Source organism: Magnetococcales bacterium (assembly GCA_015231755.1).
Lineage (GTDB): Bacteria > Pseudomonadota > Magnetococcia > Magnetococcales > Magnetaquicoccaceae > Magnetaquiglobus.
This window is the reverse complement of the sequence record JADGAZ010000023.1, coordinates 1-57,671: the sequence shown is the minus strand read 5'-3', so window position 1 is coordinate 57,671 and position 57,671 is coordinate 1. Positions and strand designations below refer to the sequence as shown.

Here is a 57,671-nt window from a genome sequence, read left to right as displayed (position 1 = left end):
TGTGCATCGTCGAGGCCAACCGATTTTTTGAAAGCTTCACCCGCGGCATGACGCCCCACGAAATCCCCTGGGTGGTGGGTCGCATCTGCGGCATTTGCTGCGTGGGCCATCAACTTTCGGCCACCAAGGCGGTGGAGGATGCCCAGGGCATTGCGGTTTCCCCCCAGACGGTCTTGTTGAGAAAAATGCTCAACGAATCCCAGTTTCTGCAAAGCCATGTGCTGCATGTCTATTTTCTCGCGGTGCCGGATTTCGTTGGCGCGCCCAGTGTCATTCCGCTGATCAAGACCCATCCCGAGGTGGTGAAACGGGCCTTGCGACTGAAAAAACTGGCCAACGACTATACCGAGGTGATGGGAGGACGCACCATTCATCCCATGAGCAACACCTTGAAAGGATGGCGCAGGCTTCCGGATCTGGAGCGGCTCGAACAGGTCCGCAATCGTTTGGTGGCTGCGGTGCCGGATCTGCTGGAGACGGTCGGAATCGTCAAGACCCTGAAAATCCCCGGCTACGAACGGGAAACCGAATTCGTCTCCCTCAAGCATCCCGACGAATATGCCCTGTACGAAGGCGATGTATTCAGTTCCGACACCCAAAGCGGCGTGCCGGTGCGTGACTATCGTTCGGTGACCAACGAATTCACCGTGGCCCACTCCACCACCAAATGGTCCCGCTGGCATCGGGATGCCTATGCGGTCGGGGCCTTGGCCCGGGTCAACAACAACTTCGACCAGTTGCATCCCGAAGCCAAAAGCGTCGCCGAGACTCTGGGCCTGAAAACGCCCTGTTACAATCCCTACATGAACAACGTCGCCCAGGTGGTGGAGATCGTCCACTGCGCCTACAACAGTCTGGCCATGATGGAGACCGTGCTCAACGGCGGCTTGCGGGAAGAAGACATCGGTCATACCCCGAAAGCGGGTCGCGGATTCGGGGCGGTCGAGGTGCCACGCGGCATTTTGTTCCACGAATACGCCTTCGACGAGGCCGGGCGCTGTTGCGATGCCAATGCCATCATTCCCACCAGTCAAAACGTCAACAACATCGAGCAGGACATGAAGGCTTTCGTGCCGCTCATGCTGCCGGAGATGTCCCAGGAGACGTTGACCTTGCACATGGAAATGCTGTTGCGGGCCTATGATCCCTGCATCTCCTGTTCCGTGCATATGCTCAACGTCGAGTTTGTCGATTGAACCGGGCAGGAGTGGCCACGTGAGGTTGACGGTGATCGGCGTCGGCAGTCGTGGGGCGCGGGATGACGGGATCGGTCTGCGGCTGGTGGAAGCCCTGGCCCAATCCACGGCATCCCCCGGCCTCACGCCCGTGTTGTGGGAGGATGCCGACGCCTTGACCCTGGCTTACGATCTGCTCACCCTGACCGAACCGGTGCTGATCGTCGATTGTGCGAACATGGGTCTGGAAGGGGGGATCTGGCGTCACTTCCGGCCCCGGGATGGCCTGTTGAAAACAACCGTCGATTCCCTTTCCACCCACGGATTCGGTGTGGCCGAAGCCCTGGAAATCGCTTGCGGATTGGGTTTTGATCATCCTGTGGGGGTGTTCGGCGTCCAACCGTTCGATCTGTCGCCGCAACCGGGCCTGACCCCCGAAATGACGCAGCGCGTGCCGGAACTCCTGACCGGATTGCAAACGGTCGTGGGGTGTCTGCTTGCGGAGTGGCCTGCGGCGCTGCCTGAAATCCAGGCGGTGATTCCAGCACCTGGACGCTTTGCGCGTCCGATGTTGGCCTTGGGGATCGAAAGCAAAAATGCCCTGGCGTTTGGACATGGAGAGTCGATCACCCTGTTCCGACCCTGTGGCGACCTGACCGATCCGATGGCGCGCAACGCCATGGAACAGGCGGTCCTGGCCCTGTTGGACCATCCGTCCCATCCGCCAGAAGCGTTGGTGGTGGATCGGCATCCCGACCTTTACCCGACGGTGCTGGGAGGTCGGCTGGCCCGGGAACGCTCCCTGGAGTTGGTGACGGTCCAGCATCATCAGGCCCACGCCGGGGCCTGCATGGCGGAACATGGCCTGCACGCAGCCTTGGCCTTGACCTGCGACGGCATGGGGCATGGACTGGATGGCTCCCTGTGGGGGGCGGAACTGCTCCATCTGCACCCCGGCGGCTGGAGCCGCCTGGGAACTTTCGCGCCGGTTCCCCTGCCGGGCGGGGATGCGGCGGTGCGCCAGCCGGTCCGGCAACTGCTCGCCCGTCTGCTGGCCGCCGGCGTGACCATCGATGCGGCTTGGCAGACGCGGCTCGGTTTGTCGGCGGTCGAGATCGACCTTTGGCGCCAACAATGTCGCCTCGGGGTGAACGCCCCCATGAGCCACGCCGCCGGACGGCTGTTCGATGCCTTTGCCGCTTGGCTCGGATCCGCCCCCCGGGTCATTGCCCACGAAGGGGAACCGGCCATGGGACTGGAAGCCATGGCGCATCGATGGCCAGAAAAACCGTGTGATCGGCATCTCCCCTTTGCGCTCCGGGAAGAATCGGGCATGGTTTGGGTGGATTGGTCACCCTTGTTCGCCGCGCTCCCGGTGGAACCGGTGCCCGAGGAAGATCGACCCGCCTGGGCTTATGGATTTCATCAAGCCGTGGCCGAGGCTCTGGCGGCTCTGGTCGAACAGGGCACCCGGAATACCGGTGTGCGTCACCTGGTCCTGAGTGGTGGCGTCTTCATGAACCGTCTGCTCAAGGATTTGCTGCGGGCCCGGTTGCACGCATCGGCAGTGAAGATCTTTCACCATCAACGCCTCACGACCGGGGATGAAAGCCTTGCGGTCGGACAACTCTGGATCGCCGGAGAGAGGGATCGGTCATGTGTCTAGCGGTTCCCATGCAACTGGTGGCCATGGGTGCGGATGAAACCGGCACCGTGGAACTGGATGGCATTCAACACACCATCGGATTGATGCTGATCGAAGAGCCGAAAATTGGCGAATATCTGCTGATCCATGCCGGCTATGCCATCGAACGGCTCGACTGCGCCGAAGCCGAAGCCCGCCTGGCTCTGTTTCGCACGTTGGCCGCGATACATCGCCAGGAGACCGGGCAGGAAGTCTTGTTGGTGGCCGCTCCGCTCCGCCCGGAGACGCGCAGATGAACTATATCGATGGATTCCGCAACCAGGATGCCGCGGCCCGTTATCGGGTCACTCTGGCGCAACTGGGTCAGGAATGGGCGGATCAAGGGGGCCGCGCCTGTTTCATGGAGGTGTGCGGCAGCCATACCATGGCCATTGCCCGCTTTGCGATTCGGGATTTTCTGCCGCCTTCGGTAACCCTGGTCAGTGGACCGGGCTGCCCGGTGTGCGTGACCGATCCGGGCTATATCGATGCCGCCATCGAACTGGCCATGCAAGGCAAGATCATCGTCACCTTCGGCGACATGATGCGGGTGCCCGGCTCCCGCTCCACCCTGGCCAAAAGCCGGGCCGCAGGGGGATGGATCGAAAGCTGTTACTCCCCGGTGACCGCCCTGGAACTGGCCCGTGCCCATCCGGATCGGGAGATCGTTTTTCTGGCCATCGGCTTTGAAACCACGATGGCCCCGGTGCTGGCCATGCTGGATACGGCCCGACGCGCCGCCATTCCCAACCTGACACTGCTGACGGCGTTCAAGTTGGTGCCGCCGGTGCTGGCCGCGCTGATCGCCGATCCGGAACTGAAAATCGATGGTTTTCTCTGTCCGGCCCATGTCAGCGCCGTGATCGGGGCCCATGCCTATCGACCCTTTGCCGATACCCATGGGGTGGCGTGCGTTGTGGCCGGATTCGAGCCACTGGATATCCTCCATGGGGTGGAGGGATTGCTGCGTCAGAAGATCGCCGGACACGCCACGGTGGACAATCAATACAGCCGGGTGGTCCGTCCGGAGGGCAATCGCATCGCGCAACGGCTCGTGGATCACTATCTGATGCCCGCCGATGTCTCCTGGCGGGGGCTCGGCGTGATCCCGGCCAGCGGATTGGTGTTGCGCCCGGAGTTCGCCCGATTCGATGCGGAGTCGCGCCATGGACTCACCGTGCAACCCGGTCGCCTCAATCCCCATTGCCTGTGCGGCGAGGTTCTGAAGGGCAAAATCCGTCCCGTTCACTGTTCCCTGTTCGGAGTGGCCTGCCATCCGGAACACCCCCTCGGTCCCTGCATGGTCAGCTCCGAGGGGAGCTGTGGGGCGGAATATCGTTTTGCTTCCGGCGGAGTCACACGATGAACCACGATCAGATCCTGCTCGCCCATGGGGGCGGAGGGCGACTTTCTCACGCGTTGATCACCGATGAAATACTCCCCCGTTTCGGTTCCGGCCCACTGGCTTCGCTGCCCGACGCCGCCGCACTGGAACTGGACTCCACCCGGATCCGTTTCACCACCGATGGATTCGTGGTCCAGCCGCTGGAATTCCCGGGTGGCAACATCGGGGATCTGGCTGTGCATGGTACGGTCAATGACCTGGCGGTGAGCGGTGCCCGTCCACGCTGGCTCTCCCTGGGGTTGATTCTGGAAGAAGGCTTGTCGTTATCCCTGTTGCGCCGGGTGTTGGATTCGATTCAACGGGCGGCACACGATTGCGGCGTGATCGTGGCCACGGGGGATACCAAGGTGGTGCGACGCGGCCAATGCGACGGACTTTATATCACCAGCTCCGGCATTGGCGAGGCTTTGCCCGGCTTCGATCTGGGACTGGATCGGATCCGGCCAGGGGATCGCGTTCTGGTGAGCGGTCCACTCGGGGATCATGGTGCGGCGATCCTGGCCGCGCGGGAAGGCATTCAGGGTTTCCATGCGCCCGTCAGTGATTCCCGTCCGGTGCATCGACTGGTGGAAGGGGTAAGCTCCCTGGCTGCGGGAATCCGCTTCATGCGCGATCCGACCCGGGGCGGATTGGCAACCGTCCTGAATGAAATGACGACCGGCAGGGATTTTGGTATCCTGATCCGCGCCCGTGAGCTGCCCTTTTCGCCGGGCACGGCGGCCCTGGCGGAAATGATGGGATTGGATCTGCTGCATGTGGCCTCGGAAGGGTGTCTGGTGATGATTTGCGCGGCGGAAGTGGCGGAATCAATTCTTGCTGTGTGGCGTACCGTGCCGGAAGGACAAAAAGCCCAAGCAATCGGTGTGGTCACGCCGAATCAAGCCGGTCGGGTGATTCTGGAAAGCGCCATCGGTGGCCTGCGGGTAGTGGATGTGCCCAGCGGCGAACTGCTGCCCAGGATCTGCTGATGCACGAACTCAATATCGCCATGGCCCTGGTGGAACAAATCCGGGAATTCATGCTGGAAGAAAAGGCCCAGGAACTGATTTCGGTCACCGTGTCGGTCGGTGCCTTGAGTGGCGTGGAAGCCGATGCCCTGGCCTTCTGTTTTCCCCTGGCCATCGAGGGCACCCCGATTCAAGGAGCCAGCTTGCAGATCGAACCGGTGCCGGTGCGACTCCGTTGTCGGACGTGCGATACCGAATCGCAACCCGAAGAGAGCCATTGGATCCAGTGTGTGGCCTGCGGTTCCGGCCATGTGGAGATCATCGCGGGTCATGATCTGATTCTGCATTCCTTGGAGGTGCGCTAAAGATGTGCCAGGATTGTGGTTGCAGCATGGAACACCATTCCCACACCCATCACTCCGCACGGGGGGGTCACCACGATCACACCCACGATCACCACCATGATCACACCCATGAGAGGACCATCCTGCTTGAAACCAAGGTGATGGCCAAAAATGCCGCCCTGGCCGAACAAAACCGTCAATGGCTGGCGGCACGAAGCATTCGGGCCATCAACCTGATCTCCTCCCCTGGCGCGGGCAAGACCTTGCTGCTGGAGCGTACCCTGGAGTTGCTGCGGGATCGGGTGTCTTGTGCCGTCCTGGTGGGCGATGTGCAAACCGATCACGATGCCAGGCGTCTGCAAGGCAAGGGAGCGCGGGTCTGCCAGATTGAAACCCGCACGTCGTGCCATCTGGATGCCCAACAGGTGGGCCAACGGCTCCCGGAACTCCTGCCGGACGGAGGGCCTGAACGATTGCTGATCATCGAGAATGTCGGCAATCTGGTCTGTCCGGCGGCCTTCGATCTGGGGGAAGATCTGAAAATCGCCCTGCTTTCGGTCACCGAGGGGGAGGACAAGCCGGTAAAATATCCATCCTTGTTTCATCAAGCCCCGGTGGTGGTGATCACCAAGATCGATCTGGTGCCCCATCTGAACTGGAAGATGGATCGTTGTCGGGAGGCCATTCTTCAGGTGCGACCCGATGCCCGAATCCTTGAGTTGAGCGCCACCACAGGGGCCGGTCTGGCGTCGTGGATCGCATTTCTTGAGCAGTTGGTGGCCTGAGATGACGCCTCCTGCCGCCAACTCCGATCCACCTTTTTTCGACTGGGATACCAGCATCTGCGAAAAGGGTCTGCGCACCACCGAAATGTCGGAACGGGGCTGGTGGTTCATCCGCACCCGCTGGAATGCGACCGCGCTCTGTTTTCTCGGGGCCATCTGGTCGGTATTGCCTCCCCTGGAAGCCACACCCCGTTTTGTCATCGATTATCGGTTCTTTCTGGTGGTCGGCCTGCTGCTGGCCGCCAGCAATCTGCTGTATGCCCACATGGCGAAATCCCTGATCGTGGGTCAACCCTCGAAGAAAAGACTGTGTCGATTCCTGAGTTTTCAAGTGTTGACCGACTATTTCAACCTGTCGATCCTGACCTATGGGTTGGGTGGCATTGAAACGCCGATCATGATTCTGTTTTTGCCGCATATCATCTTGTTGACACTGTTTTTCTCCCGCTCTTACAGCTTCGTGATGACCTGGATCGGGATTTTGTTCGCGAGTCTGCCGATTCTGTTGGAATACATGGGTTGGGTGCCGATCATCTCCATTTTTGACGTGATGCACAAAAGCGGCGGCATCAGTTCCAATCTGGTGATCACGTCGAGCTACATTCTGGGGATCACGGCTGCGTTTCTCATCTGCTGGTATCTGGTGGGAGATATTACGGCGATTCTTCTGACCCGGGAACGACAACTGGAACAGGCCTTCAACCGTCTGCAACTGTTGGATCACGAAAAATCCCAGATCACCCTGCGGGCCACCCATGAATTGAAAGCCCCGTTCGCCGCCATCAAAAGCTATGTCTATACCCTGCGGGACGGCTATTGCGGCGTGCTGCCGGAAAAGGCCCAGCAGGTGGTGGAGCGGATCGGGGACCGCTGTGATCTGCTGATGGAAAAAATATCCGATATCATTCATTTGAGCAATCTGCGCACCGCCACGCCGGCCAATGCCGGTCTGACCGAAAACGATCTGGTCGCCGTTGTTGCCAAGGATGTCGAGGATGCCCGCCTGATCGGCAAACCGCGCCGGGTGGACGTGCTGTTCCAATCCGATTTGACCGTCTGTCCGATCCTGGCCTCCCGGGAACATCTCTCCACCATGCTTTCCAATCTGTTGCGCAACGCGGTCAACTACTCCAATCCGGACGGCATGGTGGAAGTGACGCTGGGACATCAAGAAAATACGGTGGTGCTGAAAATCCAGGATCACGGCATCGGAATTCCCGAAGAACACCTCGAAAAAATTTTCGAGGAGCATTTTCGTTCCAACAACGCGGTGCGTTTCAATCCAAACAGCAGCGGCATGGGTCTGGCGCTGGTCCGGGAGATCGTCCGGCTGCATCATGGCGAAATCCAGGTTGTCAGCCAACTGGGTGCGGGGTCCTGCTTTACCGTGACCCTGGCACGTTTACCGAATCAATCAAAATAAGGAGACAAACATGGCCAGAATTCTGATCATCGATGACGACCAGGACATCACCGACAACCTGACCATGATCCTGGAAGGGATCGGTCATCAGATCACCGTCAAGGGGGATACGGATCATCTGCTGGAAGATGTCCGCGCCATCCACCCGGATCTCATCATTCTGGACATCATGATGCCCGAAGATTCCCAGGCCGGCTTCAAGGCGGCCCGTTTGCTCAATCAGGATGAAACCATCGGCAAGATTCCGGTCCTGATCCTGTCGGCGGTTAATCAGCGCAGCAAACTGTCATTCGGTTTTTCGGAAAGCGATATCAGTACGGATTTCATGCCCGTTGAGGCGTTCATTGAAAAACCTGTCGAACCCAAAATATTGATAGAAAAAATCAACAGCCTGATTGGACGGTCTTGAGACTGATTGACACCGATCTGGATTGAATTCCAATGGTTTAATAAGTCGAATCACCCAGAGACCTTCGTCATGAAAGAAAATCTGCTTGCTTCCCTCAGTGTCCAGCAACGCATCTGGTTGCTGATCCTGTTGGCGATCGTGTTTCTGCTTGGGCGCGAAGCGATGGTTCTGCATACCCTGGACAAGGAAATCAAAACCAGTCGTCAGGCCAAGATCCAACAATTGACCGATGTGGCTTACAGCGTGTTGAATCACTTTCATGCGTTGGAGAAGCAGGGGGAAATGACACGGGAGGAAGCGCAGCAAAACACCTTGAAGGCGGTTGCCATTCTGCGTTACCAGGAAAAGGATTATTTCTGGATCAACGATCTGCATCCGAACATGATCCTGCACCCCTTCAAACCGGAGATGAATGGCCAGGATCTTTCTGGTTTCAAGGATCCGGAAGGCAAGACCCTGTTTGTGGCCATGGTGGAAGAGGTGAAAGCCCACGGTCAAGGCTTTGTGGCCTACATGTGGCCCAAGCCTGGCCTGGACAAACCGGTTCCCAAACTCTCCTTTGTGCGGGGATTCACCCCCTGGGGCTGGGTTGTCGGCACCGGACTCTACATGGATGACTTAAACGACATCTTCTGGGCCGAAGCACGCAAAATGCTGTATATTTTCGCAGCAGGGGTGATCATGCTGATCGTGCTGGCCTACCTTCTGGCCCGTTCCATCACCCGGCCTTTGTCCCATGTGGTCAAATTTTCCCAACGAATCGCCGGAGGAGACCTGAGTGCCACCCTGGGCATGGTGCAACGGGATGAAATCGGCCTGTTGGGCCAATCCCTCGATCATATGGTGACCCAATTCCGTCAAGTGGTACAAGAGGTTCATCTGGCTGCGACAGCCGTGAACAAAAGCAGCACCCTGATGACCCAAAGAGTGGAAATCATGGCCCACGCCGCCTCGTCCCAGGCGGTCTCGGTCGAAGAAACCACCGCATCCGTGGACGAGATGACCAGCGCCGTGCAACAGACATCGGAACACGCCCAGGAGACGGAACGCATCTCCGGGCGGGCCGCTCAAGAGGCGCTTCGCGGGGGGATTGCGGTAGAACAGGCTGTGGCGGCCATGCAGGAAATTGCGGGCAAGATTTCGGTCATCGAGGAAATCGCCAGACAAACCAATCTGCTGGCCCTCAATGCGGCCATCGAGGCCGCACGCGCCGGAGAACAAGGCAAAGGCTTTGCCGTTGTGGCCGCGGAAGTGCGCAAATTGGCGGAACGCAGCCAATCCGCCGCGGCTCAGATCATGGAGATATCGGCTTCCAGTGTCTCCGTGTCCGAGCAGGCCGGAGCGATCATGCAGCAATTGGGTCCGGAAATCCAACGCACCTCGGATCTGGTGCGTGAGATCGCCGCATCCAGTGCGGAACAAAGCCAAGGAATCCAGAACATCAACAATGCGGTGCAAAATCTGGATCAGGCGATCCGGGAAAATTCCAGCACCGCAGACGCGTTGTTGCATGCTGCCGAAGATCTCTCCAGTCAGGCCCAGCGTCTGTCCGAATCAATCCGGTTTTTCCGCACCGGGCATGAGATCGCCGGATGATTCGGAAACACTAAAAGCCTTGGGTCAGCAGTCAGCATTGCACCCAGGGCAAGCCACGCAGACGCCAACCATTGACGCTGGAACGGTGATGATGTTCATCCCGGTCCCCCTCGAACCCTTCCAACACGTGAAACACCTGCTCAAAGCCCTCCTGGATCAGCAGGTTGCCCGCGTCGATGGAACGATGCCCCGACCGGCAGATCAAAACGATCCGTCGGTTCTTGTGGTGGGCTGCCAGCAGCACCTCCCGGACGAAACGGGGATTGATCTCGAAATCCGGGGCGTCCTGCCACGGAATATTAAGAACATGCGGAGGACTGCCGACAAAAAAATGTTCCCCTTCAGAACGGATGTCGATGAAAACGGTTTGCGGGTCCGTCACGCATTCAAAAGCGGCTTCGGGGGTGAGTTGACCCAGTTTCGGGTGTGCCACACTGTGGGGAGACGATGGAAGTCTGATGATTGGCGCAGTCATGTGGAGAGGCTTTCCTTGTCGTGAATGAAGAGAGTCATTCCGGTTGCTTGGTGCGAAAGATACGGTGGCAGGAGTCACAGGATTCACGGACCTTCTTGATTGCGGATGGCAATCTTTCCTGATTCCCCTTCAACCATTGTTCGGAAGCGGACACCAGTTCCTTGGTCGCCAGAAAGCTGCCTTCCACCAGGGAGGTGAACGTTTTCTGGTCCTGCCAGGGTTTGGATTCCACAGAACCGGACTTGCCCTGCGGCGTATCCGGATAGACATGATCCAACAATTGCGCGCTGGACCTGAGCGCATTGGCATGTCTGAGGAGATTCTCAGCGTATTGATGGTTCTGATTGGCCGAAAGCATCTCGATGGCTTTGAGATGCAGACGCAGAACGGACATGACCGCGGATTGATATTCCTGCAAGTCGTTTCCAAATTCGGATGCGGTGGCAGGCATAACAGAATAAACACTCAGAAGAAAAGTCAGCATCAACATTTTTGTCGTTTTCATTTGTTCTTGCGCCTCCCTGTCAAGATGTATGATTGGCAATAAAAACCATGCACCATTCATGTCGATCGATCATGGTAATGCATGGTAGCATGCCAATAACACAACAACAAATAACAGTTTGCTATTAAATAATCTCGTTTCAAGATCAACTCATGAAAGAAGCACAGAACAATCCTCAATGTTCAGGTACAACCCATCATTCTGATCCATAACGGATTGGATTGAATGGCATCGCCGCGTGACAAACGAACAAAGAAAGAAAACGACTCGTTCTTACCGGTCGGGTTGCCCGTGCCCGGTCGCCGACGCGGGTGCAATCGAAGGAAAAATCGGAGCGTGTGGATTGTGACAGGTGGTACAACGCCATAAAATCCGTGGTCCGTCCCAAAAATCCGCCCGTTTTCCATGCACCCCGACACGCCACTCCTTGAGCTGGCGACCGTGACACATACCGCACAGACGATAAACCTCCTGAAAGGAGGCGCTGTTTCCTTCCGGCAATACCAGTCGTTCGGGGGTGGCCGATTGGTGGCAGTCCAGACACCACAGATTCGGACCATGGTGCAAGGTGATGGCCTTGTGGGGAAATTTCAGGGTTCGGCGTGTGGGATTGGATTGGCGCCATTCATGACAGGAGTGGCACTCCTTGGTGGAAGTCTGGCCGACACTCTGCACCTCGGTTCCAGGTTGGGCAGGATCGGCACTGGCGATACGCATGACCAGCCACAACAGAGCAACCGTGAACCACGGCAGATTGAAAACCGCCCGCAAAAGTTTCCGATTCATCGGGTGCGCGCCTCCACGGCAAGGATGATTCTGACCAACAGACTGAACAAAAACAAAACCATGGCCATGATCGCCAGGGTGACGCGATACTCGATCCATGTCGGATGATAAGAGGCCCATTCGCCCAAAGGCGTGGGCAAAAATCCCCCAACGATCAATCCCACCCCTTTTTCCATCCAGATTCCGGCAACGGTCAGCAGTGCCGCACACACCAACCAGCCATGCGTCACCCCACGCCATAAAGCCCACAAAGAGCCGACAGTGGCGCATACCTGCAATGCCCAGGCTCCTTTCATCCAGAGACCATGAAACGGGGTATCCCCCTGCCCACTCCAGAGGGATTGCATAAACAGGCTGTGTCCAGAGGGACGATGAAAGGCGACAAAAAACTCGGATGCCAAAAAAATCAAATTGATCAGCAATACCGACGCCATGACGCGGGCAAGCAGGGTCCAGACCGGATCGGCCACGACCAATCCCGCGACATGACGCAGGATTACCAGGGTCAGAATCATCCAGCCGGATCCGGCCGCCAAGGCGGTGACAATAAAGCGTGGCGCCAGCAAGGCAGTGTTCCAGAATGGACGGGATGGATTGCCCGCCAACAAAAAAGCGGTCACGACATGAATCCCGATCCCCGCCAATACGGCAACCAGGATCCAGGGCAGCAGCCGATGGGACTCAGGATGGATACGGGTCTGAAGCCTGTGACGCAAATGCCAATAGCCCAAACCCGCGTTCAGAAACAGGTAGACCAGCAGCACCAGCAGATCCCAGGAGAGGATCGATGAGGGAAAATGGGGGGTGCCGACAAAGGGCAGGCCATGCCAGAACCGTTCCGGTCGGCCCACATCGACCAGAATGAACAGCAAACTGGCGCACACCGCGCAAACGGCCATCGCTTCACCGATCAGGGCCACGGTTCGCCACTCCTGCCCTGCCCACACAAGGGCCGGGACCACCAGAATGATGGCCGACGCCGCGATCCCGACAAAGAAAACAAACTGGCCAATATACCATCCCCAGGAGACGGCATCGCTCATCCCGGTCACGGACAATCCTTCCGTCTGCTGCTCCACCCAGCCCGACACGCCGGGAATCGCCAGCATGGCCAAAAACAACAACCAGATCCGATAGCGCCATCCGCCGCTCCAACCCATTCCGAGCAAAACGCGCAAGGTACCGGTTTCCCCGGATCGATCACGAAAAATCATGGAATCAGACATCGGTGAAGTACCAGAATTTGGGTTCCGTATGCAGCTCTTCTTTGAGCCGATAGACCGTTTTATGCTCAAGCACATAGCGCAGTTCACCCTCCGGATCCAACAGATTGCCGAAGATCCGCGCTCCGGTGGGACAGGCCTCCTGACAGGCCGGCTGTCGGCCCTGTCGGGTACGTTGCAGGCAGAACGTACACTTTTCCATCACACCCCGCATGCGGGGACGATTGCCCAGATAGTGGGTCTCGGACACCATGCGCGCTGCGGGGACCAACGGCTCCCGCCAATTGAAACGACGCGCCCAATAGGGGCAGGCGGTCTGACAATAACGGCAGCCGATGCACCAATCGTAATCGATGACCACCACCCCATCCGGTTCCTGCCAAGTGGCGCCCACCGGACAGGCCTGCACACAGGCGGGATCCTCGCACTGCTGGCACTGCACCGGCAGATACCAACGATCCGGTTCCGGCACGGTGGCGGGATTGAACCCGTGATCGCCTCGGGTCAAGTCCCAACTGCCCTTGGGCAGGGAAATGACGCGAATATAGGGCTGATTGTGCTCCGAACAGTTGTTCTCCCGAAAACAGGCTTCAACGCACCGCCTGGCACCGATGCAACGGGAGAGATTGAGCGCGAAACCAAAGGTCACCTGATTCCGGGGCGGGGTATTGACACAACGAATCGTCACCCCCTGGCGGCGCCGGGCCCGACGTTCGATGCGGGCCAAAGCCTCCTGGATCTCCTCGGGAGTCATCCGCTGATACTGTTTTTGCAACAGGCCCTCCAGGGTGTCTCCCAACGTTTCAGTCAGGGATGAATCCATGGACGCAAGCACCCCGGCTCCGGCCACGGTGGCGACCGTCGCCGTGGCACCACACAAGAAGGTCCGTCTGTTCAAAGGTTGGGTCATGGGATGCACCCCGTCACACAGTCATACGCTTTGAAAGGAGTCGGCTCAATCGAACCGATCACCGGTTGACGATCAAAACCGGGCAGACGGCCTCGCCGATGATCCGTTCGATCACACCCCCCAGGATTCTTTCCCGCAACGTGGTGTGTCCAAAACCACCACCGAGGATCAAATCCGCATGGATCCGACGGGCGGTCGCAATCACCCGGGTGGATGGCTCTCCATCTTCCACCAGTCCATCCACGGTGAGGCCTTCGCGTTTGGCAAAATTCACCACCCGCGCCACCGCTTCCTTGGCCAAAGCGCGACGCTCCAGGGCGTGTTCCGGACGGTTGACGGTCATGACGGTCAAGGGCAACCGGCCCACCCGTGCCAGCCGCAACGCGGTGGCTGCCGCCGCATCGCCGTGACGGGATCCATCGATGGCCAACAGAATGCGCTCGCGCCAAAAAAGCGCGTTCTGCGGCACCACCAGGACTTTGCAGGCGCCCCGGCCCACCACCCGACTGGTGGCCTGACCCACCAGAAGCCGGGACCACAAACCACGACGTCCCCGTCTGCCCATCACCACCACATCCGCGCACAACGCATCCGCGGCTTCCAGAATGGCATCCGCCGGATCCACGCCATAACGCAATTGCACGGCACAGGTCACACCCCGCAAGGCGCACTGTTCCCGGACGGCATGCAGATGCAACAAGGCGTCGTCTTCATCCTTCCTGAGCCGACCAGGAGCCGTGGCGGCGTATTCATCGTTGTTCACCACCATACGCATGACGTGAACTTCGGCATGACACAAACTGGCCAACGACATCGCCACCCGATCGGCGCCCTGGCTGTAGTTCGACCCTTCCGAAGCCAGCAGAATGCGCTCGAAACGGTTGGTTGGGGACAATTGCTCTTCCATGCTGCGTCTCCTTCCGGCTTTCAAATCGAGACAACGTTTGCCTTGGGATCGTCGGCGAAAATCCGTACCCGCCTGGGGTGGGCAAACACCGTATCCCCCGGTTGAAAGCGATATTGTTCGTACTGTTCCCGGGTCAACTCCACATCAATGCGACCCGCACCCTGCAAGGACTCCAATCCCAACCGCACGACCGCGCCGAGTGGACGCATCTGGCGCACCACGGTATGCCAGGTACTCTGTCCATTGGGATGGCGCTCCAACTGCCAATCGTGAGAACGGATGCAAATCACCTGAGCGGATGACATCGTGTCCGCCGCCAATGCCGAACCGGGAGGTGTTTCCAGCAAAATCTCGCCTATCCGGGTGGCGCCGTTTTCCATGCGACCGTGAAACAGATTGGCTCCACCCATGAAATCGGCCACAAACGGCGTGGCGGGATTGGCCAGCAACTCCTCCATGGTACCGCTTTGTTCGATGCGCCCCTGTTTCATCACCACCACACGTTCCGCCACCTCCACGGCTTCTGTCTGGTCATGGGTGACGAACAAGGTGGTGACCGGCACCAAAGCATGCATCTGACGCAACCACTGCCTCAAATCATGACGAACACGGGCATCCAAGGCTCCGAACGGCTCATCCAGCAACAACAAACGCGGTTCCGCCGCCAACGCACGGGCAAAGGCGATCCGCTGCCGTTGTCCGCCAGACAGTTGGGCCGGGTGACGACTGGCCACCTGTTCCAATTGCACCATGGCCAGCAGATCCATCACCCGTTTCCGGATGGACGCCTCAGACAGACGTTGCCTGCGGGGTTTGAGCCGCAGACCGAAGGCGACATTCTCAAAAATGGTCATATGGCCAAACAGCGCGTAATGCTGAAACACAAATCCCACCCGTCGTTCCTGAACCGGCGTGCGGGTGGCGTCCACACCATCAAACTGCAGCAGCCCCTGATCCAGTGGTTCCAAGCCGGCGATAATCCGCAACAAGGTGGTCTTGCCGCAGCCGGATGGCCCCAACACCGCCACCATTTCACCCGCCGGGATCTGCAGATCCAGATGATCCAGGGCCAGATAACGCCCAAAATGCTTCATGGCGCCTTGCAGTTCGATTTTCATCGGTTCGTGACTCCTCACTTTGATTCCATGCTCTTGACCTGTTCCTGCTGTCGCTCCATCCAGACCTTGCACACCAGCGTCACCAGGGCCAACGCCACCAGCAACGAAGCCACCGCAAACGCCGCGGCTCCTTGATATTCGTTGTAAAGGGTCTCCACATGCAGCGGCATGGTATTGGTCAATCCGCGAATGTGGCCGGAGACCACGGAAACCGCGCCAAATTCCCCCATGGCGCGGGCGTTGCACAAAATCACCCCGTAAAGCAATCCCCAACGGATGCCGGGCAAGGTGACATGCCAAAAAGTCTGCCACCCGCTGGCTCCCAACACCCGCGCCGCCTCTTCCTCCTGCCGACCACGGGCCTGCATGATCGGGATCAACTCTTTGGCCACAAAGGGCAAAGTCACGAACAGCGTGGCCAGGACAATCCCCGGTACCGCAAAAATGATCTTGATCTGCCGTTCGTTCAGCCACTCGGCCATCCACCCCTGGGCACCGAACAGCAAAACGAAAATCAGGCCGGAGATCACCGGTGATACGGCAAACGGGAGGTCGATCAAGGTCACCAGAAAGTTTTTGCCGCGAAACTCCTGTCTGGCAACGGCCCAGGCCGCGCACACCCCGAAAACCAGATTGATGGGAACCACCAACAGTGCCGTCAACAAAGTCAGTCGGATCGCCGCCAGGGAGTCCGGATTGGACAAGGCACTCCAATAGACATCAATCCCCTTGCTGAAGGCCTGCACGCCAATGAAAATCAACGGCAGCACCAGAAACAAGGTCAGAAACAGCACCACAATCCCGCTCAGGAACCAACGGACCCACACCGGATCCCGCGTGACCTGACCACTGTGTCGCGACCAATCAAGGACCGTACTCATGACTTGAATTTCCAGACCCACTCAAACAGGGTAACGACGACTCATCCACGCCTGCATCAGGTTGATGAGCAACAACAACAAGAAAGAAGCGGCCAGCATGATCATGGCCAGGGCCGTGGCCCCGGCCACGTCGTACTGTTCCAGATGGGTGACGATCAGCAATGGCACGATCTCCGATACGAACGGACGGTTGCCGGCGATGAAAATCACGGATCCGTACTCTCCCAATCCACGGGCAAACGCCATGGTGAAGCCGGTCAGCAAGGCCGGCATCAAGGTGGGCAGAGTCACCCGCCAGAAGGTCTGCCAACGACCGGCTCCCAGGGTGGCCGCCGCCTCTTCCATCCCGCCATCCACGGCCTGCAACACCGGTTGCACGGTGCGCACGACAAAAGGCAGCCCGATGAACGTCAACGCCAGCACAATTCCCGAAGGCGTATACGCCACCGGAATACCGATCCGCGCCAGCAAGGAGCCGATCCAGCCGGTGGGCGCATAAAGAGCGGCCAGGGTAATTCCGGCCACGGCGGTCGGCAGGGCAAAGGGCAGATCCACCAGGGCATCGAGAATTTTCTTGCCCGGCAAAGGATAACGCACCAATACCCAGGCGGTCAGAAGACCCAACACCCCATTAATCGCGGCAGCCGTCAGCGCGGTGGAAAAACTGACCTGAAAAGCGGCCAATACCCGAGGCGAAGCGATCATCCGCCAAAACAGCTCAGGCCCGGGTTGCAGACTCATCAAGATGGTCAGCGACAACGGCAGCAACACGATCAAACCGAGATAAAAAAGCGTGACACCCAAGGTCAACGACACCCGGTCATGACAACCGATCCGTTTCATGGCTTGGCCGGAGGTGCCATCATCCGGTCGAACTCACCCCCATCGGCGAAATGAATCTGTTGCGCCTGATCCCAACCTCCGAACACGGCGTCGATGGTGAACAACTGGATCGGTTCAAAAATTTCAGCCGCTTTTCCGGCTTTCTCCGGATAGGCGGGACGGTAAAAATGTTTGGCCACAATCTGTTGACCGGCTGCGGAATACAAATATTCAAGATAGCCCTGGGCCACGGTGCGGGTTCCCCGTTTGTCCACCACCTGATCCAACAACGCGACCGGTGGTTCCGCCAGGATGCTCAACGACGGATTCACCCGCTCGAACTGATCCGGACCCAGCTCCTGAATGGCCAGATGGGCTTCGTTTTCCCAGGTCAACAACACATCCCCGATGCGCCGTTCGACAAAGGTGGTCGTGGCCCCCCTGGCTCCGGAATCGAGCACCGGTGCATTCTTGAACAGTCGGGTCACGAAGGCCCTGGCCCGTGCCGGATCCTGATCGTTGTGTTTCAGGGCATAACCCCAAGCCGCCAGATAATTCCAACGCGCGCCACCCGAGGTTTTGGGATTGGGCGTGATCACCTGGATCCCCTCCCGGATCAGATCATTCCAGTCGTGGATCCCTTTGGGATTGCCTTTGCGCACCAAAAAGACGATGGTCGAATAATAAGGCGCACTCTGATTGGGCAGTCTCTGACGCCAGTTTTCCGGCAACAGCTTGGCCTTCCGGGCGATGGCATCGATGTCATAAGCCAAAGCCAGGGTGACGACATCCGCCTCCAAACCGTCGATCACAGCCCTGGCCTGCTTGCCGGACCCCCCATGGGACTGTTTGACCGTCACCTGATCTCCGCTTCTGGCCTGCCAGAATTGGGAAAAGGCACGGTTGAATTCCTGATACAACTCCCGTGTCGGATCATACGAAACATTCAACAGACTCACCTCGGCGGCATGGGCGGCCAAGATTCCTGCGGCAAGAACCGTCACCGTCGTGACGGAAAAAATGATTTTCTTCAATTTCGATCTGATTGAAGAGTGCATGACTGGATCCTCCCTGGATGACACGTTCACAGCCTATTATATTAGTTTAGTCCGATTCAAACGACGATCCGCACATCCGTCCCACCCCCCCCGCATGACACCCGAAGGTCGCTCATGCGGGGGGATTCACGGATCCTATCTGAATCAATCGCAGGAACAAGGCATGGGGAGACCGGCGATCTTCAGCGCCTGCATGACCGGTCCACAGGGATACAACTCATACAAGTAACGAATGTTGGCTTTTTCCTGGCCCATGCGCTTGCCGACCGCCTTGAGCAGGGTTCGGATCATGGGCACGATTTTGTACTCTTCATAATAGGAGCGCAAAATCTCGATGACCTCCCAATGGGCCTCGGTCATTTCAACATCTTCACGATGTGCAATCAAGGCGGCCACATCCGGATTCCAGTCCGCAAGATTCACCAGATAGCCGCTGTGGTTGAAGGTGTAGGAATGATTGTTTAACGTTACGCTGGTCATGGTCACTTCTCCTTGTCAATCATGGGGGGGGGTGGGAGAGGAGGCTGTCAGTCTTTTGTGTAGAATCGCGAAGCCATGCTCTCTTTTTGTGCGGTGCATGATAACAAAGAACAAGAAAAAGTGATAATGATATAAAAATATTATACAATCTCCATCAATGCTAAATCAGTTCTCTTCAACACCAATAAAATGTTCAATTTACCCCTGTTCCGACCCATCCATCAAAAGAAAACAGGAGCCATCAAACCGATGCGGCGCTGGAGTCCCTGCCCTGCTCCAGACCGATCTCCGTGTCATCCAATCGGGCGTAACGAAAACCGTTACGCCCGTTCTGTTTGACCGCATACATGGCCTGATCGGCCCGTTCGAGCAACATTTCCACGGTGTCACCGTGTTCCGGAAACAAGGCGATGCCGATGCTGACCCCGATGGCGCAGGAGGTTTCCTGAATCAGGAACGGTTGTACCAGACTGTGGACAATTTTTTCGGCCACGATGGCGACATTCAAGGCATTGGGCAGGCCTTCGATCACCAATCCGAATTCATCCCCACCCAAACGGGCCAGCAAATCCGAGGCACGCAAGGTCTGTTTGATCCGATGCGTCACCATGAGCAACAATTGATCCCCTGCGGCATGTCCCAGGGTATCGTTGACCTGTTTGAAACGATCCAGATCCAGCAGCATGACCGCCAGAATGGAACGGGAACGAATCGCCAGGGTATGCAACTGCTCGGCGTGTTCCCGGAACAACGTCCGGTTGGGCAAACCGGTCAAAGGATCATGATGGGCCAGATGCTGCAAATGCGCTTCCATGCGCTTGCGTTCGATCACCCCGGCCAGGGTATGGGCAATCGTGGTCAACAGGGCGATCTCGTCGGGATTCTGACGATGATTCTTGTCCAGATGCAAGGTGAGAATCCCCAAAGGACGCCCTGATGAAAGAATCGGGATGCAATAATGGCCATGTCGTTCGGTTTCAGCGTGGTCAATCACATGCCGTTCATCCCCATCATCGGCAAAGACAATCTGACCCGAGGCCAAAGATGTGCCGCACAGACAGTAACCGGGCGCCACCTGCGCGCACAACTGTTGCTCGGTATCGGAAAAACCGATGTGGGCGACCAGTCGCAACGCTTCCGACTCTCTTTTGTCCACCAAAAAAATGGCGATATCGTTGTTCCAGACCCGGAGCCAGGGAATGCTGCGAATGATCCGCAATGCAGTTATGAGATAACTGTGAAGACTCAGAGGCAACAATGAAGTTTCCAGCAACGCATTGATGGCGGTCCGTGACATGATGCTGCGCACATCCGCGCTTTCCAGGCGATCCAGGGTCTGGGCCAGGGTGTTGACCGTGGCGCCGATCTCATCCAATTGATCCCCATTGCCCGCCAAAGGCACCTGCCTGGAGTAGTCCCCCTCGGCACATCCTTGCAAGGCGTGGATGATTTGGGCCGTTCTGCCCATGAGCCAGCGCAAGAAGAAAAAAATCGCCCCGACCAACAGGATCGACGCCAACAGACTCACCACAATCAGGGTCCATCGGTTGGCCTCGACCACCCGACGCGCATCGGCCACGATCTCTCCACGCAACAGCCCGGCGGGAGAAGAGAGCCGTTCCACATCCCGGATCACCCGAGTGACCGCCTGCGTCAGGTGCAGATTGCCGACCCGCAATTGTTCGTTGTCCCGGAACAGGGTCTGCAACAGGGCATACAACGAGTCTTCGTCCTCGACCAAAAGACGCGGCATGTTGTGAAAATGAACCTCCAACTCCACCGTCAAAGGCCGCAGTTCCGAATGGTCCGGCACCTTTTCCTTCAGGTAGGCCAACGCCTCCCGGATCACCCCCAAAGCCTGATCGATGCCATTGGAGCGAATGCTGATCAACTGATCCTGCTGTCGTTCCATGATCAATTGCCGACTGAGCAGCGCCAGGGTCAGACTGCCATAACGGATTTTGGTCGTGGCATCCTGAAGATCGGGTCGAATCTCCTGCCACTGTTGCCGCAGCCCAGCCCAGGCCGCCGGGTCTGCCGACCCCTTGTCCAGCAAAGGACGCAGCCGCCTTTGGGTACGCTGCTCTTCCAGACGGGCCTTGCCTGCCAGGGCTTCGGCCTTTTGAATCATGGTTTCCGCTTCCTGTTCCACCTGCCGGGAGCGTTCCTCCAGCAAGGTGATCCCTTGCAGCCACTGTTCCCTCTGCTCGGTCAGGCGTGTATCGGCATACAGCAGGTTGTCGAAATTGTGATCCAGATCACCGAGCAGCTTTCTGGAGGATGGAAATCTCTCCAACAGCTTATCCAGATTATGGCGTTCCCTCCGGAAACTCTGTTCCAAAGGAAGCCGGGGAGGAATACGGGCGAATTCGGCATACGAGGTACTGGTCATCATCTCGTGTTGCCGGTCGGTCAAGCGCATCACGGTTTCCAACACGCCGCGCACCGCCTCGCTGACCGGAAAAGCCTCCTGGAGCAACTCTTCCTGGTACTGGGCCAGCCGATGATTCGAGACCAAGGCCACGCCGGCCAGCAACAGAATCGCAATCCCGCTTACCAGTCCCAATCCCAACAACATGCGACGAATGCTCAACGTCAGACCGAACGCCTTGAAGAATCCCTCCCGATGCCATGCCGACGCATGCGAATTCGTCATCATTCACCACGCCTTCTTCCAGTCCAAAGGGACGAATTGTCCATTGCGATAGATCGTGGGCCAGACATGATGGCTGGCTTGATGCTCTTCCCGACTCAGATGCAGCCCGGACCCCATGCCGATATCCACCTTTCCCAGACTTTCCAGGGCATCGAGCACCCCTTTGCGGGTTGGATCCGGACCGACCTTTTCCAGACCCAGAGTGAACAACCGCGCCATCAGATACCCCTCCAACGACAGGTAACCCGGCGTGATACCCAACTCCACCATGAGTTGTCGATATTCCCGCACCGCCGGGCTGTGGTCGTCGAGGGAAGGCACCACCTGGGTGACGATCACCCCTTCAGCATCGCCGCCCAACTCCCGGACCAGGGGTTCACTGCCGACAAAGGAGACCATGAGAAACACGGTCTTGGGCAACTCTTTTTTGGCCAGCCGCACAAAAGCCGCGCACGGCTTGTAGGAGCCGACCAGAATGATCGCCCGCGGTTCCACCGGAGCCGCCAGAATCACGCCCAATCCCTCTTCCACGTTGAGGGTGTTGCGGGTATAGCGTCCATGGGGCAATTTGTCGCCCTGCCGGTAACCCATGGCGTTCAAGGTCTCCAGGGCCCCATGATAACCATCATCGCCAAAGCTGTCGTTCTGGGTGAAAAAGGCGATCTGCTCCGGACGAACGCCGGATTCCAACAATCCTGTGACCATCGCCGCCGTCTCTTCACGGTAGCTTGCGCGAAAATTGATGATATGACGATCCGGGGGTTGTTTGCGCAGCAGGGCACCGCCACTGTAGGCACCAAACAGCACGGTGTGGGCTTGTTGGGCAATCGGAACGGTCACGACCGCCGTCGGAGTGCCGACGTTGCCGATCAGGGCCAGGACATTCTCTTTTTCGATCAGTTGTCGCACATTGGGGGCGGCGCGGCGGGGTTCGTAACCATCATCCAGGGCAATCAGGCGCAACACATGTCCGTGTACGCCCCCGCTGGCATTGACCTGCTCCAGCCTGGCCTCGACCCCCTGACGGATTCCGGTGCCCAGGGCCGCCGCCAACCCACTGAAGGCCGAAGACATGCCCATTTTCAGTTCATCAGCCCAGACCGCTCGGATCGGTGCCAGCACGATCACCATCCATACCCATGGCCACACACCCGATCTTTTGATCATGCATTCTCCTTTGGAAAACGACCTCTCAACTCTCGAATCCCTGGATTCGGAGTGGAGTTGACCTCCCCATGCGCGCAGAGTCTGACCTGACCTTCAAGGTTAACACAAGAACAGGCAGGGCCGGTAATAACCAATAGAGATAATCAAATCGATTTTTGACGGCCTCCGCCCCTGTCGGAGGCCGTCATGGGGATCAGGCGGATTTGACGTGCAATCCACACTCTTTCGTCACGGGTGATTCCCACCACCAGCGACCGGCGCGCAAATCCTCGTTGGCGGAGATGGCGCGGGTGCATGGAGCGCAACCGATGCTGGGAAAATTTTGGTCATGCAGGAGATTGTAAGGCACCGCGTTGGCGTGGATGTAACTCCAGATCTCCTCCTGACTCCACTCCAGCAAAGGATTGAACTTCTCCAGTCCGAAAGCCGGATCCGGCGCACGATGCGCCAACCCTTCCCGGGTGACCGCCTGTTCACGACGCAAGCCGGTCACCCAACTGCCCGCCCCATGCAAGGCCCGTTTCAAAGGCTCGACCTTGCGCACATGGCAGCAATTCTTGCGCAATTCGATGCTTTCATAAAAGGCGTTGGGTCCATGGGTGTTCAGATGCGCTTCCAGCAGATCATGACGGGGAAAATAGACCTGGACCGGAATCCGGTAACGGACCAGGGTCCGGTTCATCACGTCGTAGGTCTCCTGGTGCAACCGCCCGGTATCCAACGTGAACACACGCACTTCCGGGGCATGTTTGGCGATCAGATCCATCAACACCTGATCTTCGGCCCCAAAACTGGTGGAAAAACGCGCCTGGGCAAAATCATTGCCAGCCTGACGCAGCAATTGAATACTCTCTTGAATTTTGATGGCAAGACTCATCATACCGCACTCCTGTCTGATCACGATTGGCAGTTCATTGAACATGTAACGTCACGACACTTCTCAAGCCACTTCCCGACTGGAAAAAGCAATCCCCACAACCTGGTCATCCCCCTCACCCTCCGCCACATCAGGGGGAAGATAGGGATTCAGAAACAAGGTGATATCCTCACCGGACCACAACCGGGCCAACTCCCGGACCCAACGATCCAGATCACCCAGAAAATCCTCGAAACGACTGTGCGCATCGGGGTTGCACTCCAGGAAACGCTGCTGTTCACTCAATTCAAACAGCCTCTGACCCAGAGGACTCCCCCGGAAAGGACGCCGACAGGCCTGAAAGGCGACCTGTTCCAGATCCAGTTCGGACAGGGCAATCGGCAGCTTGCTGCCCGCCAGCAAAGTCGCGCCCAGCCCGTGCAGGATCTCTCTGGTACGGAACAGACTCGCCACCACCTGACCCAGATTCCACAGATCCTGACAGCAGCTCCGCTCATGGGCGGCACGGGCAAAAGCGGCTTCGATATTGAGCTTGCGACTGCCGACACATTCGTTAAGCCCGGTCTGGGTGGCAAAACCGGCCTGATCCTGCTCGTTTCGGAGCAACGTGACCGCCTCTTCCGGAGTGACCAGATCCAGATCCTTCACAAGCAGCGACAACTCCTGATCCGATTGACGCGCCACCCAGGCGGAAAACCCCTGTTCACTCTGACCGCTGCGGGCAAAGGCCTCCTGGATGATCTCCACAGCCCGTGGCGCACGCGCCGCGGGAAAGGATCCGATACACCGTCCCAACACCCCATCCCCGATGCCCCGGCCACCGGTCAGCAACCGATAAAACGGCATGGCAATCCCGTGCGGACGCCGAATTTCACCCGTCAGGCCAATGTCGCACAGATCCGACTGGACACAGCCATTCTGACAGCCGGAAACCCGCACCTTCAGATCAAACGGTCCGCCCGCCAGTTGCCGCGCCAAAAGCGGCGCCGCGGTCAGACCCAGATTGCACACCGCAGAACCCACACACGCCGACACATCATCCCCTGCCCGCGGCAGACGCAAATCCAATGTCCGCAACGCATCCGGCAACTCCCGCAAGGCGTGGGCGGTGACATGCAGCAGCAACAGATTCATCTCGGTGGTGATGCGGATCTCCGGTATGGCCAACCGTTGGGCCAGCGCGGTCAATCCCCGCAACTGATCCAAAGTCAAATCCCCCAGGGGCACCCGAACCGGCACGCTGAACAATCCGGGCTGCTTCTGCGGCACCACCGCACGGGTCACCCGCTGCGGAAAGTCCGGCCTGTCAACCGGCTCACCCCAGTTCCCCGGAATGGTTTCCGGGATCGTCATGGTCTGTCGGGTCTGCTCCCGCTCTTCCTGGTAGAAACGACGCAGTTGCTCCCCGGTAAACCGTTCCCAAAGAAACTTGAGACGCGCCCGCGATTTCTTTTCCCGATCCGAATGACGGTGATGCAGCCGCAACACCGCTTCGACCACAGGCAGCAATTCCGTCTCGCTCACCCAGGATTCAAGCCGTTTGCCTTTTCTGGGTTTGTGACCCAAACCACCCCCCATGCTCACCCGATAACCACACCTCCCCTGGGAATCCCGCTCGGCGGTGATCCCCAGATCGTTGAAAGGATCCTGAGCGCATTCCGCCCCACATCCGGAGATGGCAATCTTGAATTTACGCGGCAAGAAACGGGTCAAGGGATTGCCCAGATACCGTGTCATCACACGCTGGACAACGGGCAGAACATCCCGCTGTTCCCGGGGACAGACACCGGCCAAGGGACAGGCCACAATATTGCGCACCGTCGGTCCCCCGGCCTCACGGGTGATCAAACCCGCCTGGTGGATCCGACGCAACAAATCCACCACCGCCGATCCCGGAATCGATTTGAGCTGAATATCCTGACGGGTGGTCAGATGAATCGAACCGGCGTTGGGCACCGCGTCGAGAATCCTCACCAATGCCGCCAGTTGCACCGTGGAAACCCCTCCTCCCGGCAGCTTCAGGCGCACCATGTACTCCCCTTTCTGACGCTGGGTGTAAACCCCCAACGACATCCGCAATGCCAAAAACCGGTCCTCATCCAACCTGCCCTGATTGAACAGTGCGAGCGCCTCTTCAAAACGATCCAACTCCTCCCCGATGGCAATCCCTGCGTGGTCATTCATGCCTGTACACTCCTTTTCAACACTTTTTTATTGTGACTCTCTGTCTGCAAATGGTGCAAACCAAGCTGGACAATCATGTCTGATTCCCCATTTATTTCTCTTGCAGCATAGCCTGAACCAAAATATAATAATAACAATATAAAATTATTATATAATCGTTTTTAGTGCTCAATCCCGCGCCGCAATCAACAGGGAGATCAATGTGAAATTTCATCAGCTCAAATATCTGTGCGAAGTGGCAAGACGCGGATTGAACGTGACCGCGGCATCAGAGCGTTTGCATACCTCCCAGTCCGGTGTATCACGGCAGATTCAGCTGCTTGAGGAGGAACTTGGCGTGGAGGTCTTTGTGCGCAACGGCAGACGACTGGTGGGAGTGACCGAGTCTGGCCAGATGATTCTCGACATCGCCAAGCGCATTCTCCACGACACGGAAAATCTGCGCATGGTGGGACGGGAATTCAGCTCCGAAAGCCGGGGCAGTCTGACCATCGCCACCACCCACACCCAGGCCCGTTATGTCCTGCCACGGGTGATTCCCGCGTTCATGCAGAAATATCCCAATGTCCGTCTGCGTCTGCATCAGGGCAATCCCCCCCATGTGGTGGAAATGGTGGCATCGGGACAAGCCAATCTGGGAATTGCCACGGAAGCGATTGCCGAATGCAAAGAGCTGATCAGTTTTCCCTGTCTGGAGTGGCAACATGTGGTGGTGGCGCCGGGTGGTCATCCCCTTTCCAAAGAATCACCGATCCGGATCGACTCTTTGGCCTGCTACCCACTCATCACTTACGATATCGGATTCGCCGGACGCAGCAAGATCGATCAGGCGTTCCAGGATCACGGACTGACCACCAACATCGTCCTGGAAGCCATCGACTCCGATGTGATCAAGACCTATGTGGAATTGGGATTGGGTGTGGGCATCGTGGCGGAAATGGCTTATGACCCGGCACGGGATAAAAATCTGGAGGCCATCCATGTGGGCAGTCTGTTCGGCATGAACACCACACGCATCGGGATCAAAAAAGGCACCCATGTTGCCCGTTATGTCATCGATTTCATGGAACAAGTCGCCCCCCGGAAAAAACGTTCAGAAATCGAAGCGGTGCTTCAGGGACATATGGAATCCCCATTAAGCCGCCCCTCGCCACGGGAGCATTCCCCCTGATGAGAAATCAGGTCTGGACTGGTTTGATTGAAACCACTATCAAGGGGAGCCATTCATGAGTTTCTGTGATACACGTCTGAGTGTGTTTTACGCCGTTGCCAAGCACTTGTCTTTCACCCGCGCTGCCGAAGAATTGGAACAGACACAACCGGCGATCACCTTTCAGATTCGTCAATTGGAGGAACATTTCAACACCAGATTGTTTGAACGGCATCATAATCGTGTCTCTTTGACGGAAGCCGGATCCCGTGCCTTTCAGTATGCGGGTCGGATCCTGGACCTGTATCGCGAGACGGAAAAAAAGATCAATGTGATGACCGGTCACGCACGAGGAGAATTCCGTCTGGGTGCCACCACCACCCCTGGCGGTTATCTGGTGCCAGGAATCTTATGTCGCTATCATGATCTGTTCCCAGGCGTCAAAGTCAGGCTGAGTCTTCACAATACCGGAATGGTCTTGCGCAAATTGGAAGACGTGACCATCGACATTGGCATGGTGGAAGGTCCGGTGAATGTGGACAATGTTGACGTTGTTCCATGCATGACCGATGAACTGGTTGTGATCATGCCCCCCCATCACCCCCTGGCCACCTTGCCGGAAATTTCCGTGACGCATCTGCCGAAATATCCCTTCATCTCCCGCGAGGAGGGATCCGGAACCCGCGCCGTGATTGCAGAATTTCTGCAACGCTTTGGCATCCATTATGGGGAAATGAACATCAACCTGGAGGTCGGCACCACGGAATCGATCAAAAGCGCCGTAGAGGCAGGCATCGGATTCAGCATTGTTTCCCGCATGACCTTGCGTAAAGAGAAATTATTGAAATTAGTCGAGATTCGCCATTTTCAGGAAGGGGTCTTGTCACGACCGATCAATCTTGTCATAGACAAACATCGGACGACATCAAAAGCGACTGACGATTTTGTCCGATTTGTGCAAAGTCAATGCGATGACATTTCAGGCAACAAGGTGGCGCGTTGATCGTCATGGAAGAATTCGTGCCGTTTTCCTCGGATTCGGTGGATGCGTCCCGGAGTCTCGACGAACTGTTCGCCATCAATCTGGCAACCGGGGAGGTTTGTCTCCTGTGGTGTTGGTAGGCCGATCCGTTCAATCCGCCGGGGTGGCAGATATCCTGCTGCCGTTCCGCAGGGAGCCTGTCGGAGTTCATTCGCTGGCAGCGCAGCCTGTTCGGCTCGTTCTGGCATGGTGAGCGCATGACCAACAGTCCCTTCAAACAACCGATCCGACCCGGTTGAAAGGTTCCCTTGTGGTGACACCCCACCACTTCATGATCCGGAGGAGTCCATTATGCATGGCTGCTGGTCCCAGGAAAAATATCGAGAGGCCTTGTGTTTCGCCGCCCAGGCGCATCTTGGGCAAACCCTGCCGGGCAGTCAACTGCCCTACGGGGTCCATGTAGTCCTGGTCACCATGGAGGTCATGAGCGCCCTGGCCGAGGAGAAACACGCCGCACCGGATCTTGCCATGCAGTGCGCCTTGCTGCATGACGTTCTGGAAGACACGCCGACCCCTTTCAACACGCTGGCCGAAACATTTGGCCTGGAAGTGGCCCAGGGGGTGTTGGCTCTTTCCAAGGATCCGAATTTGGACAAATCCTTGCGCATGGGCGACAGTCTGGACCGCATTCAACAGCAACCCGAGGCCATCTGGATGGTCAAACTGGCGGATCGAATCATCAATCTGACGCCTCCACTGCCGTCCTGGTGGACACCGTTGAAAAGGGTTCAATACCGGGATGAAGCCAACGAAATTCTGCGTCGCCTGGCCCCAGCCAGTCCATTCCTGGCCAATCGCCTGCGGGAGAAAATCACCCATTTTGACCGCTTGCTTCCATGAGCGACTCGCAGGTGAAACGGCGCTTCGTCTATGCAGACACTGCCTGTGAGGCGCTGCCGGCGACCCACGGGTTGCGGACTTTCATCGACAAGTGGAACCGGCATGACCGGTCGGAAAAATATGTCCACGACGGCAACCTTCTCAGGTGACCGGTTCCATGTTCAACTGCGGAGTTCACAGGTTGACCTGCCAAGCCGGAGTGAAAAATCTGTTCGATGCGGATATACGGGAAGCGGCGAATCCCTCCATTCCCGGGGATTATCCACAAGCAGGCCGGGAAATGTGGTTGAAACTGGCGTTTGCGTACTGAAATCGGGGAAAGTCTGCGTCGTGAACCGCCACGCAACCCCTTTTTCCCTGTTCCTGCCGATGCTGATCCTCTTGATCGGTCTGGTCACGGTGGGCAAAGCGGCTGAAAATGAAGTCAGGTATCTCGTGCAACTCGGGATCAAAATGTTTCCGGCTCTGGTCGGGGGTAATCTGGATATCGCTTCCCAACAAAACGATGCGGGAACACTCTTGTTGCTGGTGGTCTATCAGGAGGAGAATCGTCCCGCTGCCGAACAGGTCACCAAACGACTGCAAGGCTCGATCCGGCTCATCCATCAATATCCGGTCGAGATCACGATGACCGACTTGGCCGGCCTGAACCGCTTCGACAACCAGCCGGTGGCAGGCATTTTTCTCGCCGAACCGCTGGATCCGTCCGCCCGAACCACCCTTAGACAATTCGGAATCAAGAAAAAATCGCTTCTCTTTTCTCCATTTACCGGAGATGTCCAAGACGGGATCCTGGCAGGTTTGCACATCACCACCCAGGTCAAACCCTCTTTGAATCTGACCACTCTGCGCGAAACCGGCTTACGTATGAATCCTTTGTTTCTCAAGGTGGCCATCCGCTATGAATGATATGCCAGAAGTGTTTCTTCAGAAATCGGGCGGGGATCATGACACACAACAGAGTCGGTTGAAATCCGCTCAGAATTGTAGTAGGCAGGGAGTCATTCCCGCATACTGCACGAAATTTCGCAAAAGAACAGGAAACAAGATCCCCACAATCCTTTGCCAACGGAGTGCCAATCATGGAAGCAAAGCATTTCGTTCGCTGGTTATGGCTTTCGTTATTATTGATCAACCTGATGATGGCAGGATTGACCACCTTCACACTTTGGTCGAGTTGGTACACCTACGTTGAAAGCTCCAAGATCGCCACACAAAATCTGGCGCTGATGCTGGATCGGGAAATTGTCAATTTGATCGCCAGCGTGGACCTTTCTCTCCTGTCGATGGCCGACGATTATGCCAAACAGCCTGCTCCCGATGCCTTGCCAGTAACCCAATGGCACGAACAACGCCAACGCCAACAGGCCATCCTACCCATTCTGTCCGACCTGGGGGCCGCCAACGCCCGTGGAGAGGTCATCTGGGGACAAATCGCAAACGATACCGCACACACCAACGTCTCCAATCAGGACGCCTTCATGACCCATCGGGACCATCCCGATGCCGGTCTGATGATTTCATCACCATTCCTCGCCAAGGAAACACGAAAGTGGATGTTGGTGCTGTCGCGTCGTCTGAATGAGGCAGATGGAAAATTCGCTGGAATCATAACCGCCACCGTGCCTTTGGAACGGTTGTACGAAAACTTCGCCGCTTTGAAACTGGGACAAAACGGGTCGATTGCTTGGCGTGACGGTCATCTACGTCTGATCGTGCGCTATCCCACACTGCCGAATGACGTACAAACCAATCCGGCCCGCATCTCCGATGATTTCAAGGCCGCCTTGGCGCAAGATGCCACACAAGGCAGTTATCGGGCCGGCGCAACCAGCATTGACGGCGTGCGGCGTCATCACAGTTACCGGCGCAACCAGAAATACGCCTTTTATATCAATGTCGGTCTCTCCGAGGAGGAGTATTTTGCTGCATGGCACGATGAGTTGAGATGGACGTGCGGTGTCGCGGGCCTGTTCATGCTGGTGACCACCGCGATGGCTGTTTGGTTGATGCGCGGTTGGCAGTGGAGTCAACGCGCCATCAGGCAACAAGCCGAAGCAGAAATCGCCCTGCGGGCCGCCCTGGACCAGGCCAAACGCCTCACGGACGCCTTGGATCACACGCCTTCTTATATTTACATCAAAAACAAAGATCATCAATATGTGTACGCAAACACGTACACGCTAAAATTGTTTGGATGTTCCGCCGAATCGCTGATCGGCAGCGACGATTCACGCTTTTTCCCACCGGCGGCCGTAAAGCGCATATGGGAAGTGGACAACCGGGTGCTGGAACAAGGCACGCCCACGCAAATGGAGATCGAAGTCGCGCCAGAAACCCCAGACTGGTGTGTCTACTGGGAATTGAAGCAACCCCTCCGTGACAGCAATGGCAACATCTGGGGATTGTGCGGCGTGTCCACCGACATCACCGATCGCAAATTGATCGAAAATGCGCTCAAGCACAGCGAGCAGACCTATCACGCGTTGTTTGACAATATGCTCAACGGCTTTGCACTCCACGAGATCATTGTGGACGATGCCGGTCAACCGCAAAATTACCGATTTCTGGAGGTCAATCAGGCGTTCACGAAAATGACCGGCCTGCATCCCGCTCAAGTGATCGGACATACCATTCTAGAGATCATGCCCCGCACCGAGTCCTTCTGGATCGAAACCTATGGCCAGGTGGCCCTGAGTCGCCAACCAACCCGGTTTCAACACTACTCCCAAGAGACGAACAAACATTTCGAGGTCTTCGCCTACAGTCCCCGTAAACGCGAATTTGCAACCATTTTTGAAGACATCAGTGAACGCAAATTGGCAGAAGCCACCATACTGCATGAAAAATACATTCAGGAAACATTGGCACGCCTAGCCAGAAAATTCCTGGCCTCCAAACAGGTCGCCATCGAAGAGATCGTGCAACATGTCCTGGACGCCAGCCTGTCGGTGACCGACAGTCAAAGCGGTTATGTCTATGAAATCGATCAACAAACATGTCTACCGGTCAATCGCGCCATCACGCCAAACATGGTCCCCGCCCACGAACAACGCATACAATCGGCTGTTTCTCAATCCGGTCCCGGTTCACGGAAAGGGGTTGCCGATCATGGACAGCCCCTGTTGAGCAATACACCATTGGGAGGTTCTGGTCTCATCGACACTCCCGACGCCCACCATTCGCTCAACCGGTTTCTTGCGGTACCCATCATCAACGGCAATCGACTGGTTGCCCAGATCGTCGTGATCAACGGGATGCGGGACTACACCCGGGATGATGCCGTGGCCCTGGAGCGCATCGGCAGTCTGTTGGCGATCGTCCTGGAACGGGTCAAACTGGAACGGCAATTGCGCCATGCCGGGAAACTGGAGGCCATTGGCACTTTGAGCGCCGGTATCGCCCACGACTTCAACAACATACTGGGTGTCATCCTGGGTTATACGGAACTGGCTCTGCACAGTGTGTCGGAACAGGATCGGATACACGGCTTTCTTCAAGAAATTTTCACGGCCAGTGTCAGGGCCAAGGCGCTGGTGGATCAGCTCCTGACCTTCAGTCGCAAGAGCGAATCGCCACGTCAGCCTGTGCTGCTGCCCGTTCTGGTGCGAGAGGTGATCAAATTCTTCCGGGCCTCGGTGCCTTCCACCATCGCCATCGAAGCCAGGATTGACAGTGATGACATGATGGTCCATGGCAACGCGGATCAAATTCATCAACTCCTGATGAACCTGTGTACCAATGCCCGTCAGGCGATTCCCCATGATCAGGGGATGATTCGCATCTCCCTGGAACGGATCCAGGTGGCCACAGGGGGATCGGAAATCAATCTGGCAGAGGGGGAGTACGCGCAACTCCAGGTGCAAGATACCGGAACCGGCATGTCGTCGGAGATCCTGGATCACATCTTCGACCCCTTTTTCACCACCAAGGAGGTTGGAAAAGGGACCGGGTTGGGATTATCGGTGGTACATGGCATCGTGACCAACCATGGGGGAACCATCCGCGTGACCAGCACACCGGGAACAGGCAGTCTGTTCTGGGTCTATCTGCCCTTGCTGTCCAGGCACACGCAGATGGATTGGGTGGTGGATGACACGACTGCGCTCCACCAGGGGGCTGGCACCCTTTTGGTGGTCGATGACGAACCCCAACTGTTATTGATCTACCGGGAGTTGCTGTCACGCCTGGGATACGAGGTGATTACTGAAAACGGGGCACAGGAAGCCTTGCGTACCTTTGCCACCAATCCGGAGCGTTTTTCCGCCCTCATCACCGATTACTCCATGCCCCAAATGACGGGAGTTGAAATGGCCCACCAGGTCAAGGCAATACGCCCGGATGTGCCCATTCTGCTCTGCACCGGCCTGGGCAGCGACACCTTCCAGACCGAAGATCAAGACACCGCCATCGATGTCATCTTGCACAAACCGATCTCAATCGGGCACTTCTCAGAAGTTCTCGACACCTTGATAAAAAGGGGGAACACGGTAAAACAGAAACACATGTGATACCCGGTGACCGTTCCCGAAAATCTGCTGACACAACCCATACCAACCTGGAAAAACCAAAATGAGCGACACACTTCCTCCCTGTCCCCAGTGCCAATCGACCTACACCTATGCCGATCACAACCAACTGCTTTGTCCAGAATGCGGGCACGAGTGGAACCCGAATGCCACCTCATCCCAAAACGATGAACCCGTGGTGACGGATGCCCACGGAAACCCCCTGCAGGCCGGCGACATGGTCAGCCTGATCAAAGATCTGAAGGTGAAAGGTTCTTCTTCCGTGGTCAAAGTTGGCACCAAGGTCAAAATCAACCGTCTTGTTGAGGGCGACCATAATATTGACTGCAAAATAACCGGCATTGGGGCAATGATGCTCAAGTCGGAATTCGTCAAAAAAGCCTGAGAGCCATCCATGTTCTCTCAAGACCTGTTGCACACAACTGAGTGTATCTCATGATCGAAACCCAGTGCCAACCATTTCCATGGACACCGCCCGGTTTGACATCTTTCCTGGAATCTATCATAATTAAAGCAAAACGATCTTGACATGATCCTGCGTACCTGGGATGGCTCTCCCCCCTGAAAAAACAGGACTGCCCCGCGACCCGACAAGGACACTCTGGCTTGCCCTACAAAAACAACAGGATCCGCATGGACAGCCACAGCGGTACCGAATACGAATCAGTATCTTAATCAGGAGACCTTGTGCATGACCTGGACATCCAATCTTACCAACAATCAGATCCTGGCTCTTGTCACCAAAGATATTGATGACAATAAATTCAGCTATCAAGAGATGCTGGAAATGCTGCAAACCGTCGTTGCCGATGGTGTTTCCTCAACAGAACTCAACGACCTGAAAACCATTTATACAAACAGTACCACGATTTTTGAAAGCAAATATCTACAATCAATCACTTACAACGTCGTTTACAGCAACCCGGCCAATACCAAATGGTGGGCAGGGGTACAGTCCGCCGCGGATGTCGAAACGTTGGGAGACATGGCCGGTGGCATGTCCGAGCAGGCGGCGTCTCATCTGGTGGACAAATGGTATCTGGGATTGGATATGCCCATGCCCATCAGCGGTGGGGATACCGCCAAGGAAAAGGCCTCCACCAATGCCTTCACCTACGCGGACGCATCCGGCCCACTCTTTGTGGATGGCATTGCGGCAACCGACGTAAATCAAGGATCCGCCGGCACCTGTTATCTCGTGGCCAGTATCGGCGCCATCGCCAATGCCAATCCCTCTTTGATCAGTGGCAATGTCATCGACAACGGCAACGGAACCTATGGCGTCCGATTCTACCTGGATGGCGCAGAGGCCTATACAACGGTCAACAAAAGCCTCCCGGTCACACAATACAACACAGTGGCCTTCACCAGCAATCTCCAACACAGTCTGACTGGAGAAAGCTGGGTTTCCATTTTTGAAAAAGCCTACGTTCAATTGAATCAACAAGCCAACGTCCAAATGAAAACGACATGGACTGGCGAGAACAGTTATCAGGCCGTGGAAGGAGGCTGGGCCTATCCGATCAAAGAGATCACCAATCTGAATTATTCCTATTATTCCAGCTATTATTCAAGCCTGTCCGACAAACTGTCCACAGCATTCTACTATTCCAAAAATGCCGCCACCTATAAACAGACCATCATCGATGCCCTCAAAAATGGCTCGATCGGCTGGCTGGCCTCTTTCGGAAAGACCACGGATGCCGGCAATGCGTTGCAAAATCTGGTGGCGGGTCATGCGTTCATGCTCATCGGCTACGACAGCAGTGACGACACATTCATCATCCGCAACCCCTGGGGAGGAACGGGCAACAAGAAATACAATCCCGAATTCAAGGCGTCCATCAACGACTTCTGGAACAGTGACGTCAAGGGGGTCGTGGCTCTTTCCGAGCCGGCCACCTCGGCTCCTGTCTTCAGCTATACGATTGCGTCCAATTCGGGCAGCAGCGCAAACGCGGTCAAGGAAGGCGAAAACATTCTCTTCACCATTACCCGCAGTGGCACCGCCTCCGCCGCTTCGACGGTTTATCTCAGCTCGAAAGCGGGTACCGCCGACAATACGGATTACAAGCCCCTTGATAAATTCCAATTGAATTTTGCCGCCTTTGAAACCAGCAAAACCGTCACGGTGACCACCCATAACGACACGCTGGTCGAAGAAACCGAATCCTTTTCCCTGGACCTGCTCCGTCCATCGGATGCCGTGGCCAGTGTCTCCGCAACCGCCTACATCAAAAACATCACCCCCAAAGAGTATACCTACACCGTTGCCTCCAGCGCGGGCACGGCCACAACCGCCGTCAGCGAGGGGAACGCCATCACGTTCACGGTGAAACGCAACGATAGCGGTACCGCTTCCACCGTCTATCTCAGCACCGCCAACGGCACGACCAGCAACAGCGATTATCAGGGGCTGGACAAGTTGTCGGTGGATTTTGCGCCGAACGAGACCACCAAGACCATCACGGTCGATACGCTGCAAGATGATCTGGTGGAAGGCAGTGAATCTTTTTCTCTCAATCTTTCCAAAAACCTTTCCGACACGACGCCAGCCACCACGGCCACAGGCTACATCAAGGACAAGGCTCTGCCCTTCTACAATTATACCATCACCTCCTCTGCAGCCGGCAGCGCAACGACCGGTGTAACCGAAGGCAGCAAGGCGACTTTCACCATCACCCGCAGCGGGAGCGGTTCCGCCTCCGATGTTTACGTCTCAACCGCAGCAGGAACCGCCGCCGCCGATGATTTCACGGGTTTCAACGGCAAGGCCGTCACTTTTGCCGCCAACCAGACGGTGGTGACGCTGGATGTCCCCATCGTGCAGGACTGGTGGCTGGAATCGGATGAGTTTTTCACGCTCAAGCTCTATCTGCACAAAAATGACACCACCTATGCCTCTTCCGGCATTGCCTTCATCAAGGACAAGCCGTTTTCCGGATACAATTACACCATCACCAGCAACACTTCCGTCAATCCGGTTACGGAAGGGGATGCGGTGGTGTTCACCATCACCCGCAACGAGGGCAATACCGCCTCAACGGTTTATGTCAGCACCGTGGACGGCAGTGCCGACTCCAGTGACTATAAAGCTCTGTCACTGCTGCCTGTGACCTTCGCCCCCTACGAAACCACCAAAACAGTCAAGGTCGAAACCCTGACCGACAGCCTGACAGAAGACAATGAAGATCTGTGGCTCACGCTGTACCGCAATGTCAACGACAGCAGCTATTCGGAATACGGCAATGCCGTCATCGCGGATGGTGTCGCCTCCCGTTTCAGTTACGCGCTCAACAGCAGTGTGAGCGCCACGGCTCCGGCCCCGGAAGGGGGCAACATCAGCTTCACCATCACGCGCAGCGGATCCGGATCGGCCTCCACGGTCCTGCTCAACACCAAAAACGATTCCGCGTCCGTCGGGAAAGACTTTCAGCCCCTTGCGGGCAATGCAGTGACCTTCGCTCCCTACGAAACCACCAAAACCATCACCATCCGCACCAACAAGGATCCAGGCTCGGAGGGAACCGAATCCTTTCTGCTGGATCTTTTCACCAGCGAGGCGGATCTCCTCTCCGGCAAGTTCGCAACCTTCACGAATGGCTACATCCAAGACACCACCGATACCAGCCACTACACCTATTCGATCACCGGCAGCACCTCTGACAACACTCCGGTGAGCGAAGGAGAGGCCGTCACGTTCACCATCACCCGTAGCGGGTCAGGATCCTCCTCCTCGGTATACCTGAGCACAGAGGAAGAATCGGCGGAAGGAAAAAGCGACTTTCAGTCTCTCGCAGGCCAGGAGATCAAATTCGCCGCCAATGAAACCAGCAAGACCGTCACCGTCAATACCTATCAGGATGCGGAAAGCGAGGGAACGGAGTCCTTCTGGCTCAATCTGTATACCAGCGCCGAGGATGCGCTCGCCAACGACTATGCCACCTATACGAGTGGCCATATCAAAGATGGCCTGACCACCCGCTACGATTACACCATCACCAGCAATGCCGCATCCGCAACCCCGGTGACCGAAGGGGAAGCCATCACCTTCACCATTACCCGCGGCGGATCCGGAACGGCTTCCACGGTCTACGTCAGCACCGTGGATGATGTCGCATGGGGCGGCTCGGATTTTCGGGCTCTGTCCGGTCAGGAGGTGAAATTCAGCGCCAATGAAACCATCAAGACGGTCACGGTCCACTCTTTCAAGGATGAAGAGTCCGAAGGAACCGAATCGTTCTGGTTTGAACTGTATACCCATTACGATGATTTCCTGTCAGAAAATTACGCCGCCTATTCAAGCGGTGCCATCCGGGATGCCGCCACCGGCCCCCATTTCAACTACACCATCACCTCCAATGCCGGTGACAATACCCCGGTGAAAGAGGGTGACCCCATCCATTTCACCATCACCCGCAGCGGTTCGGGCGCGCCATCCACAGTCTATGTCAGAACGCAGGACCATTCCGCCGAGGGTGGCAGCGATTTTCGTTCCCTGGCGATCCAGGAGGTGAAATTCGCCGATCACGAAACCAGTAAAACCGTCACCGTCAACACCTACCAGGATGCGGATACGGAAAACCAGGAATCCTTCTGGTTCGATCTGTTTACCGGTTATGCCAACATCGACTCCGAAAATGTCGCGGCCTATGCCAGCGGCAGCATTCAGGATGTCCAGGTCGACCACTACAGCTACACGATTGCCAACAGTGGCGCGACAAACGAAGGAGAGGCCATCACCTTTACCATCACCCGCAGTGGCTCGGGTACCGCCTCTACAGTCTACGTGGACACCTCGGACGATTCGGCCTGGGGCGACGATGATTTCAAACGGCTTGAAGCCCAGGAGGTACGGTTCGCCGCCAACGAAACCAGTCGGACCATCACCGTCCATACCTATCAGGATACCGTCACGGAAGGGGCGGAAAGCTTCTGGTTCAATCTGTATACCAGTCCTGGCAACCTGGAGTCGGCCCTCTTTGAAACCTATGATCAAGGGATCATCCAGGATGTGGTCGGTCCCGCCTATACCTACTCCATCACCAGCAGTGCCGATTCCACGACTCCTGTGCTGGAAGGCAATGACATCACCTTCACCATCACCCGCAGCGGATCCGGAACGGCTTCCACGGTCTATGTCGGCACAAGCGACCATACCGCCATGGCAGACAGCGACCTTGCGCCGCTTTACGCCCAGGAACTGTCATTCGCCGCCCAGGAGACCAGCAAGACCGTCACCGTCACCACCTATTCGGATGCCGTCGCGGAAGGTGTGGAATCGTTCTGGTTCCAACTGTTTACCAGCCATGCCGATGCCGAGTCATCCGAAAACCCCAATACCGTCGCGAGCGGTTACATCCAGAATGTGACGCTTCCGGATTACAGTTACACCATCACCGCCCAGGCCACGGACACGCATCCAACGGAAGAAGGCAGCCTCATCACCTTCACCATTGCCCGCAGCGGCACCGGATCGGCCTCCACGGTATACGTCAGCACCCAAGACAATACCGCATGGGGAGACTCTGATTTTCAGGCCCTGTCAGGCCAGGCGGTGACGTTTGCCGCCAACCAGAGCAGTCAGACCTTGACCGTCAACACCCTGCGAGATGGCCTCACAGAGGGCAAAGAGGCCTTCTGGGTCACGCTTTATACCAGTTATGCCGATGTGGTAACCGACAATTACACCACCTATACCGACGCCTACATCCAGGATGCCCCCACGGGATCCACCATGGTTGCGGATCACCCGACAGCGGCACGGACCGAACCGCGTCTTGAGACCATCACGGCGGCCCAAACCCCCGCCTCCCCCATGCCATCCTTCGGGAATGCCGTCCCTGTCGCCGACCCGATCTTGCAGGCATCCGACTCCGACAGCGTGCCAGCGGTGATCACGACCCCGAATTTCGGTACCCTGGGAGGCGATCAGGCACTGTTGTCCACCGGACTGACCCCCTTCGATCCAGGAACAGGATTCGCACCAGGGATGGGCAACCTGCAAACCGGTTGGTTGGACTACTCGGGGGTCGATGCGATGCGCATGGCCACTCCCGTCGCCCCCACCCAGACTTTCGTGATGGATGCGCAGGCGCGGATGGAACGCAGCCTGGGTTGCATCGCGGCAACCTGAACAACGGCAGTAGCGTCATCCAAACCAACAGAAATGTGAGTTCACCCGTTTCCACCCATTGTTCGATCAGCACGACTTTCTTTTGAGGGCATTCCCATGGCGGACAGTTCGACACTCCTGTTTCCCGGTCATTCGCTGAATCGATTCAGCAATGCTTATGCATTCACGGCGCAACGGGCGGATGGTACCGTCGTGGTCTGGGGTGACAAAAACAATGGTGGCGATATCGGCGCGGTATCCACCAAACTGATCGGAGTACAACAGATCGTCGGCAATGTTTCGGCGTTTGCGGCGTTGCGGTTCGATGGCGCGGTGATCACCTGGGGCAATCCGACTGCCGGCGGGGACAGCAGCGCGGTCACCAAGGGACTGGATGGCACCACCACCGTGGTGGATCTCTATTCGACCGCCAGCGCCTTTGCGGCCTTGCGCACGGATGGATCGGTCATCACCTGGGGGGACATGGATACGGGTGGCGACAGTTCGGCTGTGGCGAATCAGCTCAATGGCAGCACCCGGGTGACCAAGATTTTCTCGAACATGTCCGCTTTCGCCGCCATACGCAACGATGGGTCAGTCGTGACCTGGGGATATGACTCCTTTGGAGGCTCCAGCGCAACCGTGGCGACCCAATTGAATGGCACCACAGCCGTCACGACCATTTACAGCACCGGATCGGCCTTCGCGGCCCTGCGGGCGGATGGCTCCGTGGTCACCTGGGGCAATGCCCTGGACGGGGGCGACAGCAGCGGACAAAAAACCGCATTGAACGGCACTGTGGGTGTCAGCAAACTGTTTGCCACCACCAGCGCCTTTGCCGCGCTGCGCACGGATGGATCCGTGGTGGTCTGGGGCAACGCCACCAATGGTGGCAACAGCACACCGGTGGCGACGCAATTGAAAGGCACGGTGGCGGTGGTCAGCATCGCGGCCACGAATAACGCCTTCGCCGCCTTGCGTCAGGACGGCTCGGTGGTGACCTGGGGCAACAGCATGGCAGGTGGCGACAGCAGCGGCGTTGCCGCCAAGCTGGATGGCACGGTGGCGGTCAAACGGCTGTATACCAACAACACCTCCTTTGCCGCGTTGCGTGCCGATGGGTCGGTGGTGACCTGGGGATATGGTCCGTATGGCGGCGACATGAGCGCGGTGGCCACGCAACTGAATGGCACCACTGCTGTGGTCGATATTGTGGCCACCAGTCAATCTTTCGCGGCCTTGCGCACGGATGGCTCGGTGGTGGCGTGGGGCAATCCCCTCAGTGGTGGCGACACCAGCGCCATACAAGCGAAACTGGATGGCACCGTCGGCATCACCAAACTTTTCGCCACCAGTGAAGCCTTCGCCGCCTTGAGAACGGATGGCACGGTGGTGACCTGGGGCAATCGGGATCAGGGAGGAGACAGCACCACAGTCGCGACGCAGCTTCAGTCCATTGCGCAGTTTGGTGATGGTTCGGCCCAGACATTGAGCGCCCTGCCATTCGCCCCCCTGGATGTGGACCGAAACGGCCGCACCGATGCCACGGATGGCGTATTGATCCTGCGACGCCTGAATGGGGGTTCCACCATCGATACCGGTGTGGTGCTGCCTGCCGGACAAACAAACGCCAAAGTCATTGCCACCATCGATTCCTTGATGGGGACCGTGCTGGATGTGGACAAAAGCGGCTCCAGCAATGCCACGGACGGCGTGTTGATCCTGCGACGCCTGAATGGCGGATCCACCATCAACACCGGAGTCGTGCTGCCGGATGGACAAACGAATGCCACGGTCATCGCCACCATCGACCAAAGCGCGAGCCTTTCTACCGCCAAGTCGGCCACATCCGCGACCACCGTTGCGGGCATGACCCCTCCGGAGCCGTTGCCATCTTTGGAGTTGACCACCCCCCTGCTCCACCAAACCCCGGATCCGGCAACGACTGACAACACCCCGTTGCCGATCCAAAGTCCCAATTTCGCGTCCCAGGCCCTGCAACCGGTTGACCCTACCGGGTTCTCCGCTCTGGCCATGGGTATGGATGGAACCTGGGGTCACAATCTCTTGGGCAACACCTCATCCTCCTCACCCTTGGCGACAGCCTGTGACATGGCGGCACTCCCCGCCAGTCTGCATCGCATCCTCTCTTCCTCCGCCGCGCTGGACAGTGGTGGCCTGGGGTACATCGCGACCTCCTGACCCGTCGCCAACGTCACATTTCCAAGTGATCAAAGCCTGATTATGACGACGACAGGTTCTTCCCATAGTGCGGTGCGCTGTCTGGTAAGTATCGCCACCCATCACGGTGTATCGACCTCTGTGGAACGACTGGTGCATGAATACGCCCTGGATGCCACGGAACCGGAGGCGGTCACGCTGGTAAGAATGGCCACGGAACTCGGTCTCAAGGCCAAAAAGGTAACGCTGACTTGGGATGAACTGACCCGGTTGCAAGGGGTCTATCCCCTGATGGTCCGCTTGGCCAATGGCAACAGCGTGGTGGTGGCGGGTGTACGACAGGATCGGGAGGCGGTTGCGGTCTTTGATCCGTTGTCCAATACCACGGCGCTGTTTCTGGTGGAACGGGACGCTTTCCTGTCCAACTGGCACGGGGACGCCATTCTGCTGAAACGGCACTACGCCTGGAACGATACCCGGCAGCCTTTTGGCATTCGTTGGTTTGTGCCGGAACTGCTCCGTCAAGGCAAGGCGTTGCGCGATGTCGCGGTTGCCGCCGTGGTGATGATCGTCCTGGCCCTGGCGGTACCGATCTTTTTCCAGTTGGTGATCGACAAGGTATTGGTCCATCACAGCGAAGCCACCTTGCAGATTCTGACGGGGGGCATCGTGCTGGCGCTGTTGTTCAATGCGGTTTTTTCCTGGTTGCGTCAGTTTTTGTTGCTTTCGGCCACCAACAAGATCGATATACGCTTGGCCACCCGGACCTTCGGCCATCTGTTGAGCCTGCCGGTTGATTATTTCGACGCCTCCACTTCCGGGGTGACGGTGCGTCATTTGCAGCAGGTGGAAAAAATCAGACAATTCTTGACGGGTCGTCTCTTGTTGACCCTGCTGGATTCTGTAGGCCTGTTCGTTTTCATTCCCTTGTTGTTTTTCTATAGCGTCAAGCTGACGTTTGTGACCTTGTTGATCGCCGTGATGATCGCCATGGCCATCTGGGTGGTGATCGGTCCGTTCCGTCTCGGATTGCGGGCGTTGTACCATGCGGAGGCCGAACGACAAGGATTTCTGGTCGAAACCATCCAGGGGATGAAAACCGTCAAGGCCTCCGCGATCGAACCGGTCAAACGCCGCCATTGGGAACAAAAATCCGCCCAGGCCGTCAGAATGCATTACCGTGTCGGAAAAATTGCCATCACCGCCCAGGCCCTGGTGCAATTCCTGGAACAGATGCTCACCGTGAGCGTGGTCTATTGGGGGGCCAGCGATGTTTTTGCCAAGGAGTTGAGCGTCGGGGCTTTGGTGGCTTTTCAGATGTTGGCGGGTCGGGTGGTGACGCCGCTGGTGCAGATCGTCTCTTTGGTGCAAGAGTATCAAGAAACCGCATTATCCGTCAGCATGCTCGCCACGGTGATGAACCACCCTTCCGAAAGACCCTTGGGGCGGGCGGGACTGACGCCCATCCTGCGGGGCCGCATTGAATTGCAACAGGTGACGTTCCGTTATGCCACCAGCACCACTCCGGTGCTGGATCGCATCCAGTTGACCCTGCCGGCGGGCACTCTTTTGGGGTTGGTGGGCCGCACCGGTTCGGGCAAATCCTCCCTGACCAAATTGATCCAAGGCATGTATCCCATTCAAGAAGGGCTGATCCGTCTGGATGGCGTGGATATCCGGGAACTGGATCTGGCCTTTTTGCGCCGTCAGATCGGTGTGGTCTTGCAGGATAATTTTCTGTTTCGCGGCTCCGTGCGAGAAAACATCGGCGTGACCAAACCGGATGCCACCCTGGAAGAAATCACCCATGCGGCCTTTCTGGCCGGGGCGATCGAATTCATCGAACGGTTGCCACAAGGGTTTGATACGCTGCTGGAGGAAAATGCCGCCAATCTGTCCGGCGGACAAAAACAGCGCATTGCTCTGGCCCGCGCCTTGTTGCCCAAACCACCGATCCTGATCCTGGACGAGGCCACCAGCGCCCTGGATCCGGAAAGCGAAGCCATGGTCATGGAAAACCTGGCCAGCATCGCGTCTGGTCGCACGGTGATCCTGGTATCGCATCGTTTGACCACGTTGACGTTGTGTCAGGCCATCGCCGTGATGGACAACGGACGCATCATTGCCATGGATACCCATACCAATCTTTTGGAAACATGCGGTTTGTACAGGCAATTATGGGAAAAACAGCTCTATCGACGCTGAAAAAAGGTACGGCAGAGACGACACACGCGGACGCGTCATCGCTTTCCGCCGTGCCGGCGGTGGCGCGCCCTTTTCTGTCGGATGCCGCCGAGATCGAAATGGAACCCGTGCACCGGGGGGTGGGCGTGGTGCTGTATCTGCTGACCACCTTGATGATTACCGCCGTGCTGTGGGCCACCTTTTCGGAGGTGGATCGGATTGTCGTGGCCCGGGGCAAGCTGGTGACCACGACCGGATCGGTGGTGTTGCAACCCCTGGAAACATCGGTGATCCGCAGTATCGATGTGCGGGAAGGACGGATGGTCAGACAAGGAGAGGTGTTGGGCACGTTGGATCCCACCTTCGCGACCGCCGATGTCAATCAACTGGAAATGCGCCTGAACAGTCTGAATGTCCAAATCGAACGCCTGGACGCAGAGTTGCAAGCCAAACCACCCCGATTCACCGCGGCCGCCGACGCACTCTTGCAAGAGCAATTGTACCGGGAGCGTCAAGCCAACCATGCCGCGCGCATGGCCCAGTTTGCCGAGACTTCCAAACGATTCGGCATCACGCTGCAAGGGGCGGAAGACGAAATGCGCGCCCTGCAAAACCGCATCCGGAATCTTCAGGAACTGCTGAAGATTTACGAGGAGTCCTACAAGGACACCCATGGATCCCTGCTCAAGGTGTTGGAATCCAAAGAAACCTTGATGAATCTGCAACAGCAGTTGCAACAGGCGACCCATCGCGGCAAAGAAGTGGAGCGGAATCTGGCATCGGTGGCCGCCGAACAAGAGGCGTTCAGCCGGGAATGGCTGCAAAAGATCGCGGAAGAGCTGGTGGTGGCCCGCCGGGAACGCGCCGTAGCCAAAGATCAACTGGACAAGGCGCAACGCAAACAGGAACTCATCAGCCTGACCGCTCCGGTGGACGCGGTTGTTCTGGAGGTGGCCAAACGTTCCGTCGGGTCGGTGGTGCGGGAAGCCGAACCGTTGTTCACGCTGGTACCTTTGCATACTCCTTTGGAAGCGGAAGTCGAGGTGGACCCATCGGACATCGGTTTGCTGCGGGTAGGCGACCCGGCCAAAATCAAGCTGGATGCCTTTCCCTTTCAAAAACACGGCACCCTGGATGCGACCCTGCGCACGTTCAGTCAAGACGCCTTTTCCCGTTCCCAGCAGGTGGCGGTTGTCAAAGGGGAGAGTTTCTACATGGGCCGTCTTGAGACAGGACCGATGACGTTGACCCAGGTTGCCGCCGATACCCACCTTTTGCCCGGAATGGCTCTGACCGCGGAGATCAAGGTGGGACGCCGTTCGGTGATTTCGTATTTTCTGTATCCCCTGATTCGCATGCTGGATGAGGGATTGCGCGAACCCTGACCGGATGATCTCCGCATCCGGTCATACACGGATCACAATCCGGTCCCAACGGGTACAGGTGGCCAGAAAAGCTGCGGAATTCCTCACGTTGAAAAACAGGATGCCTGTCCTTCCCGCCGGGACCATCACTTTGGCTGTCCACCCGACCCACCTGTCGCACATCGCACAAACGCTCCCGTTTCTGATAAAGATGCCGTGTCGTCACTCCCGGTGCTACCAACGATGGTCTCTGTGATGGTGCCGGTCCTCTCTCCAATGATGACGCTCCCGTGGCGCCCAGTCCCGATAATAGGCCCGCTCGGAATGCACGATCCCGTACCGGGGAGCGGGTTGATGCACGATCACACTCCGGGCCGACGGTTCGGTCACCACATAGCCCGCTCCGCTCCAATAGGTGTTCCCGTAAGTGGTGGATGGGACGTAATGCCGATCCTGATGATCGATCATGCTTCCCAGCAACCCTCCGGCGAAAGCGCCGATCATGGCGTTTTCCGCCTGATTCTTGTGGGGGCCGGACAGACTGCCCACCAAAGCGCCACCCAAGGCTCCGATCCCGGTACCAAAACCCCCACCATCTGCCCGGGCCAAGGCCGGCATTGTCAACAAGCCTGCCACAACCAGTCCCGCCATCCATGTTTTCATGTGCCTGTCTCCCTCAAAAAAATGATCCGGTTGAAGTCTGCCATCGGTCCAGGAGTTGAGGGGGGCGTTTGACGCCCCCCGGAGCCAGACCGGAAAAACCGATCACCCAATGAATGCCAGTGACCATTCCCGATCTTTAGTGCTTGGTCGGCAACCGACAAACACTATTTTCTGGCATTGCCGTCCTTCGCACCGGTTGGCGCGGGGGCCTTGGTTTTGGCCTCCCCCTTGGCTGCGGCGTCGGGTTTGGATTGGTTCGCATCCGGCTGGGCGTTCTTCTTGGCATCCTTGGCATCCGCCACCGTCACACCCTTGCCGGCAGTCTGAGGAGCCTTTTTGCCATCGGTCATGGCCGTTGTTTTCGTCTCCGTCACCGCCGCGGCTTTGCCGACTTCGTTGGGAGTACCTTTGCCATCCACCGCCGCGGCCACCGTTTGCCCGGCCACGCCGGTGGCGGGGGCTTCGGTGCCCGCCTTGGCCGTATTCTGCTTCGCCTCCGCTCCGGTCACCCCTTTTCCCGTCTCCTGGGGCGATTTCTTGGCGTCGGCTGCCGCGGCCACCGTTTGCCCGGCAGCACCAGTGGCAGACGTTTCATGGCCGGCGATGGCCACACCGGACAGAACAAAAGAAGCCATCATCACCGCCATGCGCACACCAATCTTGTTCATCGTTTTCTTCCCTTTATCGTGTATGGTTTTATGTCGTTCAATCGACTTGGATTGTTGGTTCAACCGCCTTGTGCTTCGGTCTTGCCAATATGGACGGCACCCGTTTCCGATATTGTCGGGTCTTTTGAATTTTTTTTGGCGGCTTGGATCTGACCATTCCGGAAGGAGGGAAACGCCTGGCATGGCTTTCTTTTTCGCATACCCTTGGCTAGAATGTACGCGTATCCACAACCTGATTTTTTTGTTGGCCTTTTCCCAAAGAGCAGACCTTGCTGTGACAGATGCCGCGAAAGATTTCCGGGAGCTTTTTCTGCAACAGTGGCAACGCCTGGAAACCCTTGCAAAACGCCGCTTTGTCGATGCCAATGTGGCCGACGAGGCCATGCTCTTTACCCAAGAAGCCATGGCGAAAAACAATTGGGGCCCCCTGCGGGCCTACGAAGGTCGTGCCACCGCCTCTTTTGCCACCTTCTTCACCCAGATTGCCTGGCGCATGCTGGAAGACTTTTCCAGAGTCCGGTTCGGACGCCTCCACATTCCCCAATGGATCGCCGATCAGGGGCCGTTCCTGGAAGAGGTCTATCGTCTGCTGTGCCTGGAACGCATGCCGGTCTCCCACGTGCTGGAATTTCTCAGCCATTCCGCGCCGGGAGGACGCAGCGAGACCACCATCTGGGCCGCCATCAATACCATCTTGAAACGGGCCACCGATTGCGGCAAATCCTCGGTTTCGGAAATCTCCACCGAAGACGAACTACTGGATGATCTGGCGGGACCGGGCACCACCTTGCACCGTCTCTCCCCGGAAGAACTCAAGATGGTGCAACAACGCGAAGAGATCCTGCTGGCTGTCCACCGTTTTCTCACCAGCGATGCCGCCATTCCCGCCTCGGAAGGCCAGTCAGGACGGATTGTCCTGGAAAAGCTCAACGCCATGCTCAAACTCGACAGCGAGGAACGCCTGCTGCTCAAACTGCTGTACCAGGATTGTCTGGAGGTGGACGCCGCAGCCCGTCTGCTCGGCTTGAATGGCAATCAGGTCTATGGCAGGCAGCGCCGTCTTCTGGCCCGCATCCGCAAGGCTTTGGAACAGGCCGGATTGGCGGAAATGGTGCATGGCCTGCTCACCCCGGAACACGATTTCTGAAAGGAGAGGCGATACAAATGGTCCGCCGTTGCCGTCTGTATGAACAGATGGACCCTCGCCACAAAAGCCGGCATCGGGGTCAACCTTTCCGTATCCAACCTGGAGCGCTCATGGTGGGACGATGAACGTTTTGCCAATCCGGAAACCGCTGAAGCCAGAACCCGCACAACACCTGGAAGTGCTGCTCACCCTGGCGGCGGGAAGATCGCAGGAAAAGCCTGAAAACTGTCCTGCCGCCGCCAGTCTGGCCGCCTTGGTGGAGGGACGGTTGCCCGCCGGTCAGAGAACCGGGTTGCTGGAACATCTCGACCAGTGTTCCGACTGTTATCGGGCCTGGCTGGGGACCGCGGCCCTGCAACCGCCCCAATCGATCGGCAAGCTGATCCTGTTCCGCCGGGGGTTCCAGCGGCCCGCGTTAGGTGCCCTGGCCCTGGCGGCAGGGCTGATGCTGGTTTGGATCTCCTGGGATCCGTTCGCCCCCGACCTGCCCGACCTGCTCTCCAGGGCCTATCAAACCGCTCTGCTCCAGGGGATGCCACAAAACCCGAACGCAACCCTGCCGCTGTCGGGCCAGGAGAAAACCATGGCCCTCGGTTTTGCGGATGCGGATGACCCGGCGCCGATCCGCAAAGCCTTTGTGGCCGGATCCCAGGCGGGTTGGGATCTGATGCATCAACGCACGGTCCAGCCACCGACCCTGGACCCAAAATGGATGGTCTATCACCATCTGGGCCGCTGGACCCTATTGCTCCAGACCCTGTGCCAGACAAGCCCACCGCCTCCCATCGATCACATGCGTCAACAGGCGCCACTCGCCCAGGCCCTCGGCGCGCTGCTGGCCAAACGGGAGACCGCCGGCGAGGCCGAAGCGCGCATTCCCCGCCGCGAGGTGGCGATCATTCATCAACTGCTGAACACCCCCCCATCCGCAGAACCGGCCACCCGACTGTGCCGTCAGATCCAGGAGTCTTGCACCACCATCACCGAAGGCCTGATGCTGTGATCCGTGGCAAGATACGGACGGCCTTCTGGACGATGCTGACCTTGGCCGCGACCCTGGTGCTGATGGCATGGCCAGCCCGGGCCGAATTATCACAAATCAATGATCTTTCAGCACTCCTGGAAAAAAAATACGGATTTGTCGATCCCGGCGCGGATCCTCAGGTGGCCCGGATCCAGACCATCTTTGAGCGGGTGCAGGATGTGGCGGACCGGCGTGGCAATCGGAGGCCGCAACTGCATATCCTGAACAAAACGGAGGTGCCCTGGGCCATCGCCCTGCCGGATGGTCAAATTCTCCTCTCCATGGGGGCGGTCGACCTGTGCTATCGGAATGTCTCCCAGGCGCAAGGGGATACCCGTATCGCCTTTGTCCTGGGCCACGAATTGGCCCATTTGGCCAAAAACGATTTCTGGGACAAAGAGGTCTATCAGGCCATCGCCAAGGAGAGTCAATCCGGAGCGTCCCGAAACCGTCCGATCTCCGACACGACTTCCGCGGACCTGCGTCAACGTCAAGCGACGGGCTGGAGCAAGGAGACCGAAGCGGATGATTTTGGTTTCCTGTATGCCGGCATCGCGGGTTATCCGGTGCAAACCCTGTTCGGCCAGTCTGGCAAACCACAGGACAACTTTTTCGCTCTTTGGTCCAGTCAGGCCGGGAGCGACCGTGCCCTTCTTCATGGACTCCATCCGCCTCCGGAGGAACGGGAAGCGTTCTTGCGGGAACGACTGAAACGATTGACCAAGGCCATCGCCTTTTTCCGGTTTGGCCTGCGCCTGGCTTCTGTGGGTCAATGCGAGCCGGCCATTCTGCTGTTTCGCCAATTTCTGCAAATCTTTCCGGCCCGGGAGGTCTACAACAATCTGGGGGCCTGCCACCTGCAACGGGCGCAGCAGGCGTTGCAACCCTCGGTTCCACCGGGCGCGTATTGGATGCCTCTGCTCTTTGACCCCTCCAGCCGTGCGGAACCCTTAATCGCCGGCCACCCGGTCCCTCCCCAAGAGGGTACCCCGACCATCCCCCTGGGCCTGCCGGACAAAACCGGACATGAACTGGAACTGGCCGTGGATTATCTGGAACAGGCCGCGGCGGCGGATGCGGCCTATCTGCCCGCCCGCTTGAATCTGGCAACCGCCCATTTTTATCGGGGGGATCTGCTGAAAGCGCGCAGCGCCCTGAAGGATGCACTGGACATGGCACCGCACAATCGGGATGTGATGGGTTGGCACGCCCTGGTGCTCTTTCTGGACAGTCAGGCCAATGGTCTGGGAGAGGCCGCCCTGCCCCCACTGACACGCCTGGCCAGTCAAACCGACGCCCCGGCTTCGCTCCTTTTCAACCATGCCATCCTGTCCAAGAAAATGGGCAAGCCGACACGCTCCCAGTGGCGTCGACTCGCGTCCCGTCCGACACCGCTCCCGGAACGCCACGCCCGAACGGCTTGCGCATTGGCCAAGATCTCCTGCGCGACGCTGCGGGCCTCCCAGGAAAAACGTTTCCCCTGGCCATTACCCGTGCAACCCGGCACAGACCTCGACACCACCAACCGCAACACACTGTTCGCCGGTTGGCAGGTCAGCCCTCTGGGTTGGCTTCAGGAGAAAAAACAGGGGATCGCCTATCGACGGGGGGAAGAGGTGGAGGTGCTGGACCGGGATGGTTATGTCACCATGGTGGTGCTGAAAGGCGGCATCCTGGGGACCACCCAGACACTCAAGAAAAAAATGGGCCCCCCGGCCCATATCCGACCGCTGGCGGATGGCGAGGTCTGGAACTATGGTCCCCGATGGGCCTTCCTGATCCGTGATGGCCGGGTACGCGAGGCCTGGGTGATCCACAAGCCGTAACGTTCGGCACTTTCCAGGCTCGACAAGACCCTGCGTAATTTTCTTATTCTGCTTGATTCCCCCGTGCGCCATTTTGGATTATGGACTGGCTTGTCAAGCGCACCCTGGCGTAACATGGTCTCCCATGTCACGCAGGGTGCCGCCAGTCGCCAGGAACATCCGACTGCAACGATGCCCCACAATTCGATCCGGAAAAAAGGCGCCCATTGGCCAATCCCATGGAAAAAGTTCTGGTTGTCGAAGATTCCAAAGCCTTTGCCGCTCTCTTGAAAAAAGAGATCGAGGCCCGACTGCCCATGCTCGAAGTGGTGTTGGCCGCGGATCAACGCTCTGCCATCAAGGCCATCAAAAAAGAAGAGAAACCATTCCTGCTGGGCATTCTGGATTTAAATCTCCTGGATGCCCCCAACGGGGAGATCGTCGATGCGGTCATGGCCAGGAATGTCCCGGTCATCATCCTGACCTCCACCTTCAGCGAACAGTTGCAAAAACAGCTCCACAGCAAACGGGTTCTGGATTTCTTCGTCAAGACCAACATCGGCACGATTCACTCGGTGATCTATTTCATCGAACGATTCTATCGCAACGGTTCGGTCAAGGCGCTGGTGGTGGATGACTCCCGCAGTTCCCGCATGTTGTTGCTGGCCTACTTGCAGCGTTATCGATTCGTCACCCTGGAGGCGAGCAACGGCAGCGAGGCCCTGACCATTTTGCAACGGGAACCCACCATCCAGCTGGTCTTGACCGATTACAACATGCCGGGCATGGACGGCTTCGAGCTGACGAAAAAAATCCGTTCCATGCACTCCCGGGACAAAGTGGCCATCATTGGCCTGTCCGCCCAGGGGGATCCGCTGCTTTCTTCCAAATTCCTCAAGCACGGCGCCAGCGACTTTATCAACAAGCCGTTCCAGCCCGAAGAGTTGATCTGCCGTATTTTCCAAAACATCGACATCATCGAACAGATTGAAACCATTTCCGAAGCCGCCCAACAGGCCAAGAATGCCAGTCAGTTCAAAAGTACCTTCCTGGCCAATATGAGCCATGAAATCCGTACCCCCATGAACGCCATCATCGGCATGACCGACCTGGTACTGGCAACCCCCCTGCCCCCGGAACAACAAACGCGGATCAAAATCGTCCAGAGTTCCGCCGACGATCTGCTGGCGCTCATCAACAACATTCTCGACATTTCCAAAATCGAAGCCGGGCAGATCACCCTGGAACGCATTCCTTTCAACCTGCGGGAACGCATCGAGAACACCACGGAAATCCTGGCGATCAAGGCGCAGCAGAAGGGAATCGAACTGTGGTCGCATATTGCCCCCGGAGTGCCGGAGATGCTGCTGGGGGATCCGCACCGGCTGCATCAGATCCTGTTGAACCTGTTCAACAATGCCATCAAGTTCACCGAATTCGGAGAAATCGTGCTGCGTGTCGATACGGTGCCCGGTCCGGATGACAACCCGGATGACGTGAGCTTGCATTGTTGCGTCACCGATACCGGCATCGGCATTCCCCCGGACCGGCTGGAAATGATTTTCGGACGCTTCACCCAGGCGGATGGCTCCACCACCCGGCAATACGGCGGCACGGGTCTGGGTTTGGCCATCAGCAAACATCTGGTGGAATGGATCGGGGGACGCATCTGGGTGGAAAGCCGGGAAGGTCAAGGGAGTCGGTTTCACTTCACGGGCCATTTCGGCCATGCGCGCTCAGGCAACCCCCCGTCGTCACAACCGGAATCCCCCCTGGCGGGAGTGCGGGTGCTGCTTGGCTCGGGACATGATACCAGTCGATTGATCGTGGGCGAAATGCTGGTCGGCCTTGGCGCGGTCGTCACCGAGGCGACGAGTGCCGAAGCCGTGTCGTCGGCGTTGGGGCACCCCTTGGATCTGCTGCTGCTGGACCACCGCCTGTTGCTGACGGGGTGTCCAGACTGGAAAGGATTGATACTGGCCCTTCTGCCCACCACCATGCGGGTGGAGGATTTGCCGATGGGCAATCGACCGCCGGGGATGGCGGTGATCCACAAACCAGTGCGACGACTGGAGTTGCTCAAGGCGGTGGAAAGGCTGCTGGGACGCCGTTCCGACCCCCAGACGGACGAAGCCATCGCGCTCCAGCCGGTTGGGGGCGAGCCGCTGCACATTCTGCTGGTGGATGACAAACCGATCAATCAACAGGTGGCCATCGATATACTGCAACGGGTGGGCCATGCCGTAACGGCTGTCGGCAACGGCAAGGAGGCGCTCTCAGCCTGGGAGCAACACATTTTCGACCTGATCCTGATGGATTTGCACATGCCGGACATGGATGGCTACGAAGCGACACGACGCATTCGCGCCGTCGAACAGGCCAGACAGGAAACAACACGAATTCCCATCGTCGCAGTCACGGCCAGCGTGATGAGCGGGGAAAAAGAAAAATGTCTGCAATGCGGCATGGATGATTTTCTGGGGAAACCCTACCGGGCCAACGAACTGCTGACCCTGGCGGGACGATTCGGCAAACGTCTGAAGCCTCCCGTGAAACGGCCAGCCACCGGGAGAATCCCTCCGCTGCTGGATGGCTCCCTGGATCCACAACAAGCCGCCATGGGACGACTGGCCTTTCTGGCGGAAACTCCGGGCATTCTTTCCACATTGCGTCAGACTTTGGCAGGACCAGAACCACAACAGGCGCGACAGACCATCGAACCACTCAAGAATCTGGCTTCAGAAGCGGGAGCGGTTTATTTCAAGATGCTGGTGACCCGTCTTGGCACCGCCTTGCTGAGTGAACACTGGGAAGACGCTTCCCAACTCCTGACCACTCTGGAAGGGGTCCATCGGCAAACTCTGTTGGCCATTCCGATCACAGGAGCGCAAACATGAATATTCTGATCGTCGATGACAATCCGATCAACCGCAAAATGCTGTTGGAATACCTGGCGCGCTATGGACATTGCGACATCGCCAGCAATGGCGTGGATGCCGTCGATCAGTTCGAGGCGGAATTCACCACGGGAAATCCGTATGATCTGGTGCTGTTGGATCTCATGATGCCCCGGATGAACGGCCAGAACGCCCTGCGCAAAATCCGCGCCATCGAACGCCAATATTCTGTTCCTCCCCGGGATCAGGCGGTGGTCATCATCGTCACCGCCGTCGGATCACCCGAGGATGTGCTGAAAACCACCGAATTCGACCGCAATACCGATCTGATCAAAAAACCGGTCAAACAATCCGAACTGGTGGCCAAAATGAAGGCGCATGGTCTCTTGTAGTAACACACCTCGATCAACCATCCATCCCAAACCATGCCACCATTCCCGATTCCGTTTCGAAGCGAGCCGCTTCAAAACGCAACATGGCCTGATGCATGCATTCGGAAGCGGATCCAATATCTCACCCGTTCTTTTTCATTCATGAGAGCATTGGCAAACCGGGACTCACAAAAACAGAAAAACATGATCCGGAGTTGATCTCCATGCCGGCTTGTGTCACCATCTCCGGCGCCGTGATTCCTGGCCATTGATATTGTAAGGTATAACGCACACAAACACTTCCCGGCCAAAGCCGCGGGATTGCCCATCACATCATTCAGAAACTGTTTCCACAACCCAATCCTGGAGCAATCATTTCCATGACCACCACTCATGAACAAAACCATTCAACGTGCGCGGCACAAAACAAGAAATACCCCACACAACCTCTGGCTGACTTCATCTTCCTCAGTCGTTGGCTGCAAGCACCACTCTATCTTGGCCTGATCGTCGCCCAGGGCTACTACGTCTATCGGTTCTTCGTAGAACTCGTTGAAATCTTTCACAAGCCCAACATGAGCGAAAATGACGCCGTCATTCTCATTCTGGGTTTGATCGATGTGGTCATGATCTCCAATCTGCTGGTCATGATCATCGTCGCCGGTTATGAAACATTCGTTTCCCGGTTGCGGGTACACGAGCATCCGGACTGCCCTGAATGGCTCAGCCACTCCAATCCCAATATCATGAAAGTCAAACTGGCGATGGCGCTGATCGGCATTTCATCCATCCATCTGCTGAAGACTTTCATCAACATTGAACATGTCCCGCAACAAGTGGCCCTGTGGCAGTGCATCATCCACATGATTTTCCTGGTTTCGACCCTGGCTTTGGCCTGGACCGGAAAAATCACGGACGGCGCAGCCGGACACTCGACGGACAATCACTGATTCACCCCCGTTATTCACACACACACGCTTTGCCGGCACTCACGCACCGGCAAAGCGTGTGACCATATGGGCAGGGGTCTTCCACAATCGAAGCGCGCATGCCTCACCAAGGCTAAAGATTGACCATCGGATGCGAGACCATCAGGCCAAATCCCACGGGATGGGGTGATGCAAGGTGATGCCACCCGGACCGACCCTGCATCCTTGCACTAAAATTTCCACCCCGGCTTGAACCACGTCACGCAACGTGGCCGCATAGGCCGGATCAATGGCCCCCGCGGGCCGGAAACCATGGCAATCCTCCCGCTGCACCACAAACAACAACACGCTCCGGGCGCCATTCCGCTTCAACTGGGCCAAGACCTCCAGATGCCGACGCCCCCGCTCTGTCACCGCATCCGGAAACACAGCCAGATTGCCCTGCCGCAGGGTGACGCTTTTCACCTCCAAAAAACACGGCGGAAGCCGATCCCCATCCAAACGAAAATCCAAACGACTCTTGTCCGCGACCGCGACTTCGGATTGGATGGTCTGGTAAGCCAACAGGGACGGCAATCCCTGTCGTTCCAACGCCTCACGGACAATGGCATTGGTGCGTCCGGTGTGAATCCCGACCCAGGAGTTGTGTTCATGTACCAGTTCCCAGGTATAGGCCAGTTTGCGCTTTGAATGGTCCGCACGGGAAAGCATGGCGGATGCGCCGGGATGAAGCAGACCCATCATGGAACCGGTGTTCGCACAGTGGGCGGTCATGATGGTACCGTCTTGCGCCTGGAAATCCGCCAAAAAACGATGGTAGCGCCTTAAAAAAGTGGCCGATACAAGAGGTGTGGAAAAATCCATGAACGGCTCCTTGTTCCATCCTTGAGAATCCTGAACAGCCATGGTCCGGGACATGGAGGGATTATTTCTGAGGGCAGACACCTCTGCCGCATCATGGACCGATAAGGAGGGATGGCAAAAAAATAAGGCTGGCAAGATCCCAAAGGGTCCTTGTTCCGGCTGTCGCATCGCCTTGGCCAAACCTTAAATGAATGGCGCGTTTCCGGGCCATCTGGGACGCTGCGCCCAGGTGGCCCGGAATACGGTTGCCAACAAAAGGTCCGCCTAGCCGTCTTTGCGCTGACCACTCGTTTCTTGATGCACTTTTTGCATGTTGTCTTCCAGTCTTTGCCGATACGCGTTCAGCATTTCTTGTAAATTCCACAGACTGATGGTCACCACATTGTTGACACGACAACTCTCCGCATTGCTGGTCACCACCCTCATGCGCGCCGAGGCATCTTTTTGCTCCGGAAGTTGATCGATGCTGATCAGATCCCCGGTCGTGAGCATGCACTCCTCCCCGGAAACGACATCCGTGGCATCCATGTTCTCCGCGACCTGAAAGATATAATTCTGCGCGTCGGCGGTTTTCAGAAGATCCGTCAAAGCGAGGGGCTGACTGTTCTGATGCGCGATCAGATCCTGTTCAACCTGATTGCGAAACTGTTTGCGCACCGGTTCGGGAATCGGCATGGGGCTTTTCTCATCGACCGGTTTGGCCTCGATTTGTGACTGAAACGCTGTCAATTGGTTCTGTTGATCAGCCAATTCCTCACGCAACGTTTCGTTCGTCGATGTGGCGGTGGTCAGTTCCTGTTGCAAAGAGGCCACCGTGGCAGACAGCGCGTTCACCTGGGAATCCGTGGCGGATGGTGCCATTGGCATGTTGTTATAGCTGTCATTCACGGCACCGGCCAGCAGCATATCCACCAACAGATCCATCGGCGTTGCGTAGGAGTGTACAGGCTCAATATAGGTGAGCATCGGTGGCGGACAGATCAGACAAGAGGGGCCAATTTCCAACGGTATGATGAATGGCTCCGAAAACATGGTGTAATAGGTGGGCTTGAAGGGTGCCGGTTTGTAGGCGTAGACCACGACATTCTGGACCGGAACCTCCTCATAGACCCGAACGATCGGTTTGGGCAATTCAACCACCCGCCCTGCACTGTAATCGACGTAGACCGTCCGATGGATCACTTTACGTTCGTGGCCGTGATCATGGAAGGAGGAGAACTCATCCTTGAAATAACGCCGACGATCCGGAAGCATCGCCTCACGCAGACCGTTGCTGAAGGTGGTCATCGTGGGACGTCCTGGCGTGGAACGGGTGACAAAATTCTTGCCGAAGACAATCCGGCGACCATCGTTATAAATCCGGGTACGGGTTTTGGTTTCCGGATCCTTCAGGTTCTGATAGGCCGTGACTTTCTGACGTCCGTTCGACTGGACCCGGGAAATCACTCGGGTTTCGGTGCCGTCGGTGGGATTACGATGCTGAATGGTCAAGGCGGATTTGTCCGGCTGACGCACAATGGAAGTCGCCGGGCTTACCTGCACCGGTGGTCTGGCCGCCTCGCGCACCCGTTGACCGGTCCCCCCGGAAGAAGACCGTCCTTGCGATGGATGGACAGACTCGGTGGAGGACGGAACCGGTCCACCCGATTGATTCTGACGGAATTCCCCCTGAACACGGTCCCGAGTCTGATTCTGACCCGGTAACAAGGCTTCGCTGTTCTGCCTGCCTTGCTGCGCATCCTGGGATCTTGCCGGTTGTTGCCCACGCAACGGATCTTGTTGCAGCGGGTTGTTGGTTTGCCCCTCAGGCGACTTGTTGAGCGACACCCCTCCAGAGTGAGAGGGATTGTCGCGTCTGTCCTGATGTTTGTTGGGCTGCCCGTCAGGCGACTTGTTGAGCGACACTCCGCCGGGTTGGGACGGATTGGGCTGCCCGTCAGGCGACTTGTTGGGCTGGCCGTCTGGCTTGCCCGGTTGTCCGTCAGGGCGTTTGTTGGTCTGATCCCCGTGTGGCTTGCGGCCCTGTCCATCCGGTTGCTTCACCGCTTGGCCATCCGGTTGCTTCACCGCTTGGCCATCCG

General features: G+C 57.3%; 45 protein-coding genes (1 of these 45 running past the window's edge). 26 read left to right on the top strand and 19 right to left on the bottom strand.

All coding sequences use genetic code 11. From position 1 onward, the window contains the following. The 10 genes from HQL98_14015 to HQL98_13970 all read left to right on the top strand — a co-directional run. A protein-coding gene (locus HQL98_14015; protein ID MBF0273161.1) for a Ni/Fe hydrogenase subunit alpha crosses the window boundary here: on the top strand, positions 1-1,196 show its 3' portion. It extends 112 nt beyond the left edge of the window; only the last 1,196 of its 1,308 coding nucleotides appear in the window; the start codon falls outside the window, past its left edge; it ends in the stop codon at positions 1,194-1,196. Positions 1,197-1,215: 19 nt separating this feature from the next. Beyond that, positions 1,216-2,841 (top strand): hydrogenase maturation protease, encoded by a 1,626-nt coding sequence (locus tag HQL98_14010; GenBank protein ID MBF0273160.1) that lies wholly within the window; start codon positions 1,216-1,218, stop codon positions 2,839-2,841. Beyond that, a complete protein-coding gene (locus HQL98_14005) occupies positions 2,832-3,116 on the top strand; it encodes a HypC/HybG/HupF family hydrogenase formation chaperone (GenBank protein MBF0273159.1) in 285 nt (94 codons plus the stop codon). Before HQL98_14010 ends, HQL98_14005 begins: the two co-directional genes overlap by 10 nt. After that, entirely contained in the window at positions 3,113-4,225 is a 1,113-nt protein-coding gene (gene hypD, locus HQL98_14000; GenBank protein ID MBF0273158.1) for a hydrogenase formation protein HypD, read from the top strand. Before HQL98_14005 ends, hypD begins: the two co-directional genes overlap by 4 nt. Beyond that, the gene (hypE, locus tag HQL98_13995; GenBank protein MBF0273157.1) at positions 4,222-5,232 is read left to right on the top strand and encodes a hydrogenase expression/formation protein HypE; all 1,011 of its coding nucleotides are present in this window, start codon (positions 4,222-4,224) and stop codon (positions 5,230-5,232) included. The genes hypD and hypE overlap by 4 nt, the downstream gene beginning before the upstream one ends. Next, positions 5,232-5,576 carry a hydrogenase maturation nickel metallochaperone HypA gene (gene hypA, locus HQL98_13990; GenBank protein ID MBF0273156.1) on the top strand — a complete coding sequence of 115 codons (345 nt, stop codon included), beginning with the start codon at positions 5,232-5,234 and terminating at the stop codon, positions 5,574-5,576. Before hypE ends, hypA begins: the two co-directional genes overlap by 1 nt. A 2-nt stretch (positions 5,577-5,578) precedes the next feature. Further along, a complete protein-coding gene (hypB, locus tag HQL98_13985; protein ID MBF0273155.1) occupies positions 5,579-6,340 on the top strand; it encodes a hydrogenase nickel incorporation protein HypB in 762 nt (253 codons plus the stop codon). 1 nt (position 6,341) lies between these two features. Further along, positions 6,342-7,763, top strand: a complete 1,422-nt coding sequence (locus tag HQL98_13980; protein MBF0273154.1) for a HAMP domain-containing histidine kinase — start codon at positions 6,342-6,344, stop codon at positions 7,761-7,763. A gap of 10 nt (positions 7,764-7,773) precedes the next feature. After that, positions 7,774-8,172, top strand: a complete 399-nt coding sequence (locus HQL98_13975) for a response regulator (GenBank protein ID MBF0273153.1) — start codon at positions 7,774-7,776, stop codon at positions 8,170-8,172. Between the two features lie 69 nt (positions 8,173-8,241). Beyond that, on the top strand, positions 8,242-9,768 hold the full coding sequence (locus tag HQL98_13970; protein ID MBF0273152.1) for a methyl-accepting chemotaxis protein: 1,527 nt from the start codon (positions 8,242-8,244) through the stop codon (positions 9,766-9,768). 31 nt (positions 9,769-9,799) lie between these two features. Here the strand turns inward: HQL98_13970 and HQL98_13965 are convergent, their stop codons facing one another. From HQL98_13965 to HQL98_13895, 15 genes are all read right to left on the bottom strand, one after another. Beyond that, the gene (locus HQL98_13965; GenBank protein ID MBF0273151.1) at positions 9,800-10,243 is read right to left on the bottom strand and encodes a rhodanese-like domain-containing protein; all 444 of its coding nucleotides are present in this window, start codon (positions 10,241-10,243) and stop codon (positions 9,800-9,802) included. A 34-nt stretch (positions 10,244-10,277) separates the two neighbouring features. Further along, a complete protein-coding gene (locus HQL98_13960; protein MBF0273150.1) occupies positions 10,278-10,808 on the bottom strand; it encodes a cytochrome c in 531 nt (176 codons plus the stop codon). A gap of 213 nt (positions 10,809-11,021) precedes the next feature. Then, a complete protein-coding gene (locus tag HQL98_13955) occupies positions 11,022-11,534 on the bottom strand; it encodes a hypothetical protein (protein MBF0273149.1) in 513 nt (170 codons plus the stop codon). Further along, positions 11,531-12,712 carry a polysulfide reductase NrfD gene (gene nrfD, locus HQL98_13950; protein ID MBF0273148.1) on the bottom strand — a complete coding sequence of 394 codons (1,182 nt, stop codon included), beginning with the start codon at positions 12,710-12,712 and terminating at the stop codon, positions 11,531-11,533. The genes HQL98_13955 and nrfD overlap by 4 nt, the downstream gene beginning before the upstream one ends. A gap of 40 nt (positions 12,713-12,752) precedes the next feature. Beyond that, on the bottom strand, positions 12,753-13,667 hold the full coding sequence (locus tag HQL98_13945) for a 4Fe-4S dicluster domain-containing protein (GenBank protein MBF0273147.1): 915 nt from the start codon (positions 13,665-13,667) through the stop codon (positions 12,753-12,755). A gap of 58 nt (positions 13,668-13,725) precedes the next feature. After that, complete coding sequence (locus tag HQL98_13940; GenBank protein ID MBF0273146.1) at positions 13,726-14,574, bottom strand: universal stress protein; 849 nt, start codon at positions 14,572-14,574, stop codon at positions 13,726-13,728. A 20-nt stretch (positions 14,575-14,594) separates the two neighbouring features. After that, entirely contained in the window at positions 14,595-15,692 is a 1,098-nt protein-coding gene (locus tag HQL98_13935) for a sulfate/molybdate ABC transporter ATP-binding protein (protein ID MBF0273145.1), read from the bottom strand. Positions 15,693-15,706: 14 nt separating this feature from the next. Continuing rightward, positions 15,707-16,573: a sulfate ABC transporter permease subunit CysW gene (gene cysW / locus HQL98_13930; GenBank protein ID MBF0273144.1), complete on the bottom strand. Its 867-nt coding sequence runs from the start codon at positions 16,571-16,573 to the stop codon at positions 15,707-15,709. Positions 16,574-16,594: 21 nt separating this feature from the next. Next, positions 16,595-17,416 (bottom strand): sulfate ABC transporter permease subunit CysT, encoded by an 822-nt coding sequence (cysT, locus tag HQL98_13925; GenBank protein ID MBF0273143.1) that lies wholly within the window; start codon positions 17,414-17,416, stop codon positions 16,595-16,597. Further along, positions 17,413-18,453: a sulfate ABC transporter substrate-binding protein gene (locus HQL98_13920; protein ID MBF0273142.1), complete on the bottom strand. Its 1,041-nt coding sequence runs from the start codon at positions 18,451-18,453 to the stop codon at positions 17,413-17,415. The genes cysT and HQL98_13920 overlap by 4 nt, the downstream gene beginning before the upstream one ends. A 144-nt stretch (positions 18,454-18,597) precedes the next feature. Then, positions 18,598-18,933, bottom strand: coding sequence for a TusE/DsrC/DsvC family sulfur relay protein (locus HQL98_13915; protein MBF0273141.1), 336 nt, complete (start codon positions 18,931-18,933; stop codon positions 18,598-18,600). Positions 18,934-19,174: 241 nt separating this feature from the next. Further along, entirely contained in the window at positions 19,175-21,592 is a 2,418-nt protein-coding gene (locus HQL98_13910) for a diguanylate cyclase (protein ID MBF0273140.1), read from the bottom strand. Then, positions 21,593-22,756: an ABC transporter substrate-binding protein gene (locus HQL98_13905; protein ID MBF0273139.1), complete on the bottom strand. Its 1,164-nt coding sequence runs from the start codon at positions 22,754-22,756 to the stop codon at positions 21,593-21,595. Between the two features lie 193 nt (positions 22,757-22,949). Then, complete coding sequence (locus HQL98_13900) at positions 22,950-23,633, bottom strand: phosphoadenylyl-sulfate reductase (GenBank protein MBF0273138.1); 684 nt, start codon at positions 23,631-23,633, stop codon at positions 22,950-22,952. A 63-nt stretch (positions 23,634-23,696) separates the two neighbouring features. Beyond that, entirely contained in the window at positions 23,697-25,817 is a 2,121-nt protein-coding gene (locus HQL98_13895) for a nitrite/sulfite reductase (protein ID MBF0273137.1), read from the bottom strand. Positions 25,818-26,019: 202 nt separating this feature from the next. Between HQL98_13895 and HQL98_13890 the strand changes: the two genes are divergently transcribed. The 10 genes from HQL98_13890 to HQL98_13845 all read left to right on the top strand — a co-directional run bounded on the left by HQL98_13890 (position 26,020) and on the right by HQL98_13845 (position 45,243). Beyond that, the gene (locus HQL98_13890) at positions 26,020-26,988 is read left to right on the top strand and encodes a CysB family HTH-type transcriptional regulator (protein MBF0273136.1); all 969 of its coding nucleotides are present in this window, start codon (positions 26,020-26,022) and stop codon (positions 26,986-26,988) included. A gap of 55 nt (positions 26,989-27,043) precedes the next feature. Further along, the gene (locus HQL98_13885; GenBank protein ID MBF0273135.1) at positions 27,044-27,970 is read left to right on the top strand and encodes a LysR family transcriptional regulator; all 927 of its coding nucleotides are present in this window, start codon (positions 27,044-27,046) and stop codon (positions 27,968-27,970) included. A 330-nt stretch (positions 27,971-28,300) separates the two neighbouring features. After that, complete coding sequence (locus HQL98_13880) at positions 28,301-28,849, top strand: bifunctional (p)ppGpp synthetase/guanosine-3',5'-bis(diphosphate) 3'-pyrophosphohydrolase (protein MBF0273134.1); 549 nt, start codon at positions 28,301-28,303, stop codon at positions 28,847-28,849. 102 nt (positions 28,850-28,951) lie between these two features. Then, positions 28,952-29,758: a hypothetical protein gene (locus HQL98_13875; GenBank protein MBF0273133.1), complete on the top strand. Its 807-nt coding sequence runs from the start codon at positions 28,952-28,954 to the stop codon at positions 29,756-29,758. Positions 29,759-29,931: 173 nt separating this feature from the next. After that, entirely contained in the window at positions 29,932-33,360 is a 3,429-nt protein-coding gene (locus HQL98_13870; GenBank protein ID MBF0273132.1) for a PAS domain-containing protein, read from the top strand. Positions 33,361-33,421: 61 nt separating this feature from the next. Beyond that, positions 33,422-33,763, top strand: a complete 342-nt coding sequence (locus tag HQL98_13865) for an alkylphosphonate utilization protein (protein MBF0273131.1) — start codon at positions 33,422-33,424, stop codon at positions 33,761-33,763. A gap of 306 nt (positions 33,764-34,069) precedes the next feature. After that, positions 34,070-39,514 carry a hypothetical protein gene (locus HQL98_13860; GenBank protein MBF0273130.1) on the top strand — a complete coding sequence of 1,815 codons (5,445 nt, stop codon included), beginning with the start codon at positions 34,070-34,072 and terminating at the stop codon, positions 39,512-39,514. 96 nt (positions 39,515-39,610) lie between these two features. Beyond that, positions 39,611-41,695: a hypothetical protein gene (locus tag HQL98_13855; GenBank protein ID MBF0273129.1), complete on the top strand. Its 2,085-nt coding sequence runs from the start codon at positions 39,611-39,613 to the stop codon at positions 41,693-41,695. A gap of 42 nt (positions 41,696-41,737) precedes the next feature. After that, on the top strand, positions 41,738-43,879 hold the full coding sequence (locus HQL98_13850) for a peptidase domain-containing ABC transporter (protein MBF0273128.1): 2,142 nt from the start codon (positions 41,738-41,740) through the stop codon (positions 43,877-43,879). Positions 43,880-43,977: 98 nt separating this feature from the next. Then, the gene (locus tag HQL98_13845) at positions 43,978-45,243 is read left to right on the top strand and encodes an HlyD family type I secretion periplasmic adaptor subunit (GenBank protein MBF0273127.1); all 1,266 of its coding nucleotides are present in this window, start codon (positions 43,978-43,980) and stop codon (positions 45,241-45,243) included. Positions 45,244-45,456: 213 nt separating this feature from the next. Here HQL98_13845 and HQL98_13840 read toward each other — a convergent pair whose 3' ends face one another. Beyond that, positions 45,457-45,885: a glycine zipper 2TM domain-containing protein gene (locus tag HQL98_13840; protein MBF0273126.1), complete on the bottom strand. Its 429-nt coding sequence runs from the start codon at positions 45,883-45,885 to the stop codon at positions 45,457-45,459. Positions 45,886-46,049: 164 nt separating this feature from the next. Beyond that, the gene (locus tag HQL98_13835) at positions 46,050-46,553 is read right to left on the bottom strand and encodes a hypothetical protein (GenBank protein MBF0273125.1); all 504 of its coding nucleotides are present in this window, start codon (positions 46,551-46,553) and stop codon (positions 46,050-46,052) included. A gap of 274 nt (positions 46,554-46,827) precedes the next feature. Here HQL98_13835 and HQL98_13830 point away from each other — a divergent pair, with 274 nt between their 5' ends. The 6 genes from HQL98_13830 to HQL98_13805 all read left to right on the top strand — a co-directional run bounded on the left by HQL98_13830 (position 46,828) and on the right by HQL98_13805 (position 54,747). Continuing rightward, positions 46,828-47,700, top strand: a complete 873-nt coding sequence (locus HQL98_13830; protein ID MBF0273124.1) for a sigma-70 family RNA polymerase sigma factor — start codon at positions 46,828-46,830, stop codon at positions 47,698-47,700. Between the two features lie 121 nt (positions 47,701-47,821). Then, positions 47,822-48,703: a hypothetical protein gene (locus tag HQL98_13825; protein MBF0273123.1), complete on the top strand. Its 882-nt coding sequence runs from the start codon at positions 47,822-47,824 to the stop codon at positions 48,701-48,703. Between the two features lie 32 nt (positions 48,704-48,735). Continuing rightward, positions 48,736-50,550, top strand: coding sequence for a M48 family metalloprotease (locus HQL98_13820; protein MBF0273122.1), 1,815 nt, complete (start codon positions 48,736-48,738; stop codon positions 50,548-50,550). Positions 50,551-50,768: 218 nt separating this feature from the next. After that, complete coding sequence (locus HQL98_13815; protein MBF0273121.1) at positions 50,769-53,426, top strand: response regulator; 2,658 nt, start codon at positions 50,769-50,771, stop codon at positions 53,424-53,426. Next, entirely contained in the window at positions 53,423-53,818 is a 396-nt protein-coding gene (locus HQL98_13810; protein MBF0273120.1) for a response regulator, read from the top strand. Before HQL98_13815 ends, HQL98_13810 begins: the two co-directional genes overlap by 4 nt. A 359-nt stretch (positions 53,819-54,177) precedes the next feature. Next, positions 54,178-54,747 carry a TIGR00645 family protein gene (locus HQL98_13805; protein MBF0273119.1) on the top strand — a complete coding sequence of 190 codons (570 nt, stop codon included), beginning with the start codon at positions 54,178-54,180 and terminating at the stop codon, positions 54,745-54,747. A gap of 141 nt (positions 54,748-54,888) precedes the next feature. Here the strand turns inward: HQL98_13805 and sfsA are convergent, their stop codons facing one another. Both sfsA and HQL98_13795 read right to left on the bottom strand, forming a co-directional pair. After that, a complete protein-coding gene (gene sfsA, locus HQL98_13800) occupies positions 54,889-55,590 on the bottom strand; it encodes a DNA/RNA nuclease SfsA (protein MBF0273118.1) in 702 nt (233 codons plus the stop codon). Positions 55,591-55,854: 264 nt separating this feature from the next. Next, entirely contained in the window at positions 55,855-57,633 is a 1,779-nt protein-coding gene (locus HQL98_13795) for a hypothetical protein (protein MBF0273117.1), read from the bottom strand. Positions 57,634-57,671 lie beyond the last annotated feature (38 nt).

Excerpts from the sequence above, each read along its gene's own strand:
- HQL98_14005 (MBF0273159.1), top strand. The coding sequence starts at position 2,832 with ATGTGTCTAGCGGTTCCCATGCAACTGGTGGCCATGGGTGCGGATGAA.
- hypD (MBF0273158.1), top strand. The coding sequence starts at position 3,113 with ATGAACTATATCGATGGATTCCGCAACCAGGATGCCGCGGCCCGTTAT.
- hypE (MBF0273157.1), top strand. The coding sequence starts at position 4,222 with ATGAACCACGATCAGATCCTGCTCGCCCATGGGGGCGGAGGGCGACTT.
- hypA (MBF0273156.1), top strand. The coding sequence starts at position 5,232 with ATGCACGAACTCAATATCGCCATGGCCCTGGTGGAACAAATCCGGGAA.
- hypB (MBF0273155.1), top strand. The coding sequence starts at position 5,579 with ATGTGCCAGGATTGTGGTTGCAGCATGGAACACCATTCCCACACCCAT.
- HQL98_13980 (MBF0273154.1), top strand. The coding sequence starts at position 6,342 with ATGACGCCTCCTGCCGCCAACTCCGATCCACCTTTTTTCGACTGGGAT.
- HQL98_13975 (MBF0273153.1), top strand. The coding sequence starts at position 7,774 with ATGGCCAGAATTCTGATCATCGATGACGACCAGGACATCACCGACAAC.
- HQL98_13970 (MBF0273152.1), top strand. The coding sequence starts at position 8,242 with ATGAAAGAAAATCTGCTTGCTTCCCTCAGTGTCCAGCAACGCATCTGG.
- HQL98_13965 (MBF0273151.1), bottom strand. The coding sequence starts at position 10,243 with ATGACTGCGCCAATCATCAGACTTCCATCGTCTCCCCACAGTGTGGCA.
- HQL98_13960 (MBF0273150.1), bottom strand. The coding sequence starts at position 10,808 with ATGAATGGTGCATGGTTTTTATTGCCAATCATACATCTTGACAGGGAG.
- HQL98_13955 (MBF0273149.1), bottom strand. The coding sequence starts at position 11,534 with ATGAATCGGAAACTTTTGCGGGCGGTTTTCAATCTGCCGTGGTTCACG.
- HQL98_13945 (MBF0273147.1), bottom strand. The coding sequence starts at position 13,667 with ATGACCCAACCTTTGAACAGACGGACCTTCTTGTGTGGTGCCACGGCG.
- HQL98_13940 (MBF0273146.1), bottom strand. The coding sequence starts at position 14,574 with ATGGAAGAGCAATTGTCCCCAACCAACCGTTTCGAGCGCATTCTGCTG.
- HQL98_13935 (MBF0273145.1), bottom strand. The coding sequence starts at position 15,692 with ATGAAAATCGAACTGCAAGGCGCCATGAAGCATTTTGGGCGTTATCTG.
- cysW (MBF0273144.1), bottom strand. The coding sequence starts at position 16,573 with ATGAGTACGGTCCTTGATTGGTCGCGACACAGTGGTCAGGTCACGCGG.
- cysT (MBF0273143.1), bottom strand. The coding sequence starts at position 17,416 with ATGAAACGGATCGGTTGTCATGACCGGGTGTCGTTGACCTTGGGTGTC.
- HQL98_13920 (MBF0273142.1), bottom strand. The coding sequence starts at position 18,453 with ATGCACTCTTCAATCAGATCGAAATTGAAGAAAATCATTTTTTCCGTC.
- HQL98_13915 (MBF0273141.1), bottom strand. The coding sequence starts at position 18,933 with ATGACCAGCGTAACGTTAAACAATCATTCCTACACCTTCAACCACAGC.
- HQL98_13910 (MBF0273140.1), bottom strand. The coding sequence starts at position 21,592 with ATGATGACGAATTCGCATGCGTCGGCATGGCATCGGGAGGGATTCTTC.
- HQL98_13905 (MBF0273139.1), bottom strand. The coding sequence starts at position 22,756 with ATGATCAAAAGATCGGGTGTGTGGCCATGGGTATGGATGGTGATCGTG.
- HQL98_13900 (MBF0273138.1), bottom strand. The coding sequence starts at position 23,633 with ATGAGTCTTGCCATCAAAATTCAAGAGAGTATTCAATTGCTGCGTCAG.
- HQL98_13895 (MBF0273137.1), bottom strand. The coding sequence starts at position 25,817 with ATGAATGACCACGCAGGGATTGCCATCGGGGAGGAGTTGGATCGTTTT.
- HQL98_13885 (MBF0273135.1), top strand. The coding sequence starts at position 27,044 with ATGAGTTTCTGTGATACACGTCTGAGTGTGTTTTACGCCGTTGCCAAG.
- HQL98_13880 (MBF0273134.1), top strand. The coding sequence starts at position 28,301 with ATGCATGGCTGCTGGTCCCAGGAAAAATATCGAGAGGCCTTGTGTTTC.
- HQL98_13875 (MBF0273133.1), top strand. The coding sequence starts at position 28,952 with ATGACCGGTCGGAAAAATATGTCCACGACGGCAACCTTCTCAGGTGAC.
- HQL98_13870 (MBF0273132.1), top strand. The coding sequence starts at position 29,932 with ATGGAAGCAAAGCATTTCGTTCGCTGGTTATGGCTTTCGTTATTATTG.
- HQL98_13865 (MBF0273131.1), top strand. The coding sequence starts at position 33,422 with ATGAGCGACACACTTCCTCCCTGTCCCCAGTGCCAATCGACCTACACC.
- HQL98_13860 (MBF0273130.1), top strand. The coding sequence starts at position 34,070 with ATGACCTGGACATCCAATCTTACCAACAATCAGATCCTGGCTCTTGTC.
- HQL98_13855 (MBF0273129.1), top strand. The coding sequence starts at position 39,611 with ATGGCGGACAGTTCGACACTCCTGTTTCCCGGTCATTCGCTGAATCGA.
- HQL98_13850 (MBF0273128.1), top strand. The coding sequence starts at position 41,738 with ATGACGACGACAGGTTCTTCCCATAGTGCGGTGCGCTGTCTGGTAAGT.
- HQL98_13845 (MBF0273127.1), top strand. The coding sequence starts at position 43,978 with ATGGAACCCGTGCACCGGGGGGTGGGCGTGGTGCTGTATCTGCTGACC.
- HQL98_13840 (MBF0273126.1), bottom strand. The coding sequence starts at position 45,885 with ATGAAAACATGGATGGCGGGACTGGTTGTGGCAGGCTTGTTGACAATG.
- HQL98_13835 (MBF0273125.1), bottom strand. The coding sequence starts at position 46,553 with ATGAACAAGATTGGTGTGCGCATGGCGGTGATGATGGCTTCTTTTGTT.
- HQL98_13825 (MBF0273123.1), top strand. The coding sequence starts at position 47,822 with ATGAACGTTTTGCCAATCCGGAAACCGCTGAAGCCAGAACCCGCACAA.
- HQL98_13820 (MBF0273122.1), top strand. The coding sequence starts at position 48,736 with ATGCTGACCTTGGCCGCGACCCTGGTGCTGATGGCATGGCCAGCCCGG.
- HQL98_13815 (MBF0273121.1), top strand. The coding sequence starts at position 50,769 with ATGGAAAAAGTTCTGGTTGTCGAAGATTCCAAAGCCTTTGCCGCTCTC.
- HQL98_13810 (MBF0273120.1), top strand. The coding sequence starts at position 53,423 with ATGAATATTCTGATCGTCGATGACAATCCGATCAACCGCAAAATGCTG.
- HQL98_13805 (MBF0273119.1), top strand. The coding sequence starts at position 54,178 with ATGACCACCACTCATGAACAAAACCATTCAACGTGCGCGGCACAAAAC.
- sfsA (MBF0273118.1), bottom strand. The coding sequence starts at position 55,590 with ATGGATTTTTCCACACCTCTTGTATCGGCCACTTTTTTAAGGCGCTAC.